The sequence below is a fragment of the Mesorhizobium sp. M4B.F.Ca.ET.203.01.1.1 genome, from assembly GCF_004791025.1.
GTDB classification, from domain to species: domain Bacteria; phylum Pseudomonadota; class Alphaproteobacteria; order Rhizobiales; family Rhizobiaceae; genus Mesorhizobium; species Mesorhizobium abyssinicae.
In genome coordinates, this window is record NZ_SRUO01000002.1 from 55198 (window position 1) to 112868 (window position 57671).

Annotated in this window: 45 protein-coding genes (2 of these 45 only partly in view); 19 read left to right on the top strand and 26 right to left on the bottom strand. The window is 59.5% G+C overall.

Features of this window, described 5'->3' with window-relative positions; all coding sequences use genetic code 11:
* From EN846_RS03705 to EN846_RS35750, 5 genes are all read right to left on the bottom strand, one after another.
* Nucleotides 1-476 carry the 5' portion of a thermonuclease family protein gene (locus EN846_RS03705; protein ID WP_245518717.1) on the bottom strand. It extends 259 nt beyond the left edge of the window, so only the first 476 of its 735 coding nucleotides appear in the window; it begins with the start codon at nt 474-476; its stop codon lies beyond the left edge, outside the window.
* 291 nt (nt 477-767) lie between these two features.
* Nucleotides 768-944: a YegP family protein gene (locus tag EN846_RS03710; RefSeq protein WP_127392778.1), complete on the bottom strand. Its 177-nt coding sequence runs from the start codon at nt 942-944 to the stop codon at nt 768-770.
* 341 nt (nt 945-1285) lie between these two features.
* A complete protein-coding gene (locus tag EN846_RS03715) occupies nt 1286-2539 on the bottom strand; it encodes an adenylate/guanylate cyclase domain-containing protein (RefSeq protein ID WP_128273065.1) in 1254 nt (417 codons plus the stop codon).
* On the bottom strand, nt 2536-2925 hold the full coding sequence (locus tag EN846_RS03720) for a response regulator (RefSeq protein WP_127392970.1): 390 nt from the start codon (nt 2923-2925) through the stop codon (nt 2536-2538). Before EN846_RS03720 ends, EN846_RS03715 begins: the two co-directional genes overlap by 4 nt.
* The gene (locus EN846_RS35750) at nt 2922-7571 is read right to left on the bottom strand and encodes a GAF domain-containing protein (protein WP_245509055.1); all 4650 of its coding nucleotides are present in this window, start codon (nt 7569-7571) and stop codon (nt 2922-2924) included. The genes EN846_RS03720 and EN846_RS35750 overlap by 4 nt, the downstream gene beginning before the upstream one ends.
* Nucleotides 7572-7888: 317 nt before the next feature.
* Here EN846_RS35750 and EN846_RS03740 point away from each other — a divergent pair, with 317 nt between their 5' ends.
* Together EN846_RS03740 and EN846_RS34985 are read left to right on the top strand one after the other, a co-directional pair.
* Complete coding sequence (locus EN846_RS03740) at nt 7889-8911, top strand: IS110 family transposase (RefSeq protein ID WP_127392972.1); 1023 nt, start codon at nt 7889-7891, stop codon at nt 8909-8911.
* A 282-nt stretch (nt 8912-9193) separates the two neighbouring features.
* Entirely contained in the window at nt 9194-9349 is a 156-nt protein-coding gene (locus tag EN846_RS34985; protein ID WP_187331241.1) for a hypothetical protein, read from the top strand.
* On the opposite strand, the gene EN846_RS03745 is transcribed toward EN846_RS34985, so the two are convergent.
* Nucleotides 9346-10683, bottom strand: a complete 1338-nt coding sequence (locus tag EN846_RS03745) for an NAD(P)/FAD-dependent oxidoreductase (RefSeq protein WP_128346016.1) — start codon at nt 10681-10683, stop codon at nt 9346-9348. The genes EN846_RS34985 and EN846_RS03745 overlap by 4 nt on opposite strands.
* A gap of 91 nt (nt 10684-10774) precedes the next feature.
* Between EN846_RS03745 and EN846_RS03750 the strand changes: the two genes are divergently transcribed.
* The 3 genes from EN846_RS03750 to EN846_RS03765 all read left to right on the top strand — a co-directional run bounded on the left by EN846_RS03750 (nt 10775) and on the right by EN846_RS03765 (nt 14621).
* Nucleotides 10775-11428, top strand: a complete 654-nt coding sequence (locus EN846_RS03750) for a TetR/AcrR family transcriptional regulator (RefSeq protein WP_187331239.1) — start codon at nt 10775-10777, stop codon at nt 11426-11428.
* Nucleotides 11429-11960: 532 nt separating this feature from the next.
* On the top strand, nt 11961-13703 hold the full coding sequence (locus EN846_RS03760) for an adenylate/guanylate cyclase domain-containing protein (RefSeq protein ID WP_127391335.1): 1743 nt from the start codon (nt 11961-11963) through the stop codon (nt 13701-13703).
* A gap of 672 nt (nt 13704-14375) precedes the next feature.
* Entirely contained in the window at nt 14376-14621 is a 246-nt protein-coding gene (locus EN846_RS03765; RefSeq protein WP_127391334.1) for a hypothetical protein, read from the top strand.
* A 411-nt stretch (nt 14622-15032) separates the two neighbouring features.
* On the opposite strand, the gene EN846_RS03775 is transcribed toward EN846_RS03765, so the two are convergent.
* Entirely contained in the window at nt 15033-15344 is a 312-nt protein-coding gene (locus EN846_RS03775) for a hypothetical protein (protein ID WP_127391333.1), read from the bottom strand.
* Nucleotides 15345-16012: 668 nt separating this feature from the next.
* Here EN846_RS03775 and EN846_RS36365 point away from each other — a divergent pair.
* Nucleotides 16013-16147 carry a hypothetical protein gene (locus EN846_RS36365; RefSeq protein WP_281035218.1) on the top strand — a complete coding sequence of 45 codons (135 nt, stop codon included), beginning with the start codon at nt 16013-16015 and terminating at the stop codon, nt 16145-16147.
* A gap of 48 nt (nt 16148-16195) precedes the next feature.
* Entirely contained in the window at nt 16196-16699 is a 504-nt protein-coding gene (locus tag EN846_RS36500) for a hypothetical protein (RefSeq protein WP_348630790.1), read from the top strand.
* 1361 nt (nt 16700-18060) lie between these two features.
* Here the strand turns inward: EN846_RS36500 and EN846_RS03800 are convergent.
* From EN846_RS03800 to EN846_RS03845, 10 genes are read right to left on the bottom strand one after another with little or no spacing between them, the layout of a single operon-like run.
* On the bottom strand, nt 18061-19098 hold the full coding sequence (locus tag EN846_RS03800) for a Gfo/Idh/MocA family oxidoreductase (protein ID WP_127391332.1): 1038 nt from the start codon (nt 19096-19098) through the stop codon (nt 18061-18063).
* Between the two features lie 7 nt (nt 19099-19105).
* Nucleotides 19106-19555 (bottom strand): type II 3-dehydroquinate dehydratase, encoded by a 450-nt coding sequence (aroQ, locus tag EN846_RS03805; protein WP_127391331.1) that lies wholly within the window; start codon nt 19553-19555, stop codon nt 19106-19108.
* Nucleotides 19556-19589: 34 nt separating this feature from the next.
* Nucleotides 19590-19958: a 5-carboxymethyl-2-hydroxymuconate Delta-isomerase gene (locus EN846_RS03810; RefSeq protein ID WP_126056263.1), complete on the bottom strand. Its 369-nt coding sequence runs from the start codon at nt 19956-19958 to the stop codon at nt 19590-19592.
* A gap of 14 nt (nt 19959-19972) precedes the next feature.
* Entirely contained in the window at nt 19973-20833 is an 861-nt protein-coding gene (locus tag EN846_RS03815) for a shikimate dehydrogenase (RefSeq protein ID WP_187331238.1), read from the bottom strand.
* An 18-nt stretch (nt 20834-20851) separates the two neighbouring features.
* Entirely contained in the window at nt 20852-21625 is a 774-nt protein-coding gene (locus EN846_RS03820) for an amino acid ABC transporter ATP-binding protein (RefSeq protein WP_187331237.1), read from the bottom strand.
* Between the two features lie 8 nt (nt 21626-21633).
* Nucleotides 21634-22458: a transporter substrate-binding domain-containing protein gene (locus EN846_RS03825; RefSeq protein WP_135858870.1), complete on the bottom strand. Its 825-nt coding sequence runs from the start codon at nt 22456-22458 to the stop codon at nt 21634-21636.
* Nucleotides 22459-22499: 41 nt separating this feature from the next.
* Nucleotides 22500-23150 carry an amino acid ABC transporter permease gene (locus EN846_RS03830; RefSeq protein ID WP_127391327.1) on the bottom strand — a complete coding sequence of 217 codons (651 nt, stop codon included), beginning with the start codon at nt 23148-23150 and terminating at the stop codon, nt 22500-22502.
* A 9-nt stretch (nt 23151-23159) separates the two neighbouring features.
* Nucleotides 23160-23825 carry an amino acid ABC transporter permease gene (locus tag EN846_RS03835; RefSeq protein WP_126056259.1) on the bottom strand — a complete coding sequence of 222 codons (666 nt, stop codon included), beginning with the start codon at nt 23823-23825 and terminating at the stop codon, nt 23160-23162.
* A 46-nt stretch (nt 23826-23871) separates the two neighbouring features.
* A complete protein-coding gene (locus tag EN846_RS03840) occupies nt 23872-24693 on the bottom strand; it encodes a sugar phosphate isomerase/epimerase (RefSeq protein ID WP_127308786.1) in 822 nt (273 codons plus the stop codon).
* Nucleotides 24693-25430, bottom strand: coding sequence for a GntR family transcriptional regulator (locus tag EN846_RS03845; protein ID WP_126056257.1), 738 nt, complete (start codon nt 25428-25430; stop codon nt 24693-24695). The genes EN846_RS03840 and EN846_RS03845 overlap by 1 nt, the downstream gene beginning before the upstream one ends.
* A gap of 252 nt (nt 25431-25682) precedes the next feature.
* On the opposite strand from EN846_RS03845, the gene EN846_RS03850 reads away from it, so the two are divergent.
* The 4 genes from EN846_RS03850 to EN846_RS03865 are packed head-to-tail and all read left to right on the top strand — an operon-like array spanning nt 25683 to nt 28853.
* Nucleotides 25683-26576, top strand: coding sequence for an intradiol ring-cleavage dioxygenase (locus tag EN846_RS03850; RefSeq protein WP_127391326.1), 894 nt, complete (start codon nt 25683-25685; stop codon nt 26574-26576).
* Nucleotides 26577-26600: 24 nt separating this feature from the next.
* Entirely contained in the window at nt 26601-27383 is a 783-nt protein-coding gene (locus tag EN846_RS03855; RefSeq protein ID WP_127391325.1) for a fumarylacetoacetate hydrolase family protein, read from the top strand.
* Between the two features lie 8 nt (nt 27384-27391).
* Complete coding sequence (hpaI, locus tag EN846_RS03860; RefSeq protein WP_127391324.1) at nt 27392-28186, top strand: 4-hydroxy-2-oxoheptanedioate aldolase; 795 nt, start codon at nt 27392-27394, stop codon at nt 28184-28186.
* Entirely contained in the window at nt 28170-28853 is a 684-nt protein-coding gene (locus tag EN846_RS03865) for a transporter substrate-binding domain-containing protein (RefSeq protein WP_126056254.1), read from the top strand. Before hpaI ends, EN846_RS03865 begins: the two co-directional genes overlap by 17 nt.
* 1009 nt (nt 28854-29862) lie before the next feature.
* On the opposite strand, the gene EN846_RS03870 is transcribed toward EN846_RS03865, so the two are convergent.
* The 5 genes from EN846_RS03870 to EN846_RS03890 form a co-directional block, all read right to left on the bottom strand.
* Nucleotides 29863-31158 carry an O-antigen ligase family protein gene (locus tag EN846_RS03870; RefSeq protein WP_127310189.1) on the bottom strand — a complete coding sequence of 432 codons (1296 nt, stop codon included), beginning with the start codon at nt 31156-31158 and terminating at the stop codon, nt 29863-29865.
* A 187-nt stretch (nt 31159-31345) separates the two neighbouring features.
* On the bottom strand, nt 31346-33316 hold the full coding sequence (gene asnB, locus EN846_RS03875) for an asparagine synthase (glutamine-hydrolyzing) (protein ID WP_127310188.1): 1971 nt from the start codon (nt 33314-33316) through the stop codon (nt 31346-31348).
* Nucleotides 33317-33396: 80 nt separating this feature from the next.
* Nucleotides 33397-34188 (bottom strand): class I SAM-dependent methyltransferase, encoded by a 792-nt coding sequence (locus EN846_RS03880; RefSeq protein WP_187331236.1) that lies wholly within the window; start codon nt 34186-34188, stop codon nt 33397-33399.
* A 46-nt stretch (nt 34189-34234) separates the two neighbouring features.
* A complete protein-coding gene (locus tag EN846_RS03885; RefSeq protein ID WP_281015704.1) occupies nt 34235-35254 on the bottom strand; it encodes an NAD-dependent epimerase in 1020 nt (339 codons plus the stop codon).
* A gap of 31 nt (nt 35255-35285) precedes the next feature.
* Nucleotides 35286-36566 carry a nucleotide sugar dehydrogenase gene (locus tag EN846_RS03890; RefSeq protein WP_127310186.1) on the bottom strand — a complete coding sequence of 427 codons (1281 nt, stop codon included), beginning with the start codon at nt 36564-36566 and terminating at the stop codon, nt 35286-35288.
* Nucleotides 36567-36812: 246 nt separating this feature from the next.
* Here EN846_RS03890 and EN846_RS03895 point away from each other — a divergent pair, with 246 nt between their 5' ends.
* Nucleotides 36813-37943 carry a glycosyltransferase family 4 protein gene (locus EN846_RS03895; protein ID WP_127391895.1) on the top strand — a complete coding sequence of 377 codons (1131 nt, stop codon included), beginning with the start codon at nt 36813-36815 and terminating at the stop codon, nt 37941-37943.
* 136 nt (nt 37944-38079) lie between these two features.
* Here the strand turns inward: EN846_RS03895 and EN846_RS03900 are convergent, their stop codons facing one another.
* Entirely contained in the window at nt 38080-39861 is a 1782-nt protein-coding gene (locus EN846_RS03900) for an ABC transporter ATP-binding protein (protein WP_245478255.1), read from the bottom strand.
* Between the two features lie 177 nt (nt 39862-40038).
* Between EN846_RS03900 and EN846_RS03905 the strand changes: the two genes are divergently transcribed.
* From EN846_RS03905 to EN846_RS03915, 3 genes are all read left to right on the top strand, one after another.
* The gene (locus tag EN846_RS03905) at nt 40039-40905 is read left to right on the top strand and encodes a hypothetical protein (RefSeq protein ID WP_127310184.1); all 867 of its coding nucleotides are present in this window, start codon (nt 40039-40041) and stop codon (nt 40903-40905) included.
* A gap of 79 nt (nt 40906-40984) precedes the next feature.
* Entirely contained in the window at nt 40985-42214 is a 1230-nt protein-coding gene (locus EN846_RS03910) for a glycosyltransferase (protein ID WP_127310183.1), read from the top strand.
* Complete coding sequence (locus tag EN846_RS03915; protein WP_135913801.1) at nt 42211-43872, top strand: O-antigen ligase family protein; 1662 nt, start codon at nt 42211-42213, stop codon at nt 43870-43872. Before EN846_RS03910 ends, EN846_RS03915 begins: the two co-directional genes overlap by 4 nt.
* A gap of 18 nt (nt 43873-43890) precedes the next feature.
* On the opposite strand, the gene EN846_RS03920 is transcribed toward EN846_RS03915, so the two are convergent.
* Together EN846_RS03920 and EN846_RS03925 are read right to left on the bottom strand one after the other, a co-directional pair.
* Entirely contained in the window at nt 43891-45909 is a 2019-nt protein-coding gene (locus tag EN846_RS03920; RefSeq protein WP_189523676.1) for an acyltransferase family protein, read from the bottom strand.
* Nucleotides 45910-45979: 70 nt separating this feature from the next.
* Nucleotides 45980-47995, bottom strand: coding sequence for an acyltransferase family protein (locus tag EN846_RS03925; RefSeq protein ID WP_187331234.1), 2016 nt, complete (start codon nt 47993-47995; stop codon nt 45980-45982).
* 394 nt (nt 47996-48389) lie between these two features.
* On the opposite strand from EN846_RS03925, the gene EN846_RS03930 reads away from it, so the two are divergent.
* Nucleotides 48390-49403, top strand: coding sequence for an NAD-dependent epimerase/dehydratase family protein (locus tag EN846_RS03930; protein ID WP_187331233.1), 1014 nt, complete (start codon nt 48390-48392; stop codon nt 49401-49403).
* A 170-nt stretch (nt 49404-49573) separates the two neighbouring features.
* Entirely contained in the window at nt 49574-50188 is a 615-nt protein-coding gene (locus EN846_RS03935; protein WP_245478345.1) for an undecaprenyl/decaprenyl-phosphate alpha-N-acetylglucosaminyl 1-phosphate transferase, read from the top strand.
* Between the two features lie 235 nt (nt 50189-50423).
* Here EN846_RS03935 and EN846_RS03940 read toward each other — a convergent pair whose 3' ends face one another.
* Nucleotides 50424-51146, bottom strand: a complete 723-nt coding sequence (locus EN846_RS03940) for a helix-turn-helix domain-containing protein (RefSeq protein WP_245478344.1) — start codon at nt 51144-51146, stop codon at nt 50424-50426.
* A gap of 168 nt (nt 51147-51314) precedes the next feature.
* On the opposite strand from EN846_RS03940, the gene EN846_RS03945 reads away from it, so the two are divergent.
* On the top strand, nt 51315-54053 hold the full coding sequence (locus EN846_RS03945) for an MFS transporter (RefSeq protein ID WP_127391737.1): 2739 nt from the start codon (nt 51315-51317) through the stop codon (nt 54051-54053).
* A 14-nt stretch (nt 54054-54067) separates the two neighbouring features.
* Nucleotides 54068-57671, top strand: partial view of a nitrate reductase subunit alpha gene (locus EN846_RS03950; protein ID WP_135913803.1) — the 5' portion only. The gene runs 137 nt beyond the window's last position; 3604 of the gene's 3741 nt are visible here — the first part of the coding sequence; the start codon lies at nt 54068-54070; the stop codon falls past the right edge of the window.

The window sequence follows — 57671 nt, forward strand, 5'->3', positions numbered from 1 at the left end:
AGCCTCGCCGCCTTGGCGTTGGCCTGCTGCGGCGCGTAGGCGCCGTTGCTGTAGTGCGGCCAATCGAGCGCCTGGCCATGTTCTACCATCCAGGCCGCCACGCTCGCGCCGTCGGCGCGCCGGCAGTCGCCGACGAAGCGGTGATAGCGATCCCAAGTCACGAAAGTGCACTGCACCGGCCGCGAGGCGGCCAGGAAACTATCCAGCGCTTCGGCGGATCGCCGACCGCATGGATACTCGAAGCCCTTGGCGTCGTAACAATATTGCTTGCTCTCTGGCGCGTCGACCCCGTTGAATCGAATGCGCTGGCCGTGGATCTCGATCGTGTCGCCGTCGATGACGGACGCCACGCCGGTCAGGGGGGCAGGCTTTGGCTCGATCCAGTTGGAAGGGGTCAGGTCGGGCAAGCGGTCACTATGCAGAAAGACCGTCTCAATAGCGAGGGCCCCGATTGCGGCAACGGTGACGAAGATCAACCGTCGGGGCACACTTGCCCACCGCAGTGCACGGGAGTGTTTTGCTCCAGTGCGCTTGCGCCAGCGATGAGAACGATTGTCGTAACGAGACCTATCCACACCCCACTCCCCAGCGGAGAGGATGCTCCTAAATGTAGCAGAGGTCTAGTGAAGTCTATTTGCCGAGGATTGCCTTGGGAGCTGAGGCCTCATTTACCCTAGCGCAACAAGTGCTAGTCCCGATCGAAGCTGTTTCGAAGCCAATATGCTCAGCTTCGGAATTGTCGCAGCGTTGTATGGCCTCGAAGGCGATCAGCTATTGTCTTCGACCGGCGCACTGGGGCCATTTTTCTTGATCGGGTCGATGGCGTTCTGAGCGCTGGATTTGCTTGCGTAGCCCTCGGTCGAGAATATCACCTCGCTATTGTACTTGAAGCGAACGCGAAACCCGCCAGCTTTGTCCTTATAGATTTCGAACTTATGTGCCATGGGTGTGCCTTCCGTTGACAGTGAGAAGCTCGCAGGAATCGAGATGGCCTTCAAGATCGTCTTGGCCTCTGCCAACAGGTGTTTTGCGTCTCGTTGGGCTACGGAAGCGGCGTGAATATCCCTGAGGATGCGAGCGAGCTGCGATCGTGGCGAGCCGCTTGATCAGCCACAATGTTTAGTCTGGACAACGCGCCGGACAATGGATCGCGGCGTACGCAGGTCCGATTTCGACGGCAGCTTTGCGCCTCTTGTCGGCCGTTGAGGGGCACCTTTGCCAACTCGTGAAAGCAGACATTGCCGGCAACGAGGCTTGACGGTCGCGGTCGCGACTGACGCAAAGATCAGTCGAGGCTGATCCGCGTTCCCTTGGCGCCGTTGAGCAGCCGCTTGAGATGGAAGCTGGCGAGCTGGTCGTCCGGACATTTGCCGATCTGCGCGGCGAAAGCCGTAAGCGCGTTTGCATCGCCGGCCTCCAATCTGCCGAAGGCTTCAAGATAGCTGGCTGTCGAAGGATCATCATACTGCTTTGACGACAAAGGCTCGAACGCGCGCAGCGCCTCGGCCCTGCCGCGCAGCATCAGATCGCCGACCGGCCGTCCGCGGAAGCCGTCGACCCTCGCAGCGGCGCTCGCGCTGACGCAGATGCGCGTGCCCAGCTGCTTGTTGGCGCTTTCCAGCCGAGCCGCTATATTGATGGTGTCGCCATAGGCCGTGTAGTCGAAGAAGCGGCCTCCGCCGAAATTTCCGACCAGCGCCGGACCTGCATGGACACCGATGCGGGTCGTACCGACCGCGACGCCCTTGTCGCGCCAGCTATCGCGGAACGATTGCGACAGCGCGTCGAGTTCGAGCGCGCAGGCAACCGCGCGCGCCGCATGGTCCTGCTGCTCGCCAGGCGCACCGAACAGCACATGCAGCGCATCGCCGACGATCTTGGCGACGGTGCCTTCATGCGCGAACACGACGTTGGTCATGCTGGCCAAATAGTCGTTGAGGAGCGCGCCTAGCGTGGCAGGGTCGATCGTTTCCACCAGCGTGGTGAAGCTGGTAATGTCGGTGAACAGCGAGGCGACCTCGCGCCACTGCCCGGCTAGCGCCGACCCGTCGGCGTCGCCGGCCAGCCGCTCGGCCAGATTGGGCGAGAAGTAGCGCGACAGCGATGCATGCGCGCGCTCCGCGAGCGCTTGCCGCCTATGCGCCTCGTGCAGCACCTCGCGATGCTTCAAGGTCTTGGCGATCGTGGTCTCCAGGTCGGCAAAGTCGATCGGCTTAGTGATGAAGTCGAAGGCGCCGCGGTTCATCGCAGTGCGGATGTTGGCCATATCACCGTAAGCGGAGACGATGACCGTCGAAAGCTGCTGCCCCTCGGCCTGCTGCAGCTTCTCCAGCAGCGAAAGGCCGTCCATACGGGGCATGTTGATGTCGCACAGCACCATGTCGATGTCGCTGTTGCCGTCGATGACGGACAGGGCGTCCACACCATCGCTGGCAAACAGGAAAATGACCGCGCCGTCGCGGATCTGACGCCGGAACTTCTGGACGATCAAGACTTCAAGGTCGGGCTCGTCGTCGACCACGAGGATGCGCGCCGTCACGCCACCATTCCCAGCCGCGTTTCGATCTGTTGCCTGAGCGCCGCAAAGTCGATCGGCTTGGTCAGCAGCGCTTCGGCGCCGTCCTCCAGCGCCTTGCGCTTGGTTTCGGCGTCGCCATAGGCGGTGATCATGATGACCGGGACGTCGGGCCGCAGCACTTTGATCTTGGGCAGCAGCTCGAGCCCGCTCATGCCGGGCATGTTGATGTCGGACAGCACCAGGATCAGTGTCACCCCTTTGGCGTGGTCGATCTGCTCCAACGCATCGACCGCCGATTGCGCGAACTCCATGGTGAAGCGGCTGGCTCGGATGTCGCGGCGGAACTGCTGGCGAAACAGCGGCTCGACGTCGGGCTCGTCGTCAATGACCAGGATGAGGAGGCTCATACTTCACCTCCCGATTTTGCGAGCGAGGCCGCAGCGCGCGGCAGCACAATCCGGAACTCGGTGAACTCGCCTGGCTGGCTGTCGACGTCGATCGTGCCGGCATGCTGTTTGACGACGATGTCATGGCTGAGCGACAGGCCGAGCCCGGTGCCCTCGCCGGCTGGCTTGGTCGTGAAGAATGGATTGAACATCTTCTCCTTCACCTCCGGCGGAATGCCAGTGCCGTTGTCGCGGATCCTGATTTCGACACGGTCGCCGAGACTCCTGGTGGCGGCGCAGAGCGTCGGCTCATAGCCCGTGCGTTTCGCCGCGGCGCTGCGCTTGGCCGTTGCATAAAAGCCGTTGGAGATGAGGTTGAGAAGCACCCGCGTGATCTCCTGCGGGTAGAGATCGACATCCCCCGCCTGCGGGTCGAAATTCCGCCTCAGCGTGACGTTGAATCCCGGCTTCTCGGCGCGCGCCCCGTGATAGGCAAGGTTCAGGCTCTCCTCCACGACGGCATTGATGTCGATCGGACGATGCTCTCCTGAACCCGCGCGCGAATGCAGGAGCATGTTCCTGACGATGGAATCGGCCCGCTTGCCGTGCTGGCCCACCTTGTCGAGATTGCTCTTGAGCATGGCCGTCAGCTCGGCGACCTCTTCGCGCACGGATGCCTCCAAAGGCGCTCCGGCCAGCACACTGCTCAAATCATCGATGAGCTCGCTCGAGAGCGCTGAGAAGTTGTTGACGAAGTTGAGCGGGTTCTTGATCTCGTGGGCGATACCGGCGGTCAACTGGCCGAGTGAGGCGAGCTTCTCCGTTTGCACGAGGCGGTCCTGCGCGGTCCTCAGATCTTCGAGCGAGCGTGACAATTCGCGGGTACGCGCCTGCACCTCGTCGAACAGCCGTACGTTCTCGATCGCTATGCCGGACTGGTCGGCAAACGTCTCGACAAGCTCGATCTGCCTCGGCGTGAAGTCCCGCACCTGTGACCGCGTCAGCGCGAACACTCCGACCGGCACGCCTTCGCGCAAGATCGGAACGCATAGAATGGTTCGGTAGCCGCCGAGCTTCTGAAGCTGCGTTGCCCCGTAGTCCGGGTCGGCGAGCACGTCCGAAACGTGGACGGCGCGGGCTTCGAGGGCCACCCTTCCGGTGACGCTGTCGCGACCGGGGGCGAAGGGATTGGCTTTGGCGAAAGCCGCGGCTTCAGGCAAATTGCCGAAGTTGGCCGACCATCGGTAGAGATCGCCGTCGCGCTTGAAGATGACGCTCGTGTCCGCGTCGCACAGCTTGGCCGCTGATTCTGCCAGCGTGTCGAGAACCGGCTGCAGGTCGAATGTGGAACGGCTGATCGCCTTCAGAACATCCGCCGTTGCCGTCTGCTGCTGCAGCGACTCGCTTAGCTCCGCAGTCCGCGCCTTGACCTCATCAAACAGGCGGACATTTTCGATGGCGATCACGGCCTGGTCGGCGAAGGTCTTCAGAAGTTCGACTTGCTTAGCGGCAAGAAAGCCCGTCTCAGCACGCCCGACTGCTATGCAACCGATGGGCAGGCCGTCACGCAGCATCGGCACGGCGACAGCACTGCGCAGGCCCGAAAAAGCCGCTGCGGCGCGATGCGTGAATTCACTATCCAGGGTGAGGTCCGGGATCTGCGCCACGTCAAGATATAGAATTGCCCGTTCGGCAGCGCTGCCGCGAGTAGGTGCCACGGGAAAGGTGTTGCGCACGATCTCAACGCTTTCTTCGGTGATGCCGTAGTGCGCGACGAAATGGAGAAGCTCGCCGTCAAATCTGTAGACAAAGCAGAACTGTGCTTCGCACAGACGGGCGGCGCTTTGCGCGATCATATTAAACACTGGCTGCCCATCGGTGGGCGAGCGGCTGATAACGCTGAGCACATCGCTGGTCGCCGTCTGGTACTCCAGCGCCTCTGTGGCCTCCCGTGTCCGCTGCTGCACCTCCTCGAAAAGGCGGACGTTCTCGATCGCAATTACGGCCTGGTCGGCAAAGGTCTGGACAAGTTCGATCTGGCTATCGGTGAAGGCCCCGGGTTCAGGTCGCGTCATTGCGAAGACGCCAATTACCGATCCTTCGCGCATTAGCGGTACACAGAGCACAGCCGAATAACCTCCGAGTCGCGGAGCTTCGGGAAGGCCATGTTCGGTGTCCTTGGTAACATCCGGAATATGGACGACTGCCTTGTCGAGTGCTGTTCGGCCGACCCAGGATTGTCGGGTGATCGGACTCGGATTCGCCTCTTCATACGCGCGATACTCCGGGGTTTGCTCGTAGCCTGCCGCAAGGCGGAAGACGTCGCCGTCCCGCATAAAGATGCCAGACAATTTCGCACCGCAGAGCCTCACTGCAGAATCGATAAGTGTCTGCAGGACGCTCTGCAGGTTGAATGCGGAGCGGCTTATGACCTTGAGTACATCCGCGGTCGCGGTCTGCTGCTGCAATGCTTCGCCAAGCTCGGCGGTGCGCGCCTGTACCTCTTCGAAGAGCCGCACATTGCCGATTGCGATGACGGCCTGGTTGGCGAAAGTTTTGAGGAGGCCGATTTGGTTGTCGCTAAAGGGCCGCGCCTCGATGCGCCGGATCATAAGCGCTCCGATTGCTTTTCCTTCCTGCAACAGCGGAGTGGCGAGAATCGCGCGGAAACCAAGACGTTGAGCCATCATTCGGGCAGTTGCAAACTCCTCTCCAGCGATGGTCAGGTCGGGAACGTGGACCGGAACCCGATCCAATACGGCGCGGCCGGTAACCACGTCGCGCGCGACCGGCAAGCCAGCACCGTCAATCGGAATTGGTCCGTGATGCGCTCCCACTGCCAGCCTGTCGGAGCGCAGCAGATAGATCGTTGCGTCATAGGCGTCGCAGAGCCGAGCGGCACTTTCAGCGACGGCGTCCAGCACAGGCTGAATGTCCGTAGGGGACCCGGCGATCACTTGCAAAATCGCGCCGGTGGCCATCTGCTGTTCCAGCGACTCGGCTAGGTCGCGGTTGCGGGACTCCACCTCTTCGAACAGCCGCACGTTCTCGATCGCGATGACCGCCTGATCCGAAAATGTCTGCACCAGTTCGATTTCGCGCGTACTGAACGGCGAGACCGACGAGCGGGCGAGGACGAAGACGCCGGTCACGGCGCCGTCACGCATCAGCGGAACGCCCAGCAGGGTGCGGAAGCCGCCGAGCCGTTGGCCTTCGATATTGGTATACTCCGGATCGTCGAGAACGTCGGCAATCTGCTCTACGGACCCGCTCTGGGCAACACGGGCGGCGATGCTGCCCCGGCCCGGCGTGACCGGGAGGTTGTTCATGTGGTCTTGGAATTCTTGGCTCCATCCGATCTGTACCGTCGGCTGCAACACGTCGCCCTGGCGCAGATAGATGTAGCCCATCCCGGAATGACAGAGGTCGGACGCGGACTTCACAAGCGTGTGCAGCACGGAATCGAGATCGAACACCGAACTGCTGATCGTCTTCAACACTTCGGCCGTCGCCGTCTGCTGATCCAGCGCCTCGGCCAGTTCACGATTGTGCCCCTCGACTTTCTCGATCAGACGAGCATTCTCGATGGCGATCACCGCCTGGTCGGCGAAGCTCTCGACCAGTTCGACTTGACGTGGTGAAAATAGCCCGATCGTCCGACGCCCCATGCCGAATACGCCGATGGTCTCCTGACCCCGCTTCAGCGGAACAGCAAGTACTCCGCGGAAACTCCCCATGATTGCCGCTTCGGGTCTTTCGTATTCTGGGTCTTCGAGCGCGTCCGCCACGTGGATCGTCAATCCCTCCAGCGCGGCGCGGCCCTGGAACGTCCCTCGTCCCACGACATGTGGGTTAGCTCGTTCGTAGGCATGCAGCTCGGCAGCCTGTCCGCCGCCTGCCATGAACCGCAGCGTATCGCCAACGCGCAATGTGATTGCGCCCATGTCCGCCCCAGCCAGGCGTATTGCCGAGTCGACCAGCGTCTGCAGTACCGGTTGAAGATCGAAGGCCGACCGGCTGATTGCCTTAAGCACATCGGCGGTCGCGGTCTGCTGCTCCAGCGCCTCGCCGAGATCGCGCGTGCGCGCCTGCACCTCCTCGAAGAGGCGGACATTTTCGATGGCGATGACGGCCTGATCGGCGAAAGTTTTGAGTAGCTCGACTTGTTTTTCGCTGAACGGTCTGACCTCCGTTCGGCGAATGACGAGCGCTCCAATGGCCTCGTCCTCACGCAGCAAAGGGGTGGCGAGAATTGTCCGGTGACCAAGCCGCAGCGCCATCGATCGGCCTGCAGGGAATTCGCCCTCCAGCGCGAGCAGATCATGCACGTGGATCGGCCTCCGATCGATCACCGCGCGGCCGGTGACCCACTCCCGCGTGATCGGAAAAGTGGCGAAGTCGATGGGGATCGGCCCGTGGTGTGCGCCAATGGCCAGCGATTCCCCTTGCCGCAGAAAGATCGCCGCGTCATAGGCGTCGCAGAGTTGTGCGGCGTTTTCCGCGACCGCATTCAGGACCGGTTGGATGTCGGTCGGCGATGCAGCGATCACCCTGAGGATCGCACTCGTCGCAGACTGCTGTTCAAGGAGATTGGCGACCTCCGCAGTGCGCACCTGATTTTCTTCGCGCGCCGCTGTCAACTCGGTTCGGAGCGAGCTGATAGCCATCTCAGAGTCGGAGTCGCACCCTCCCACTGAGTGCTCCTGTCTTTCTCTGCTCAGTGTCGGCTTTGGCCAGCCTAGCGTCAAGTTTGGTGACCTGCAACGTCCCTTTGTGACGCAGCGCGGCCGCTTTGGTGATGCACCTGAGCGTTGGAATTTCGGAGCTATTGCTGACAGGGAATACGTCCGAGATGGGATCGTAGGTCGAGTGCCCGCTTCTTCGCACCTTGACCTAAAACCAGTCGGTCAGCTTCTGATGCGGTGGACGGCTCTCCTCCCGCCCTGCGGTATGATCGTGGGGCCAGAGCTGGAGGAGATCTATGATGGGCAACGTTACGACGATTGGTCTGGATATTGCGAAGTCAGTGTTTCAAGTCCACGGGGTGGATGCGGCGAGTGAGGTTGTCTTTCGCAGGAAGCTGACGCGTGGGCGCGTGCTGGCATTCTTCGAGAGCCTGCCACGTTGCCTGGTCGGAATCGAAGCCTGCAGCTCGTCGCACTATTGGGCGAGAGAACTGAATGCACGTGGCCATGATGTGCGGCTGCTGCCGGCACAGTATGTGAAGCCTTATCTGAAGCGGCAGAAGAATGATGCTGCAGACGCAGAGGCGATCTGCGAGGCGGTGACACGGCCGACTATGCGCTTCGTGCCGATGAAATCACCCGAGCAGCAAAGTGTGATGATGCTTCACCGGGTCCGGTTGATGCTCAACCGCCAGCGGACACAGATATCGAACGCGTTGCGAGCGCACCTATCCGAGTTCGGGATCGTGGCGCCGATCGGGCGGAATGGGATCGAACAATTGCTCGTGGTCGTCAACGACGAGAACGACGCCAGGATACCTGCTGACGCGCGGCTATGCCTGCGCATGCTCGAGGCGCAGCTCAGGGTCGTGAAGGCGCAGATCCTGGAGAATGATCGAAGGGTGCGGGCGAGTGCGCGAGAGACCGAGCTTGGTCGCAGGTTGATGGAGATTCCCGGCGTAGGCCCGCTACTGGCGAGTGCGTTCGTTGCGACCGTCGCCGATGTTCACGCATTCAAGTCGGGGCGCTGCCTATCGGCCTGGATCGGACTCGTGCCGAAGCAGAACTCTAGCGGGGGAAAAGAGAAGCTTGGCAGCATCTCAAAGGCTGGCAATCGCTACCTGCGTCAATTACTCGTTGTCGGCGCAATGGCGGTCATCCGCTATGCCGAACGGAACGGGACGAGGAGGCCATGGCTTGTGCAGTTGATGGCGCGGCGAACAGCCAAGGTTGCGGCGGTTGCGTTGGCCAATAAGACCGCCCGGATGGTTTGGGCATTGATGACGAACGGCGAGCGCTACAGAGAGCCGGTCATCGCATAAACTGAGACAAGGCGAGCAGTCGCCGACGAAGTTGGAAAGGGCGGACAGGAGCTAATGCACAAAGCCGGTTGAAACCGCCGGATCAGGAAAACCCACTGGGGCCGTGCACTTCTAGTGCGAGCTTTCGATCGGGACCTGAGCCGCGCGAATGGCATTATGGCCAGCGGCACATGAAAGGCCGCACCTAAAGGTCGGATACATGGCCGCACCAACCAGCAAAGGCAAAAGCTCAGATATCCCCTTGCCAACGGAGAGCCGTCCATACACGGCCCCAAAGACGACATGACAGCTTTGCGCCTCATCTCGGTCGTCGCGCGGATCCTGCCCGCACCCCAGAAGCGACCAGCCGACGTGATCGGCAACGCTGTCCGCGTCATGCGCATTGCCACTGGCGAACTCAACCGCCAACTATCTCGCAGGCTGGCGCTCACCATCTAAATCGGCGCCAAGCTCTCAATGTGATCGGCGATGTAAGCCGCGTCACGCCCGACGAAGGATAGGACGGCCGACCGGAACGTGTGCATCCAGTGAAGTCCAAGAAAATAAACTCCCGGGCAAGGGGTGACGCCGCGCTGTTGGACTGGAGTGCCGTTAGCATCTATGATCTTTAGATTCACCCAGTCGTAGTTATAGGCGTATCCGCTTGCCCAGACGATCGTGCGAACGTTTTCCCCGCTCAATTTCAAGGCGGGCACGCTCTCGATCTGGAAAGGCAGCGGTGGCACCGAGCGATCCTGTTGGTCCACTTCCGACTGCATCGAAGTCGTAGCGGCCAGATGGTCTGCCGCCTCCAGGAAACCTGCATAACTTCTGTCGGCGGCCGCGAGCGCGTCCACAGCGTCATCAGCAAGTACTGCTGTACCATCGGCAATCCCAACTAATCGCCCCAGTAGAGTTGCGCCCTCAACGCCCAGCCGACGCGGATCAAGATCATACCCCCCGTCCATGCCGGTCAAAATTACCGACGGCGGGTACCTCCTATTGGGGAAGGAGTCGATCGTCACGTCGAAGCGGCCCAAATTTTCGTACCACCAGATAAGGTCTTGACCACGATAACGCCGAGGCACTCTGCTGTGTCGGCTGACAGCAAGAAATACTCGTCGGCCGCTGCGCAACAGTTCATCTGCAATCTGGCAGCCCGAGTTGCCACTGCCTACGACAAGGACAGCCCCCGGCGGCAGCTGTTGAGGGTTTCGGTAGCAGGTCGCATCGATCTGACAGATCGAGGCCGGTACTGCGTGGCTGTAGCCTGGAACGATCGGACGTTGAAACGGACCGGTCGCAATAACAACATGGCGCGCCCTGATCGGGCCGTTTGCGGTTTCGAGATGATAGGCTGCGCCGCGGTCATCGCGGGAGAGGCCAGTTACTTCAACGCCGGTGCGCACTGGCGCTTCTATCTCAGCGGCGTAGTCTACGAGAAAGCGCAAGACCTCTGAATGATGAACAAACCCGTCCGGCTCGGTCCCTGCATATGGCTTCCCTGGCAAGTCGAGCCAGCGGTTTGGTAGCTGGAACCGTAACGAGTCCCAACGTTCAGACCGCCATCGCTCGGCCACTGTAAACCGTTCGAGAACGATGTGCTGTCGACCGCGCTGACGCAAATGATAGCTCATGGCCAGTCCCGCCTGGCCACCGCCTATGATGACTGTGTCATGTTCCTCGTACAAGCTTTCGAGGCTGACTCGTGCGCCACCCAAGGCTGGTCGGTCTCGAGACTTTCGGTCAAATATGGGTCGTATGTTCACGCCTGGCGGGCCGTCAATATCCATCGCGCCGGTGTCCCTTTTACCGCCGACATCTTGGTTGGTCACTGACGGGCGGATGTGGTACCGTTACTTGATAGTAAACTGGTCTACTACAATGATTGAAAAGAATCTCGCTACACGTGAACGCTTGGTTTCCGAGGGATTGAAAGCGCTGATCCTGAACGGTTTTGACGGCGTCGGTCTGAATGCCATCCTCCAATCGGCACGTGTCCCAAAAGGCTCGTTCTACTATTTCTTCAAGAGCAAGGAGGAGTTTGCCGGTGCCGTGCTGGACGCTTACGAGCGCCACTATCTCGACTGGCGCGATGAAATGTTCAAGGACAGTTCCTGCAGCCCACTTAAGCGGCTCCGAAACTATTTCGACGCCGTAGAGGCCCAGCATCTGGCTGAGGTGCCGCTTGGCGGCTGCCTCTTTGGCGTTCTCAGCCAGGTCGCAGCTGCACGCAGCCCGGAATTCAGGGCGAGACTGGCCAGCGTGTTCTCCCGATGGGAGGAACAACTGTGTGGATTGCTGGAAGAGGCGAAGGCCATCGGAGAGGTCGGACCAAGCGTCGACGTCAAAGATGCGGCTGCCTTCCTAATCGATTGTTACGAGGGAATGCTGGTGCGCATGAAAGTCGATGGCGATCGAGGTTCTTTTGATAGATTCCGCCGCCTAGCCCTCGACCCTCTGGCATCAGGCAGACAACATGCGAAAAACTATCGCTGCATCGGAGGCGATCAGGAAAGCCAACAGACGCCTGAGTGAATCGCAAGCTGGTCCTCTGCGCGCCTGCCTACTTCAGGACCACTATTACCCACTTCGCACGTTCGGGCGGCCGAGTAGCTCACTGTGGAAGCCTGAAAGATGCCGTAACTTCGCCCCAACGAAGCTGGAAGGGCTTCCGCACCAGCGTTACCGTCGGCTTTCAGGTGCTCTTGATCTCTACGCGCTTAGCCAAGAGCTGGCTAAGTTCTTCGACCAGAGCGGGACACTGGTGCATCACTCGCGAGGCGATCCTTCGAGATCTCGTAAACGACGACGAAGGCGACGAGGCGCATTGTGGCCGGCCCCAGCGCCCATGAGAACGCCACGCTCGCTGGACAGATCGCCAGCGCCAGCCGGGTCACCTCATCTCTTCCTCCATCGTGGTCGTCCAGCTCGACCGATACGGTCCCGCCGCGGACGATCCATCAGGACGGGAGTTGGCCAAGGCGAAGGGTCTGCAGGTCGAGCCGATCTAAATGAAGCAGCCCTACCCCTGAGTCTGTGCTATGTCGGATAGCGAAGGAGGGGCAACGTGAGTGAGAGGCGCAAGCTTGCGGCGATCCTGGCCGCCGATGTCGTCGGATACAGCCGGCTGGCTGGGTCGGACGAAGATCGGACGCTCGCTCGACTCCGGGCGCTGCGCAGCGACCTCATCGATCCTACCATCGCGGTGCACACCGGACGCGTGGTGAAACGCACTGGAGACGGAACCCTCGTCGAGTTCCGCAGCGTGGTCGACGCTGTGCGCTGCGCCATTGAAGTGCAGAACGCCATGCTCGTACGCAACGCCGGGGTGCCTCCTGATCGACGTATCGAGTTCCGCATCGGGATCCATATCGGCGACATAGTCGAGGAGAGCGATGGCGACCTCATGGGCGACGGAATAAACATCGCCGCCCGCCTAGAAGGCTTGGCGAAGCCGAACGGAATCTGCTTGTCGGGTTCGGCCTACGAGCAGGTGCGTGAAAAGTTCAAGGAACAGTTTGTCGATCTGGGCGAGCAAACCTTGAAAAACATCGCCAGGCCAGTGCGCGCCTATCAAATGCTGTCCGGTGCCGCTTTCACGGAACCGGAGGTCGCACGAGGGCGACTAGTCCAGCAAGACAAGCCTTCGATCGCCGTGCTCCCGTTCCAGAACATGAGTGGCGATGTCGAGCAGCAATACCTCTGCGACGGGCTTACAGAGGACCTGATCACGGAGCTTTCACGCTTCCGGCAGATGCAGGTTGCGTCGCGCAATTCGTCCTCCCGGTTCCGCGGAGCCGACGTTGACATGATTCGAGCGGGACGCGAACTCTGCGTGCAGTACCTCGTCGAGGGCAGTGTCCGCCGTATGGGAACGCGCATCTGGATAACGGCCCAATTGATCGATGCAACGACGGGCAATCATGTCTGGGCAGAACGTTATGACAGTGCGCAAGACGAGATATTCGATATCCAGGATCGCGTCGTTCGCACTACCGTGGGAACACTTGTAGGACGAATGACGGCCGCGCGCACCGACTTGGTCCTGCGCAAGCCGCCAGCCAGCCTGGCGGCCTACGAATGTGTCCTGCGCGGCGATGCCTTGCCAATGGGTACGCCGGAGATTGAGGCAGAGGCTCGGCATTACTTCGAAAGGGCCATCGAACTCGACCCCAGCTACGCTCGTGCCTACGCATTATTGTCGTCAGCTATCGAGCGAGAGTGGTTTCTCGATATGAGTGGTTCGACCCGCTTGCTCGACGAGGCGTTCGAGATGGCGCGGAAGGCCGTCGCGCTTGATGAAAACGACCATCTGTGCCAACTTGTAATGGCTTGGACACAGGTCGATCGCGGCGCCTACGAAGTGGGTGAACAGCATTTCGCCAAGGCCATTTCGCTAAATCCAAACCATCCGGTCAATCACACCGACTTGGCGATGTTCTATAACTATCGCGGTGAAACCGAGAAAGCTATTGAGGGGATGCTGGAGGCGAAGCGCCTCGACCCATTCTTCAACCCTTCTTGGTATTGGGGCGAACTCGCCGCCGTTTACTTCAACGCGCGCCGCTATGACGACGCCATTGCCAACATGCGCCGATCAAGTTCTTTGTCGTTCTCGAAACAGGTTTGGTTCGCCGCAAGCTACGCAATGGCTGGCAAGCCCGATCTCGCGGGAGATTGTGTTGCTGGTTTGCTGCGCCGGGTCCCGGATTTCTCTACTGCCCGATACGTGGCCAAGGAGCCGCTGTTTCGCATCGAAGACCGCCAGCATCTAGCTGAAGGCATGCGCAAAGCGGGCTTGCCGGAATGACCGCTATAGGACCGAAATTCCTACCCATCCGCGCCGGTCCCGGCATGGAACCCACGCATTAACGGCATGCCTGCTTCGCGTATTCTTAAGAAGACCGTCTATGAAGACTGGTGCTATAGTGATCGCAATCCCATCAAAAGCCCGCCGCTTTGGCGACGGGCTTTCTGGTTGCTGGGCGCTGGCGTCATGCGGCAACGCCGCTGAAGTCAGTTAGTTGCATTAGCGGCCTGCGATCAGCTGACAGAGCTGCCGCAAGTCGCGGTCGTAAGCGTCTTGACTGCTGAGCAGGTCCGCGCAGCGTTTTTCATCCGGACCAATTGCGCGCCGGACATATCATCGACGACGTTGAGCACTCTCGGGTTGGTCGCGATAGGGGAATTGGTGGCATCGGACAGGCTGCTCGGACGGATTCCAACCCCGACACCTGCCGAGACGCTACTTCCCACCCTGATATCGCCTCCAGCACCAATCGTGTTCGTGTCGCCGACTGTAGCGCCAAGTCCGGCTGTGACGCCGCTTGCGCCACCAAGCGTCGCCCCGGGGATTTGACTCGTAGCGCTCCGGCAACCCTCAATGCTGGGGTATGGCCCGGTTCGCAGCCAACTGTGACGGAACCAAATGCAGCCCGAAGATGTTTAGCCGGAGGAAGTTCAACCGCGCGGAGGTTGTCCCGTGATCACGAACCCGACTGACCTAATCGATTTTGGAAGATCGCTGTTCTACGGCCGGCATACCGCAAAGATCGCCAAACCGCCTGTTTCGAGAGCCTTTCAAGGAGGCGTCTTCGCCGCTCGCACGGGGATGGAAAGGGACGACAACCCCTATCCGTGGGGGACGGTTGCCCACATCGATTGGATCGACGGTTATGAGTCCTCGGTCCAAGTAGGTCAGGCGATGGATCTCGACTGGGCAGGCTGACGCCACCGCCATCAGGTTGACAGGCAGCAGCCGTTTTGGTGGAGGCGTGGGCAATTATCAACCCGAAGAGGTAGTGTCGATAAGCACGATGGTTTGCGAGGCTAGGTTCCTGAAGGTCGACTAGAGTTGCCGGCCGGCACTAGCGGATCCGCTGGACGCGGCCTCTATCGAGTCGAAATACCCCGTTCTGGCCGCCCTGCTTCTCAAAGTCGGTTTGTAGCTCATCCCAGGTGCCAAGGTACTTTCCGCAATCATCGCAAAAAATGGGCGTATCCGGACGAGAGTCATCGGGTATTCTCAGCCTGATGGTGAGGCAGTATGGGCATTCCAACCGATGATCGAGATATTTCGGGGCCATCGACAAGTTCACAATCTGCTCTGATTTGCGCTCGATCCCGCGCTGGCCAAGCGCTAGTTCTCGCTCGCCAAAAGAAGTGGTGGTTGGCCGTGGAAGGAGGTCGCAAATCGCCCGGCCAGCCTAGTTTCCGCTTCGTGCGCAGCAAGAATGCCGCTCGTACCATCGAATTCCATCGGGATGTGAAACATTTGAGCGGTGTCCAGGACTATCTCCTCAATGTCCTCAAGGGCGATATTCTCCGAGAGATGGCGACGCCTGACTTGTTCCGCCACGACCGGAACGTTGACAATGCGAAGCCTCTGGAACGCCTCAGTGACACTCGCCGTAACGTCGTCCAGTAGGGTCTGTGAATAATGGTAGCGCATGGTGACCTCTTGTCCTCCGGACCGGGTTACCCTCACCTTCACCATGCGCGCTCGCGAAGGGGAGCACAAGTCACAAAGCATTAAATAAGCTAATATTTTCAAGAAGTTAGTACTTACGGTAGACGCAGCCCTTAATGCATTCACCTCATCAGGCGTACAGACCCAAGACGATGGTCATGCAACCTTTGGAGGGTTATGCTCATTATACGCTAACTACTCATTCGACGCTTTATGGGTGAGGTCGCAAAATGCCACAAATCGAGAGACCTGTACGTCTTCAAATAATGTTGTCGCAAAGGGAAATTGATGCGCTGGAGGACTGGCGCTTTGAAAGACGAATGCCAAGCCGAGCGTCAGCGGTGCGTGAGCTGTTGAGGCGGGGCCTGGCTGCTGAGGGCTTTCTCTTGGCGGATGGAAATATCAAATCTCAGGATTTTGGCATTGTCGGTAGCGGAAACGGACAGGGGGATGCCAATTAGGACGCTTCATCGACAAGGTGACCTTTGACGCCGAAACGGGCTCATGACCATGCGTGCCTCGATGCAGGATTTCGGGAAGAATTAGCGTAGTGCGCAGAGTTGGACCTATATGCTAAAATCTCGCCGATGGACCAACGAACCATTGATAGAGCGCTCGTCCTGCTCAGGCAGTATCGCGACACGCTCGTAATGAGCTACGCGCCAATAGGGCCTGACGGCGTTCCTGAGATACGCACGCCAGCACAGGCCGCTGATCCGCTCGAAATAGCCGCGCTGGAAGATATCGCCTCGCTCGATGCGGTCATCAAAGAGATGTCGACCTAACGTCTCCGACGGAAGGAACCTAATGCCCCGCCGGCGCTTGTCGCCGAGATGAGCACGCGCGGCATCAACTTTCTCCACAAATGGATTTCCAACAACATCCCGGAGACGGTCGGCGCCGACGTCATCTCCGTGGCTGAATTGGCCCAACAGCTTTTTGCTGACGCCAAGGCACTCGGGATCGACAGCACGGAGATCGAGGAAGAAATTGGGAGCGTCTATGAGGTGATCTTTGACGCCACCGTTCATCGGGAGGCCGGCGTGTCGGATTGGTTGGAGCCGCACTATATCGGGTGCATGGGCAAGGGCTGGACGTTCCAAAGCTTGATCGACGCCAAGATGGCCGTGACGGCGTTCTGTCATTGGTCTCCCTGCAACCATAGCCAAAAGCTCGACCTTGCCCAGCTCCGGGACCGCTACGGCCCTGACGCGCCGGCAAAGGCCGATGACCTCATTCCAAAGTTGAAATGCAACAGGTGCGGCGGCACGGATGTCGGCCTGGCCTACACGCCCGACACCAGCCCCAACGCCTACGGCAGGGCCAAGGGCAGCTAATCGACCATGTCGCGCAGCGGCTTTTTGCGTGTCGGCGTGAAGATCGGAAACTGCAGTTCACCTGCAATGCCCGGACGCCGGAGAAGCGGCGCAAGAGGTAGCTTGAAATCAGAAAACCGCTCACAAAATAACAGGCAGGGTCTTAGCCAATTGAGGGTTGCGTAATGCCTCTGTCGTGCCTCGACGGGATACTTGTGCCAAGCGATCTGGAGTTGCTCCAGCGGGTGTTCGATCGGCTTTGCGATGAGCGCCGTCTAGCCCAAAAAGACAAGGAGCAGAGGGAAGACCTCGCTGCTGAAATCGTCAGCGCTTTCCGGAACGGGATTGCCGACGAAACGGAGCTATTGCGGGCGATTTCGAAGCGCCTCATGGCTTAGCTGCTAGTGCGGGCCGAAAGGACCAGGCGGGCGCCAGGAGGCCCGGGGCTCTGCGCTGACAGCGGAAACGGGAAATGCGCGTTCTAGGCTTCTCTGTGAAGAGATGGCCGACGCCTATTGGGCGGGGGGCTTGGGGTAACAGGCGCCGGCCAAGGCGGATCAGGTCCGCCGCCACATTGAGGTAGGGTAAGGCTGTCCGCGGGAGTATGGCGTGATCGCGGAAGTTAGGGCTTGCTGACACTCGGCGGGCAACTAAGCGATAAAGACCGGACGCGCCCTTCCGGACAGGCTGACTGAGCAACATCTGCTTTGGCAGTAAGGCGTTCCCCCGCAATAAGAGGTGCTTGACCAGTTCAGCGGATGAGAACATCGTGCCGGGCGGAGCTTCAGAAGTCCCGCCGATTGGCCTTTGCCTGCGGGCCGTAGGCATCCAGAGCGATGGCAGGACGATCCTTGCCGGGATCATATTAGATTTTGCTCGGCCATGTGCAGGTTGATCCTCGCCCTTACCTTCGTGGTCACCTGTGGGCCTGTTTCCGCAGCAGAGCATTGGTTTGCTATCCGCGTACGCAATCGGCCGGCTGGATCATCACGGCGCCGGGCGTGTAGAGGCCGCCGAGATAGTAGGACGACCCGGTGATGTCCCGCATCTCGTCCGCGCGGAGGCGGTGCGCCGGCGCGGGGAGGGCGGTTGCGGGACGACGCTGTGCGGCCGCGGTGGCCTATGCCGGTGAAGGGCTGCACATTGACCAGGCCGCCCCGGCGTGTCGTGCGTCACCGAACTCTGCCGGGTCAGGCGCGGCGGCGGCAGCGCTATGCGCCCTGGCCAAGGCTCGATTCAGACGGCGACCCATTCACATGGGATAGGCGGCCACGGTTCCTCCGCCAAAAGCGCGATGCCTAGCGTCGGTGTTGAGCCGGCGTCTCATCGCATCGGAAGCAAGGAGACGCGAAGGACGAGCAGGTGGTCAAATTACTCATGCGTCAGTTCAACTCGATACGTTCTCCCGTTGCCGCCGAGCGCTTTACCGCATCGACCACCCTCAAGGTTTTGAGCCCCTCACGCCCGCTGACAAGCGGGGGTTCGTCTCCGCGGATCACCTTGCAGAATTGTCTGATCTGCAGAACAAGTGGGTCCTCGTCGTCGACCTCGATACGCGTTTGGTCAAAGGGTTCCCACCAACTCCGTTTACCAGGATTGCGCCAGACCTCGAGCGACGGAACAGCCAGCGATCCGTGCGTCCCTCCGATCATGTAACAGGATTGCTCGGTCTTGGGGTAAGCCGGATTCTCTCCGGTTGTCATCTCCCAGCTCCACGGTGCGACCACCGCGTCCGAGACTGTCGCAGTTCCCAACACTCCGTTCTTGAACTCAATCAGGATCACTGCCGTTTCCTCAACTGCGTTGCCGCGCACCGCGTTGGACTCGCGTGCCTGAACCGCAACCACATCGCCGAAAAGGTAGCGCAGATTATCGACATCGTGGATGAGATTGAGGAAAACCGGCCCCGCACCGCGCTCACGACGCCACGAGATGTCGAAGTAGTCGTCGGGTTTGAATAGCCAGAACATCGCATTGACAACAAGAACGCGGCCGAGCTTTCCGCTTTCGATGATTTCCTTTGCCTTCTGCATCATCGGATTGTGTCGCCGGTGATGACCGGTCAAAAGAGGAACGCCTTTTGCCTCAGCCGCTGCGATCAGCTTTTCCCCGGATATAATGTCGTCGGCGATAGGCTTCTCGATGAGTGCAGGAATGCCGGCTTCGACGGCTTCCAACCCGTTCTGGACGTGAGCCGGGTTGGGCGTAGCCACGATGATCCCATCAGGTCGGTCTGCGGCAATCATGTCCGCGAAGCTTGGAAACCACCTCACGCCGGCTTCCTTGGCAATGGTCTCGCCAACCGGCGTGGGATCGACCACGGCGCTGAGTTGCGCCGAGGGCTCGGCCAGGACGTGCTGAATATGGCGCTTACCGATGAGGCCTGCCCCAACTACGGCCAGCTTAACCCGTTGGGTCATGGTCACCTCAGCCGTTGCCCGCCGCCTTGATCATTGTCGCCGCGCGTCGGATGGCAAGCTGGTATCCTTCCGTACCAAGGCCGCAAATCACGCCGTCCGCGCGGTGCGAAACGAACGAATGGTGTCGGAAGCTTTCGCGCTTGTGCACATTGGAGATGTGGATCTCGATCACAGGCCCCTCGAATGTATTCAGAGCGTCAAGGATGGCGAGTGAGGTATGGGTGAAGGCCGCCGGATTGATGACGATGCCCGCACCGTCCTCGCGCGCCTCATGAATCCAATCGATGATCTCGTATTCCCGGTTGCTCTGATGAAAGCGGATTTCATGGCCGAAGTCGGCTGCCAGCTTGCGGCAGTCCGCCTCTACATCTGCGAGCGTTTCATGCCCGTAGATATGTGGCTGGCGTTTGCCAAGCAGGTTGAGATTAGGTCCGTTGAGAACGTAGATCAGGCTCATGGCATAGTGTCCTTCTTGAGCAACGCTGTCCTGGTCAGACGAACGCGATTGCTTGAACGGCAAAATCAGGGTCCGACTCGTAGAGATCCGCGCGCAGGCCGAGCTTTCCAGCTTCGAGAGCAGGCGCGGCGATCGTCCGCGCGGCCTCGAGAACGGCAGTGAGAAGCTTCTGCTTGGTCTTTGCAGTACGACCCGGTGCCATCCGCACGATGATTTGGATGAAATGATGATCGACATGCTCATCGCCAACGCAGGAGTATGTCGCCTCCCGCGCAAGCGTGCGCACGGCGGAAGGTTTCACAAGGCCGCCATCGCGAACGCAGCGATGCACGGTCAGCGTCAGTCGATCCATGGCTACATGCTCGCCTGCGCCCCGGCTATAGTCGATGATGATATGCGGCATTTGGGATTTCCCCATCAAGCCGACAGGCGGCATAGGTCCGTAAAGTGAAGGGACATGCGGTCTGCGTCCGGTGCTATCCCGGTGAACAATTCGAAAGCCGCTGCTGCCTGGTAGACGGTCATGCCGCCGCCCCGAAGGGTCCGGCAGCCTTTTCCTTCGGCGAGAGCAAGGAGCTCTGTGACGAGTGGCATATAGACGATGTCGGCCACCCAATGCCGTGGCAGAAGCCATTCCGCATCTATGGGCAAACCAGGATGGCTCTTCATACCCGTCGGCGTCGCGTGGATAAGGCCGTCCGCGGAGCGCAGGGCGCTGCCGACATCCGTCGTGGCACGCGCGCAATCCCTTGAGAACCGATCGTTCAACTGCGGGGCCAAGGTTTCCGCCCGTTTTGAATCCTGGTCAAAGATCGACAATCTCTCAATACCGAGCTTGATTGCTGCATGGGCCACGGCGACACCGGCGCCGCCGGCGCCAAGCAGCACGGCATGCGACTTGGCGACGTCCGGAAGGCCGCGCTGGAAATTCTCGTAGAAACCGTACCAATCCGTGTTGTGGCCGATCCTCTCGCCGTTGCGAAAGACCACGGTGTTGACCGCACCGAGCATCTCTGCATCCTCGGAAAGGCGACTGAGGTGGGCGATCACCGTCTGCTTGCACGGATGTGTAATGTTACTGCCGGCAAAACCGCGCTGCTCTGCCTCGTCCAGCAGGTCCGGCAGCGCGGAGGCGGGAAGGCCTCGCTCGGCGAAGTCGAGAAGCTCGTAACGGTAATCGAGGCCCTGGCGTCGCCCCTCCGTTTCGTGGAGGGCCGGGGACTTTGACATTTGAATGTCGGCACCGATCAGCCCCACGAGGAATTTTTTGTTGTGCATTGGCATCGCTTTCGAAAGTCAGTGATGGGCCAGGATTTCACCGAGGAAGGTTTTCGTGCGCTGGTGCTCGGGAGACTTGAAGAAGACCTCCGGTTCGGCCTCTTCGACGATTTCTCCGGAGTCCATGAAGATGACGCGGTCAGCGACCTGACGGGCAAACCCCATCTCGTGCGTGACACAGATCATCGTCATGCCGTCACGGGCGAGCCCGATCATGGTGTCGAGCACCTCTTTCACCATTTCGGGATCGAGGGCAGAGGTCGGTTCGTCGAAGAGCATGACCTTCGGCTCCATGCAGAGCGCGCGGGCGATGGCGACGCGTTGTTGTTGTCCGCCCGATAGCTGCGCGGGATATTTGTCCGCCTGGTCAAGGATACGAACGCGCTCGAGATATTTTCGAGCCAGTCGCTCTGCGTCAGCGTGGCTCACGCCACGAACACGCATTGGGGCGAGGGTACAGTTCTGAAGTACGGTTATGTGGGGGAAGAGATTGAAGCTCTGGAAGACCATTCCCACTTCGCGACGTACAGCGTCGATCGATCTGGTGGTTCCGTCCAGTACGTGACCCTCGACGACGATCTTGCCTTCCTCGATCGTCTCGAGGGCATTGATGCAGCGGATTAACGTTGATTTCCCGGAGCCTGACGGCCCGCAGAGGACGATCCTTTCGCCTTTGCGGACCGACAAACTGATGGATTTCAAGGCATGGAAAGTGCCGTACCACTTCTGCACATCCTCAAGGGAAATCAGCTTCGATTGATCTTTTGCGGAATTGAGCACGGAACCCTCCATTTGGGCTTTTACTGCACGGTGAACGGGATGTTCGGAATGGATTCCGGGAACTGCGGCAGATCGATCGCCATCCACTTCTTCGTGATGGCGGCGAGCTCACCATTGGCCTTGATCTTGTCGATGAAGGCGTTGACGGCTTCGTTCCAGTCCTTCTCGCCGAGACGGGTACCGACGCCGTTGTAGGTCGTCAAAAAGTTAATCTTGCGCTCATACGTGCCGGCACTCGCCGCATCCAGACGCTGGCCATAGAACTGGTTGCCGCCAACCGCCTTTACCTGCCCGGAGACCAAAGCCTGGATGGTTGCGGCGTCGTCATCAAAGCGGCGAACCGTTGCGGTGGATCCGACGGCGTTCGTTACTGCCTTGTCCTGCGAACTGGATTTCGGAACGCCGATCTCCCATCCGGCAACGTCTTCAGGCTTCGTAACCGTGTCGGACTTGGCAGCATAAAGCGAAATCGTGTTGGCGGCGTAAGGCTTGCTGTATTGAATTGCTTTCGCACGTTCTTCCGTCATCGCCATCGTTGCGAACAGGATGTCGACTTTGCCGGTGGTAAGTGCCGGAATTCGGTTGGCAACGGCGAGCGGCTGGAATTGAACCTTCACGCCCAATTCCTTGGCAAAAAGGTTGGCGATGTCAGCGTCGAAGCCGTCCTGCACGCCGCTTGTGTTGACGAACCCCCATGGCGCATTGTCGCCCTGGATGCCGACCACGAGCGTGCCCTTTGCCTTGATTTCCTCTACAGTTGCCGCAGCGGCTGCGGCAGTGCCAACGGTTGCGAAGGCAATAGTTGCCAGAGCAAATCCGAGAAAAATCCCACGAATGTTATGCATGCTTATTCTCCTCCTTAAGAGTGTTGCTTCCAGCGAAGCGGTTAGCGGGCAGCTTTCGCCATCCGTTTTTCAAGGCGACTTCCCGCATAGGAGAGCGGCCAGCAAATGATGAAGTAGATTGCGCCGACAATCCCGAAGACGAGCAGCGGACGATAGGTCTGGTTTGAAATGATCTGACCGGCGCGAGTCAGTTCAATGAAGCCGACGATTGCTGCCAGCGACGTGCCCTTGGTGAGCTGGACAAGGAAGCCGATCGTGGCCGGCATCGAAATTTTGAGGGCCTGCGGCAGGATGACGTCTTTCATCCGCGAGACATAATGCAGACCGAGGGCGTTGGCGGCTTCCGTCTGGCCCTTCGGCACAGCCTCGATGGAGCCGCGCCAGATCTCGCCCAGGAAGGCGCTGGCGTGGAGCGTGAAGGCGACCGCGACCGCGATCCACGCGTTAACGTCGATGCCCAACAGCGCAACGCCGTAATAGACAACGAAGAGCTGCATCAGAAGGGGCGTGCCCTGGACGACGCCGATATACCCTGCGGTGATCGTGCGGGCGACCTTGTTCTTCGAGGTGCGCAGGAGCGCGATCAGGGTTCCGAATATCCCCCCACCGATGAAGCCCACGATCGCAAGCAGCACGGTCCATTTCAAACCCTGCATCAAAAAGAGAAATTGATCTTCTCCGATGGGACCCATGGCTGCTTCCTATCGCGTCGGGTAGTTGAAGTAGTGGCGAGAAATGAGCGCAAAGAGGCCCATCATCAGGCTTGAGATGGCCAGGTAGATAGCGGTCACCGTGAAATAGACTTCGAAGCTGCGGAAGGTGTCAGACTCAATGCGCTGAGCGGCCGAGGTCAGCTCGTAGGCGGCGATCGAGGTGCAGACAGACGTTGTCAGTGTCAGCATAATGAACTGGCTTGTGAGCGAGGGATAAATCGCCCGCAGCGCCGGCTTGAGCACGATGAGCCGGAAGACATCCGCCTTGTGAAGACCAAGTGCGAAACCTGCCTCGATCTGGCCGCGCGAAACGCTCTCGATCCCGCCGCGGATGATCTCGATTGCGTAGGCCCCACCATTGATGCCGAGGGCAATGATCGCCGTGACGGTCGGATTGAGGCGGATGCCCATGAGAGGAAGGGCAAAATATATGAAGAAGATCTGCACCAGGAATGGCGTATTGCGCACAACCTCGACGAACATGATCACGGCAGCCCGCGTGATCCCGCTCTTGGAACTCCTTGCAACGACGCCCAGGAGCCCGATGACGAGTGCGAGGAGCATCCCAGCTAACGCAAGGCCAACCGTTCCAAGCGAACCCCATAGCAATTCCGGGGCGCGGTCGAGGACCGCACCGAAATCAAACGTATACATGTAAGACTTCCTCCTCCTGACCGGCCTAGGCCGCGTCGGCGCCAGATCAGTGATCTGGTTTCAAAATTCCCAGTGCGCCGGCATGCAGATGTTTTAAATGTGCTTTCGGGTCCACCGGCCCGACGAGTGGCACTTCGACCGAGATAGCAGCGCCGTGTTCAGTTGCCGCACAGAGGTCCTTCAATGGCAGTTCGCCTTCTCCAGGAGCGAGCCTGCCGCTTCTCGCCTCGGCGATCATTGCGTCCGATGTTTTGGGCGCAGGCCCGCGGACGTCGCAAAGCTGGATGTGCTTTACCTTCCCTGCATTTGCGCGAAGCTCGTCGATCGAGGCGCCGTTTCGGAAGAAGTGAATCCCGTCAACAAGGGCACCGGCGTTCTCTGCTCCACAGGCATTCAAGATCGCTAGGCTGTCGCGAAAGGTCCTTACCGTCCGCCAGCCCATGTTTTCGATGTCGACTGACATGGCATATCGCGCCGCGAGGGCGCAAAACTCAGACAGGTTTGTGGCAAGACGGCCGCCGTCTCGATCATCGCCGCAAACACTCAGCCGGCGCGCCCCTATGTTCGCAGCGGCTGCCACGGTCGCCTCGTGGGAGGCCGCAAGGAAGCTCTCGTCGATCACGAAGAACTCGATATCGAACACCTTGATGCCTTCGCCATCGGCAACTGTCTTGAACTCCTGGGCACCGTGGCTGCCCACCGGCAACTCGTAAAAGGGGGCTCCGGGAAAGGCGGGGTGCAGGCGAAGCCCTATCGAGGCAAAACCCGCCCGAGCAGCTATCAACGCGAATTCCTTGGGCGGCAGCGCGATCGATGAAAAATGCGCCACGCCCAGTTCAAGGCCCGGCCCTGGCGTCGCGACGGTCATCACAAGGTGCCCTTTGTCGCAAGGTGGTTGCGCAGATTGGTTCCCGTGCGGTGGATATGCTGACGCAACATATCGCACGCATAGTCCAGATCCCTGGCGACGGCTCCCTGAGCGATCTCACTGTGCTCCTGGCTGACGTTGCGGTCACCCGACGTGCGGGTCAGAAACACCCGGCGATAACGGTCGTTGAGATTAAGCAGCAGGCTGCAGAAATGGAGCAGGATTGGCTTCCCACAGCCGGAAATGAGTGTCAGATGGAATTCGCGGTGGAACTCTTCCCAGCGCTCGAGTGTCTCGGGGCGGGCCGCGTCACGCTCAGTGCGGTTAAGGCGATGCAGCGCGCGCATGACGTTGCCTTCCCACTCCACATCGCCGATCCGCATGGACTCGCGAAGGGCAAAGACTTCGAGCTCTTCGCGCAGGACGGTGATCTCTTCCAGATTTGCCAGAGAGATTGATGAAACGCGGTAGCCGCGATTGTCCTCGAACTCCACTAGACCGTCCGATATCAGCCGCGCCAACCCTTCACGCAGCGGACTGAGGCTTACGTTGAACGTCTTGCGCGCCTTGTCGAGATTGATCTTGCTGCCGGCCTGAAGCTCGCCGGAGATGATCGCCTCACGAAGACGGGATGCAAGCTGGCTCCCAATCGTGTTTTTGCCGTCGTCGAGGAATCCAGAAGACGATGGAGCATCTTCTGCCGGCGGAGCAGATGCGCCGTCATCATGCGGTACCATTGTCCGGCTCCCAAGATTCATTCGTCGATGATCGGTATTATAAACGATTATTCTTGTCAACTTAGGACGTGATGAAATCTGCGAAAAAGCCACGAGGTAACCTCGCTCCCGTCGATAAAATAGAATTAAATCAACAATTTAGACGTTTGCATCTCGAATCTTTGGCATCTTGGTGTCGCGACAATGCACCACGGTGGCCTTGACAGATAATCGATTATTTGGATAGTCGGGCAAATCGGGAGGTAGCCCCTTATGGTAATCAAAACCGAAAGCGATCTGACGCCAGCCGTCCTCGCTGTGATGAATCGCACTGAAGACCCCCGCCTGCGAGAAATCCTCGTGTCGATGGTCGCGCATCTTCATGCTTTCGTGCGCGAGGTTCGACTGACTGAGGTCGAGTTTCGGGAGGCGACAGCCATGCTGAACGAGATCGGGCAACTGCATACTGATCACCACAACGAGTTTGTGCTGATGGCCGGTTCTCTTGGCGTGTCTTCACTTGTCTGCCTGCTGAACAATGGCGACAGAGGACAGACCGAGACCTCCCAGTCGCTGTTGGGTCCATTCTGGCGCCTCAACTCTCCGCGAGTCGAAAATGGCGCGTCGATCATCCGATCCGAGACGCCGGGCACTCCCTTATTCGTGCATGCCAAGGTCGTTGACCGCGACGGTAAGCCAATTGCCGGCGCTGAAGTGGATGTCTGGCATGCATCTCCCGTCGGTCTTTATGAAAACCAGGACCCGGACCAGGCCGAGATGAACTTACGCGGCAAATTTACGACCGACGAGCAAGGTCGGTTCTGGTTCAGGACCGTCAAGATGGTCGGGTATCCGATCCCGGTCGATGGCGTGGTCGGGCGCCTGCTCAAAGCTCAGGGACGCCATCCGTACCGACCCGCGCACCTGCACGCACTGATCTTCAAGCATGGATACAAGACGCTGATTTCCCAGGTCTTCGACCCCAGCGACCCGAACATCGGCTCCGATGTTCAGTTCGGTGTCACGGCAGCGTTGACCGGCGACTTCGTTCGTCATGAGGAGCCCCATCCGACCGAAGCGGATATTCCTGGTCCGTGGTTCTCGCTCGACTACACCTATGCCATGGAGCCCGGCGAAGCCGTTTTGCCGCGTCCCCCGATCAAATAAATCACAATCAGCTGAGCAAACGATATGATCACCGAAGAAGAACGCCGGGCCGCGGCAGACGCGCTGCTCAAAGCTGAAATCGAGCGCAAGCCGATCATACAGCCTAGCAAGACCTACCCGAACCTCGAACTCGAGGACGCCTACCAAATTCAGGCTTTGTGGGCGGAGGCGAGGGTAGCCAAGGGCGCACGGATCGTCGGGCACAAGATTGGCCTGACGTCACGCGCAATGCAGATGGCTTCGAAGATGACGGAGCCGGACTACGGCTGCATTCTTGACGATGCGCTTTACAACGACGGAGCGCAGATCAGGGCTGACTTGTTTATCAAGCCGCGACTCGAGGTCGAGCTGGCCTTTGTTATGGGTGAGGATCTCGTCGGGCCCGGCACCAGGATCTATGACGTCATGCGTGCGACCGAGTTCGTTGTCCCGGCGCTCGAGATTATCGACTACCGGACCGAAGTCCCTCGAGCGATCACGGATACCATTGCGGACAACGCGGCTTTCGGCGCCCTCGTCATTGGTGGCCGTATAATTCGTCCGATGGACATCGATATCCGTTGGGTCGGGGCGACTCTTTCCAAGAACGGCATCATCGAGGAATCGGGCGTGTCGGCGGCGATCATGGGACATCCGGCAGCCGGCATCGCGTGGCTGGTCAACAAACTTCATGCTGTGGGCGGTGGCCTGAAGAAGGGACAAATAGTCCTGGCCGGCTCGTTCACGCGTCCTGTCGATATCGCGAAAGGTGATGTCATCCAGGCCGACTATGGCCCTGTTGGCTCCATCGGCGTGTCGTTCGTGTGAGGTGCCAGTTGGAACATCCTGTCAATCGGTTCAAGCGGAGGCTCCTTGCTGGTCAAAGTCAGATCGGCCTGTGGTGCGGCCTGCCGGGAAACTACGCTGCGGAAATCGTCGCGCCTTCAGGTTTCGATTGGCTCCTGTTCGACACGGAACATTCACCGGGTGACGTTCTGACCGTCCTGCCACAATTGCAAGCGGTCGCATCATACGACGTTTCCCCAGTCGTGCGCCCGGCCATCAACGACCCCGTTCTGATCAAGCGCTTCCTGGATATTGGCGTTCAGACACTGCTCATTCCCTACGTTCAGAACGCGGAAGAGGCGAAAGCCGCAGTCGCGGCCGTGCGATATCCTCCGGATGGAATTCGTGGTGTTTCTGCCCTGACACGCGCCACTCGTTTTGGCCGAGTTGCGCACTATGCGCAAAATGCGGAACGGGAAATTTGCCTGTTGCTGCAAGTTGAGACCCGGGAAGCGCTTGGCAACCTCGAGTCGATTGCTTCGGTAGAGGGAGTGGATGGCGTATTCGTAGGACCGGCAGACCTTGCAGCGAGTTTCGGACACAGGGGCCAACCGAGCCACCCGGAGGTGGTCGATGCAATTGTCGGCGCGATTGAACGCCTGAAAGCGTTGGGCAAGCCTGCGGGCATTCTTACCCCGGATGAGAAGTTCGCGGCACGGTGCATCTCGCTGGGAACACTATTTACTGCCGTTGGTGTCGATGTCGCTGTTCTGGCGAGGGGATCGGAAGCACTCGCGGCACGATTTGCATCGCAAGGAGCGCCCCGCGATGCCGGAACGCGATGAACTCCTCACTGAAATCGCACCGACGGGAGTCATCAGAGCCGCGGTCAACATGTCGAATGCCGCACTTGTCCAACTCGATCCAGTGACAGGCGTTCTAACAGGACCGAGCGCGCGGATCGCGATCACACTTGCGGAAGAACTCGACTGCTGTTTGTCGCTGGTTCGATACGGATCGGCCGCTGACATTCTTGCGGCTGCCGAGGGCAACGAGTGGGACGTTGCATTCATTGCTCCCGATCCGTCACGTGCCGACATGTTATCCTTCTCGGCCCCCTATACCACCGTGACTGCCAGCTTTCTGGTGTCAGACAGCAGCCCGCTAGGCAGCGTGGGGGACGTCGACGTCGAAGGGGTGCGCATCGCCGCCGCCAAAACCGCTGCGTATACAAAGCAGCTTGAGCGACAGGTTAGAAATGCGATCCTCCTCCAAACCGAAAATCCCGCCTCCGCCCTGCACATGCTTATGTCCTCCCAGTGCGATGCTGCTGCGGGCTTGACTGAGTCCCTGTCACGTTTCTGCGAAGAGAATCCAGGTTTCCGCGTTGTTGAGGGGACATTCTCGAAAGTGCCTCAGGCGATCGCTGTCCATCGGAGGTGCGTTCACGCTTCAACATTCCTGTCGGACTTCATCCAGCAGCATTGCAGTGCGGGTAAGCCGAGCAATTGAAGAGAGAGCCGCAGGGCGCTGTCGAGCACGTTTCTCGTCAACGGCCCTTCGGTAGAGACACTCTCCCAGGCGCGGTTCACCGGGAAACGACCGCGCGAGGCCTTGAGGCCGACTGCGGGCTCGCTGATCTCGTTTAGATCGCCTCGCGCGGTACCGTGGGGACCCAACCTGGGATCTATGGAACCGCATCCGTCCCGACGATGCCCCCCCTCATTCTCGAGAACGCTGATCCTTCTGACTTCGGAGTGGTTGAGTTTCAGGCGAACCCGATGGAGCAGGCCAGCTCTTTTGGTTCGCGATGGATGGATCGCTCCAGCGGGGCGTGATAGATTGTGCTGACGGTACTTTTTGCATTCGAGTCCAGTGTGCGACCGAACACCGTGAGAGCGAAAATCGGCCGATTGGCACCGATAGTTGCGGAAATCTCAAAAGAATTTTTGCGACAATTTTCTCTTTAAAATCAATATCGTAACTTTTTGGCGGCCTGCGTGTCGGAAATTCAGGCCAATACGAAGAAAAAACACATCTAAATCAATGATTTAGATGGGTTAAAAACAATGAGTGGGAGTAGGGGAAACGGCGGCAATAGCGTAGCTGTGACGGCGATTCTCGCCGTGTAAATAGTTTCGTGTCCGTATTTCACCTCCCGCCAAACTGGCATTCTCCATCTCCAATCTGGCAAGTCCGATCTGCAGCCAGGTACCTGATGAAGTAAAGCCCTTTCAAAAGGGGAGAGGCCTATAGCGTAGAACGGCGTGCATAAAGGCGAGTCTGCTTAGCGCCGCATGTCGCCCGCATAGACTAGAGCTGCCGTTCCCTGAAAGCGGACATTGCTGACGCTAACGGCTAAGGGTGCCGGCGCGCGAGAAGCGGAGTTCTTAGGAAATGTTCGGAGACTGAGGAGCACGTAGCTGCACACCTAGACTGGTCACTAAAAGGCTTGAAGCTAAGGTTGGTGGCCACAGGTGGTTCAAATCCAACCTGTACGACTTATCCCGCGGAAAGGTCTTCATGAAGTCCGATTAGAGATCGGGGCCGCGATAGGCGAGCTTTTCCCGATCGGTGGCAGCGTTCGTCCGCAAGCCAGATACGTTCCGGAAACTAGGAACACCATCAGGGTCGAATCTAAAATGTCATGGCCGACAAGGATGCCGGTCAGGCCGCCAGTGACATAGATGATTACGGTGACGACGATCATTGTCGCCCCGAACCGCTCTACCGGATCGGCACTGAGGCGTAGGACCCTTGCTGCGATCCAGATCGCCACGCCGAAGATTGTCGCGAGAGCCAGGGCTCCAAGCAACCCGGCCTCGACAAGTGCGGTCAAAAAGCCGTTGTGAAAGTGGTTGAAACCTTGGTTGGTTCGAAATCGCTCCTTGAATCCATCTTGTGAAAGCGTGCGACTGGCGGAAATGCCGTGGCCGAAAAATGGGGCTTCGCGAAATGCATCGAGACCTATGTCCCAGAGTCCAACCCGCAATCCGAGTGGAGTGGAATGATCGCCTTTGGTGGTGAGGGCCTGCCAGTCATCGAAAAGGAAATGAGTGCGATCCACGATGATCGGAAACGTAATTGCCGCCGTTAACAAGCTGGAAGCGCCCGCTACAATCAGCAACCGCCTCATATTCGCTCGAGTGAACCTATGGCGATTGACTACAAGGATGGCGACAGCGGCAATCAATAAAGCCACCCAAACCATACGCGAGCCCGAGTAGATAGTCGCCACGACCCCGGCGAGTGCGGCGACAGTCAATGGCTTCCAGGCTTTCTCTATTCCCGACAGAGCGCCCGAAAGGCACATCATCACGGCGAGACAGGTGACAGTCGCAAAAACGATCGGATTTCCAGCCCCCCCTTCTGCCCTGAGCATCCCAATCCAGTAATATTGGACGATGGCCAGGACCAACGCGCCGCAACACGCCGCGGCGCTCGCAACCACAGCAATGCGCGCAAGGCTGGCCTTATCGATGATGCTCCAGGTCGAATAGGAGATCGGGAAGAACAGCAAGGTGATCAGCGGCAGGAAATACGCGACGTCAGCCCGCAGCGTACCGTTGACGATCGAGGCCGAGACCATAGCCGCGCAGTAGGCATAGATCGCAATGGTCATGGCAAGCATCGGCCGGTCGACATTGAAGCGCCGCCGCTTGGCTGCCAGCAGCACCACCGACCAGAGTGCGCCGCCATGAAAGACGAAGCTCACCACCGATCCCAGCACAGGTGGCGAAAAGAAACAGGCGATGGAGAAGTAGACAATTATCTGCGCGGGTGTGAGATGCCGCGGGAGCGATATGAACGGGTTCAAAGCCTTGTTTCGCAATCTTCCAGATTGTGAACCGATCGTTCTAAGGTTCCCGCTATCATGCTCTTGCACCCTTTTCCCGAACCGGTATAGCCGCTGGCTCCGGTATCCGATAGTGCAATGCCGCCGCGCCCCCCAACCGGCTGTAAGGGGCGGGCACTCCTGACTGAAATCGTCGGCACGCGCCAGGTTAAGCCGCGACAGCCGTTGAGGCTCCCTGGTTTGCTTCCCGCCATGATTGGAACATCAGTACGTCCCAGAGCGGATACTGGTTGTTGCGCTGTCCAGAAAGGTGTTCGGACCACGCGCGCCGGATCACCTCCGGCCGGAAGAAGCCATCTTCCCGCAGCCGGCGCTCGTCGAGTAGTGCCTCGGCCCAATGGCGCAGCGCACCGCGCAGCCAGGCGTCGATCGGTACGCCAAAGCCCATCTTGGGGCGTTCGATGAGTTCGCGAGAGATATGCCTGTACAGCAGTTGCCTGAGCGGCCATTTCGTCTTGTTCTCGGCCCGCAGGATGGTGAGCGGTAATGAGAGCGCGAAGCTTACCAGGCGATGGTCGAGCAGCGGCACGCGGGTCTCGAGGCCGACAGCCATTGCCGCGCGGTCGACTTTCACCAGAATGTCGTCCGGCAGATAGCTCATCATGTCGAGATACATCATCCGCTCGACGCTGCCCGGTAATGCCGGTAGTGCTTCCAATCCCGTCAGCATCGTCGGTGGCTCTACCGCTTCGGGAATGATCTCGGACGGCTCCCAGTGCGAGCAGAGGCGACGATAGACGTCGTCCATGGTCCGAAGCGAAAGGACCGAAGCCGCCTTGTGGATCTTGTCGCCTACTCGCTCGCGCCGAAGGCGTCGTGGTAAGAGCGGCATGATCCCGTCTGCGACGTTGTCATACAGTCCGGGGGGCGGCAGTGTTGCCAGGCTGGCCGACACGCGACGCAGGCCGATCGGGATGCGGGAAAGCTTGTTCCAGAGCGCGTCGGCGAGCGCGTAGCGCGTGTAACCGGAAAACAACTCATCTCCGCCGTCGCCCGACAGCGCAACAGTGACACTGTCGCGCGCCAGCCTGGAGACGAGGAAAGTCGGGATTTGCGAGGAGTCCGAAAACGGCTCGCAATAGATGCCCGGCAATTGCGGCACGACGTCGAGGGCGTCCCGGTCGCTCAAATATAGTTCCGTATGGTCTGTCCCGAGATGGCGCGCCACATGTTTGGCATGATCTGCTTCGTTGTAGCCGGCCTCGGCGAATCCGATCGTGAACGTTCGCACAGGCCGCGAACTGATCGACTGCATGACCGCCACGATTGCGGAAGAATCTATGCCGCCGGAGAGGAAGGCGCCAAGCGGTACGTCGGCTATCATCTGCCCTTCGAGTGTGCGGCGAAGATGGCGCTCGACTTCGTCGACGGCTTCCTGTGGGCTTCCTTGAAAAGGTTCACGGCGGCCCTGTTCCGCGACCTCACTCGCGCTCCAATAGCTCTCTACGCGTGGCTCGCGCAGAGGATCGGAAAGAAAGAGAAGGTGGCCAGGTCTTAATTTGCGGATACCCTGATAGATGCTGTAGGGCGCGGGAATGTAGTTATGGCGCATCAATAATGCCAGCGCATTCCGGTCGATCGCCGGGCGCCAGTCGGGAAGCGGATGAAACGCCTTGGGCTCAGAAGCGAAGGCGAAGGCCTTGCCGACGCGGCCATAATACAGGGGCTTCTCTCCCAGGCGGTCGCGCCCGAGAAGGAGGGTTCTCTCTTTTCGGTCCCACAGGCCGAACGCGAACATGCCTGTGGCCAACTCAAGAGCTTGTTTTAGCCCCAGTTCCTCGATCGCAGCCAGAAAGACCTCGGTGTCAGAATGCCCGCGCCAGGCATGACCGCCACATTGCCGATCGAGAAGCTTGCGCATCTCACCGTGATTATAGATTTCGCCGTTGAAGACGATGACGTAACGGCCGCCGTGCGAAGTCATGGGCTGCGCGCCAGCCGATGACAGATCTATGATTGCCAGCCGTCGTTGACTAAGCGCGACACCCGCCTCAGCATCGGTCCAGACGCCGTCGCCGTCCGGCCCTCGGTGCCGGATCATGTCGGCCATGCGACGTACAGTGGACGCGCCGCTGCTCGTCGCGGCCGCTCCACCCACAATGCCGACAATACCGCACATCCGGCGTCGCTGCTCCCATGATGGCCTGGCCCGAGTCTTGTTCTCTATAAGAAATCAGATAGAGGCAAATCCGGCGCCTATTAATCCGTTCGCACGAAACACCATTGACCGCAGCCGGTGCCAAAAAGGCCGAGCCCTGGAGTGACGTTCAGGCGCTGCTTCGTGCGAAACCCAAGCTCTTCCACGGCCGTCTCCAGCTCTGTAGCGGAGGTGGATTGATAGGGATACCCGCCAAGCCAGTCGTCGACATCCGCCAAAAACTCCATGCCCCGGCGTTGGCGATAGTTCTTTACGAAAGAGATCGCGTCCCGGTGCCGCAGCGTTCTTGCCAACAAATAGGCGCAGACAAAAAGAGCCCTCACCGGAGGTCGCAGCCACTGATGAGAGGAGTAGAGCCTCTTTTCGACCGTCCACAGCCCGCACAGCGGCGTCTTCAGGTAGATCGCAATTCCCAATCGCCCGCCAGGGCCAACGAGACCTGTCGCATTGCGGATCGCTGTCCACATATCGCCCGTATGGTGCAGGACACCCCACGAGTAGACAATGTCGAACGTCCCGGGCGGGAAGGACGCTTTGTCGAGGATATCGGCTCGCTCCACATTCCATTCCGCTCCCGGTGCAAACCGGGAAAGAACGGCTTTGGTTGTTTCGACGCAACGGATGTCGTAGTCGAGCGCGCGAACCTTCGCCGCTCCCAAGCGAAGGGCGGCCGCAGAATGCAAACCCGATCCGCAGCCGATGTCCAGAAATGTCTTCCCGTCGAGATCGCCCACCAGGCGGCGAAGATCCTCGCAAGCCCGGTCCAGGTGTTCGTCCTCGAAGCGCGCGGCGAGCTCGGACCAGTTGCGGCCGAAATCATAGCGCGCGTTCATTGCCTTCCCATCCGTCGTCCTTTTCTCAAAGACCAAGGGAATCGGATCATACGCGATAGAATTCCCGATACCATTCCACGAAACGCGGAACCCCGATTTCAACCGGAATCTTCGGCTTGAAGCCGGTCGCCTCTTCAAGTGAGCTGACATCGGCGAACGTCGCCGGAACGTCACCCGGCTGGAGCGCCATGAGGTTGCGGTTTGCCTTCCGCCCGAGTGCGTCCTCCAGCACCTCGATCAACCGGTTCAACTGAACGGGCGAATTCCCACCGATATTATGGATCCTGAAAGGCGCGCTGCTGGTCGCGGGGTCGGGAGCCGCACTTTTCCATTGCGGATTTGCTGTTGCGGGTTGCTGCATCACGCGGGCAATGCCCTCAACAATGTCGTCGATATAGGTGAAATCTCGCTGCATGTTGCCAAAGTTGAAGACGTCGATCGGTTCGCCACCGAGAATGGCCTTGGTGAAGATAAACAGGGCCATGTCTGGCCGTCCCCACGGACCATAGACAGTGAAGAAGCGCAATCCTGTTGTCGGCAGGCCGAAAAGATGGCTGTAGGTATGCGCCATCAGCTCGTTGGCTTTCTTGCTTGCGGCATAAAGGCTCAGCGGGTGGTCCGCTGGATCGTGAACGGAGAACGGCATCCGCGTGCTGCCGCCATAGATCGAACTGGAGGACGCATAGACCAGATGGCCGACTGAGGCATGCCGGCATCCCTCCAGGATATTGAGGAAGCCAGTGAGATTGCTTTCCGCATAGGCGTGCGGATTGGTAAGCGAATACCGAACGCCGGCTTGGGCCGCGAGATTGACCACGATCTCCGGAGTGACCGAGAGAAGAAGCGCGGAAATGCCATCTCGGTCGGTTAGGTCAATTTGATCGAAACGAAAATTTGGAAATTCTTTCAAGCGAGCGAGCCGGGCTCGCTTCAGATTGATGTCGTAGTATTCATTCATGGAATCGAGGCCGACAACCTGCCGGCCATCAGAGAGAAGCCTCTGGCAGAGGTGAAACCCTATGAAGCCAGCCGCGCCGGTGATCAGAATCGGCCTGATCGATGTCAATTTGTACTCCCAGGTTGTGATCAGCTTGAGATCAAAGGCTCCAATATTTTATCACTCCAGGAACTTCATTCGGCTTGATGGCCGACTTGACGTCGAACAGCGTTCCACCTGGCCTGATCATTTGAAAAATACGGGATTTCTCCCTGGATAGATAATGCTTGTGAGGAACCGCCAGAACAAGCGCCTGCAAATCGTTTATCTCGTCGAGTGGCAAGATTGTTTCACCATATTCGCGTCGAGCGGTTTCGGCATCGGCAAAAGGATCGTGGACCTTGGGGGCAATTCCGAACTGCCTCAGTTCCCTGACCAAGTCGAAAACGCGGCTGTTGCGCAGATCCGGAACGTCCTCCTTGAAGGTCAGTCCGAGAACGCCGACGGAAGCTCCTTTCACGGGCACATCCGAACGGATCAGCTGTTTGACGACCTGTTGAGCAACGAAGGCTCCCATGCCGTCATTGATGCGGCGGCCGGCGAGGATGATCTGCGGATGGTAGCCCTCAGCTTCCGCCTTGGCAGTCAGATAGTACGGATCGACACTTATGCAGTGGCCGCCCACGAAGCCTGGCTTGAACGGAAGAAAGTTCCATTTCGTCGACGCGGCATCAAGGACGTCCTGCGTCCGAATATCAAGCCGCTCGAAGATCATTGCGAGCTCATTCATCAGCGCGATGTTGAGATCGCGCTGCGTATTTTCGATTACTTTCGCGGCCTCGGCCACCTTGATCGACGGAGCTCTGTAGACACCGGCATCGATGATACGGCCGTAAACACCCGCTACACGCTCCAGCGCTTCAGTATTCTCGCCAGAGACGACTTTGACGATTCGTCGCAGCGAGTGTTCGCGATCGCCGGGGTTGGCTCGTTCAGGTGAATAGCCAAGCGCGAAGTCGTGAGGATGCCGCAGACCGGAAATCTGCTCGATGATGGGTCCACAAAACTCTTCGGTAACGCCGGGATAGACCGTCGATTCGAAGACGACGACCGCGCCTTTGCTGACCACTTCCCCGACGAGTTCGGATGCCAGCTTCAGAGGCGCAAGATCGGGGGCACGGTTGATGTCGATAGGGGTGGGCACGGCAACCACGAAGAAAGTAGCGCCTTTCAACATCTCCCGGTCGGTCGTAAGTACGATCGACGATTCCTTGAGCGCTGTGGCGTCAACCTCTCCCGTACGATCGACGCCGTCGCGCAGCTCGTTGATACGGTGCTCGCTGATATCGAAGGCGATCGTTGCCGGGAAGATCTTTCCAAACGCGATGGCTACTGGAAGGCCGACATAGCCTAGGCCGATTACAGCAATGCGTTCGGACATCCGTGGATTTCCTCAGGTCGCTTGTGACTCGAGGCGCTTGTATGGCAGGCGGTGGGTTAATTCAACGATGCGTCGTTGCGAAGGCGGCAGTCTCCACTCAAAAGAAAAGTCCACCGCCAATGCCTGCCCCGCTCAACACTCGGGCCGACCGATACTGTGGATAACATGCGGCAGGGTTGGGTTTCGGGACCCGAGACCTTACAAGAGGCGGCTGGCCTGCTGCAATCAGCCTAAGATGTTGAACGCATGAACCCTATCGTCGTCATTGTGAGCGAGCCAAAGTCCCTTGCAACCACTCGAGGACATTTTCTCCTTGCGCTGCGCGTTGCCGGTTACGAAGTTCATGCCGCTGCGCCGTTCGATGAGATGACCGTTCGTTGGTTGACCGAAAACGGCATCCGTTTTCATCATCTGCCGATGGCGCGCGCGGCAGTCGGTCCGCTCGGCGATGCGATTCTGGCGCTGCGTCTCTACAGAAAAATACGAGAACTCAGACCTCAAGTCGTGCTGACCTGCGCAATCAAACCAATCGTCTATGGCATACCCATAGCATTGATTGCACGCGTCCCGCGTCGGCACGCGCTTATCACTGGCCTCGGCTATGCGTTCACGGACCGCCACAAATCGCTACGCTGGCGGATCATCAACGCTGCGGCCCGCCTTCTTTATGCCGCAAGCCTGCGCGGCGCCACGACGGTAACTTTCCAGAACGAGGACGATCGAGATGATTTCCGTCGCCTGGGGCTCCTCGGGCGGACCCCAGCCAGTGTCGTCAACGGTTCAGGGGTCGACCTGGATCGTTTTAGGGTTGTGCCACTGCCGGAGCAGCCGCGATTTCTTATGATCGCCCGCCTGCTTCGCGACAAAGGCCTTGCCGAATACCTGGGTGCCGCGAAACTGGTGAAGGCGGTCCGGCCGGAGGCTCGCTTCGACCTGGTCGGTGATACGGATCCAAATCCCGCAGGATTTCCGGTCTCGGAGGTTGAGGCAGCCGTCGCGGACGGAACGATCCGCTATCACAGGGCTGTAGAAGATGTCCGTCGGGTCATCGCCGATTCGCGCATTTACGTACTGCCCTCCTATCGCGAGGGCACATCGCGCTCGGTTCTGGAAGCAATGGCGATGGGTCGCCCGGTGATTACGACAGATGCGCCCGGCTGTCGCGCGCCCGTCGTCCCCGGGGTGAACGGCCTGTTGGTGCCGGTCGGTGCCACGACCCCCCTGGCGGAGGCCATGATCCGTCTGATCGACAACCCAGATGAGGCCGTATGCATGGCCAGGAACAGTCGGTCGATCGCCGAACAGCGCTATGATATTCAGAAAGTTACTGCCCATATGATGGAAATCATCGAAGTCGGGCAGCAGGCCGCCGGATGACGTCTGCAGAAAAGCCAGCGTCGGACCGATATCAATTCGGATCCATTGGGCTTTCATTCATCGACAAGTCCTACTCCGCTGAATGCCGCGAGGCCGCCTACAAGCTCTTATCCTTCCCGGGTAAAGAGAACGGAGACTAGGCGATATGCGGCTGGCCGTCTTCGATCGTTACGATCTCGTCGCAATTTTCGACCGTCGTGAGGCGATGCGCGATGATGAGCACGGTCAGATCAGCGGGCAAATCACGGATTGCCTCCATGACAGCTGCTTCGGTCTCATTGTCGAGCGCGCTTGTTGCTTCGTCAAAAACGAGCAAACTCGCCTGCTTATAGAATGCCCGCGCGATGCCTATTCGTTGGCGCTGGCCGCCGGACAATCGCACGCCGCGTTCGCCGACCCGCGTTTCATAGCCCTTGGGCAAGTTTTCGATGAAGCCCGCCAAAGCAGCCTGCTGCGCTGCGTTGCGAACACGTTCAAGATCGATGCCGGCGGGGTCGATGCCAAACGCGATATTCTCGGCGATCGAAGCATCCGAAAGGAAGATACTCTGGGGGACATGGGCAATCTGCCTCTGCCAGGCACGTCTGGTGCCTTCATCAAGGGGCTTCCCATCGATCTCGATCACTCCGCTTGTCGGCTCGAGCAGGCCCATAACGAGATCGACAGTCGTGCTCTTCCCGCTCCCTGTCTTGCCTACAAACCCGACCTTTGCACCTTTCACGATGGTGAGATTGAACCGTTCGATAACCGGCGGCTGATCGGGCGCGTAGCAGAACGATAAATCCTTCAGCACAATTGCCTGATCGAAAGGCAAGCGCCTCGGCGGAGGTGCCTGTGCGTCCGCTGGGAGTGGCGCTTCGATCGTCTTAAGAACCGCTTCGACGCCAGCGATATTGCCCAGCACGAGCGCCCAGTTTGCATAGATCAATTGCATAAGGGGTACTAGACGCTGCGCGCCAAGGGCAAACGTTCCCAGCATCGGCAGTACCTGCCCGGCGTTGTTTGTCCTTGTGATCAGGAAGTAAGCAAGTGCGGCGATGATCACCATCCCAGTGGCTTCGATCGCGAATCGAGGAGTAGCGGCCGCGAGAGCGTTCCCCGAATAGGCGCGCTGTAAATGCCTATCGAGTTCTTCGAAACGGGAAAGGAAGTAGCGCTGAGTGTCATTGATGATGACATCGCGAATGCCGCCCAAGCCCTCTTGCACGGACCGAATGTCTTCCGCCTGCATTCGCTCTATCGTGCGGGCATTCGTTTTGAGATGTTTGCGAATGAAGAGCGACATGCCGAGATAGGCCACACCCAATCCGGCAAAGATCGCAAATGTTATGAATGAGCTCAACGCGAACATCGCCGCAACGACGAACACGCTGATGATCGCTCCCCCGACCGCTTGGAGGATCGGGAGGAGAACGTTCATGTTGATAATGTGGACTTGGCGAAGTGTCGCCAGCACCGAACTGGAGCTATTCGATAAGTGATAGCTGTAGGGTTGGTAAAGTGCGCGCTTGTAAACCCTCACGGCGAGCTCGTGCCCGAGCGAAAAGACAAAAGCATGAGTGGCTCGCGAGAGCAGGATCCGCACAATCCCAGCGATCACTACCACTACCGAAAATAGCGACAGCAAGGGCAGCAGGCTGTCGCTCGAACTGGCCGAACCGAAGCTCTGCAATTGGCGTCCGATCCATGACTGACCTATTGAATCGGGATCGGTGATCTTGGCCAGAAACGGCAAGAGGGCACCGAGCGTCGCGGCCTCAGCGATGGCGCCGAAGAACATTAGAACCAGAAGACCGAAAAACTGGCGGCGCCGCCGCCTCGATAGCTGCGCCCACAAGCGCCGAAGCGCGTCGGTCGTGCTGTCTAGGGTCTGGGTTCCGCTCAATGCCAAGGTATCGCCCGCATTCTTGACGTTCATTGCGCATGCGCGCCACCAGGAAACAAGTCGCAAGTGGCGCCAATTGACAATTTCGGACCTCAGATCGTCAAAGGCCATCCACAAGCTGGACCATTCAGGGCAGCTTCGAACGTGCAATTGTGATATCCCTGCACTACTAGCAGCGAGGAAAAGGCGATTCTAAGCAGGAGCCGTCATTTGGGCGCCGATCGGTTCTGCCAGTCCTTGGGTCTCTGCCTGATCGGGCTAGGGACGGTGTTTCTGCTCTTTGTCGCTGCTTATCCCCTCGGCCTCGTCCAGGCCTATCCGACACCCCCCGTTGAAGCCATTGAGGGACCGCTTGGGTTTGAGAAGAAGATAGGGGATTTGAACGGCCTTTATCGCGGACCGAATGAGCCCAGGCAGGTCTATCTTGAGCGCCTAACAAAGGCTGTCGCGGGTGGCGTGGTGCATTACTGGACGGAAGGGGACCGCTGGACGGATACTGACGCGCGCTATACGAAGATCAGCGTTTTCGACAACTACGTCATCTGGCTGCTCGGTTGGCTTCCTGCATACCATGACAGCTTTCAAAATTACGAGTTTTTGACACCCCGAAAGGCCTTAGATCGCGGTTACGGCTTTTGCTCCCAAGTCTCAAAGATTGTCTATTCAATCCTTACGGAACAGGGAATCCCAGCGACGATATATAGCGCTGAGCAGCACACGATCGTCGAGGTCGATGGTAATGTTCTCGATTCCGATTATGGTGTCCTAGTACCCTATCCTCTGGCTCTTGTAGAAAAAGATCCGTCGATAGTCGATTCCTACTATTCGGACTACGAAGATATGCTGCCTCTTTTGCATGGAGCCTACGGTCAACCTTGGCATCGGCTTGGAACGCCGGAAGGCTTTCAGAGTGCCCGTTCCTACGAGACAATTCTCGAAAGGCTGAAGTGGCTTCCGCCGGTCATATTGCTGCTCATCGGCGTGTTATTAGCGACTGGCGGGCTGCTTGGGCGCGGACCGTTCGTTTCTGCCCCGAAAATATTTGCCTTCGGCCGTTCACCCAATCGTGGAGCTTAGGGAGTGCTTTGCGCTTGCTTGAGACCCATGCCTGTGGCATGCGACGGCTAAATCGGAAGTCGGCGGCGGTAGAGTCTCGATGAATTATGCTCCAGCAAAGACATCCGCTATCGTTCCTTCGACGGCCATCGCCAAGAGTCGTCGTAAGGGCGTACTTTTTGTGATCGGATCGCTAAACCTTGGCGGCACGGAGAGCCAACTCGTACTCCTCGCCAAGGAGTTGGCGCGCCGAGGATGGAGGGTCGAGGTTTTTGCGCTTACGCCGGTAGGCAACATACTGGCCGAACCTCTGACCCGCGCCGGTGTACCAATTTTCTACGGCCGCCACCGACCGAATTCCCCTGCCGCCGGTTCAAGGACGTCGCCGGGTTTGAAGGAGTTGATGGTCCTCCTGGCTGCGGCCACCTGGGTTTTCAGGCGGGTGGCTTGGACACGACCGAGCGTGGTCCATGCGTTTCTGCCGCTGACCAATTTCCTCGGCGCCATAGCCGGACGGTTAGCGTTGGCACCACTTATCGTCACATCACGGCGTGGCCTCGGCAGCCACCAGGAACGCTGGCCTTGGCTCAAATGGATGGATCGGTCCGCTAACCGTTTTTCCGATGTCGTGGTTGCGAACTCTCTTGCTGTCGCGGCAGACACGGCGACGCGGGACAACTACAGCATCAACCGCATCAAAATTGTCGCAAACGCCCTCGATTTTAGCCGGTTCGACAATATCGGCGATCGTCGCAATGGGACCCGGGCTCGACTTGGTCTCGGCCCAGATGAGGTGGGCATCGTCATTGTCGCCAATTTGATACCGTACAAAGGTCATGACGATCTGATCGAGGCGATTGCCCTTGCGTGCAAAGTGCGCCCGAACATCAAACTCTTTATGGCCGGGCAGGACCGGGGAATCGGATCGGCTCTGGCGCAGCAGGCTGAACGCCTCGGCATCGGGCGCAACGTGCAAGCCCTCGGAGTTCAGAGTGATATCCCGGGCTTACTGGCAGGCATGGATGTCGGCGTGATCGCGTCCCATGAGGAGGGCTTTTGCAATGCCTTGATGGAGAAACTGGCGGCCGGCCTCCCGGTAGTGGTTACAGACGTAGGCGGAAATCCGGAGGCAATCTCAGGCCTGCCAGGATGTGTTTTGGTACAACCTCGCGCTCCCACTGACCTCGCTCGAGGTTTGCTGGAGACAGTAGACCGTCTGCCAAAGCGCAAAACGGAACAGGAGTTTCGCCAGCGGATAATGCGCCAGCGCTATTCGATTGAGGCTATGGCCGACGCCTATGAAGCGCTCTACTTCACGGGGAATGAATGAGCGGGGTTGCAGATGTGGATTGCTCACTAGGCCCGTCGCTGCAAACGAAGTTAGTGAACCTTTCGGCCGGCTTCTGCGCTTTCACAGTCGTTGTATATCAGGCCTGGTTTATGCCTTTCTCCCTGCCATTGTTCACCGGGCGAGATGGCTATCTCAGGTTGGTCTTATACGCGCTCTATGGCGTTGTACTTATCGTCTCTTTGGCAGTGGTAGTGACGCGACGTGACGTGCGCAAAGCTATTTTGCCGCTGGCAATCGGCGCCGCGATTGCGGTGGTACCAATCGCTCTGCACCCTATAGGGATCGTCAACAGGAGCTATTTGACAACTCTTGCTCTTGGTGGCTCTGCAATCACTCTGATGCTTGCGTTTGCCCCACCGATTGTGCTGCGGCTGTCCGCTTCGGTTACGGCCCTCAATGCTATCGCTTGCTTCCTGGATGTGCTTTTCACCCATGGCTTTACCACTACGGTTGGCCGTGCTGCGGGGTTAGCAGTCAACCCGAATGTGGCCGCTGCGGGACTCTTGCTCGGCGGCGCGGCGAGCTATCGCGCCGTACCCAAGGAATGGCGCCCTGGTTTTCTCGTCCTGGTTGGTGGGGCGCTTGCAATCACCTTGTCCCGCTCCACCATTCTTGCCGCCGTCGCCACCGTCTTCCTTCCAAGTACGGTTGGCATCTGGCAATATTACAGAGCTGCCCGAAGATTCCGGATCGACACCGCTGCTTGGATGCGGGCTCTCGCTGTGGCTGTTGTGCTGCTATTGGTAACTTCCGTAGCACTGACCACTAACCGCTACTTTCGAGCTGCCATTAGCCAGTCTTTCGCAGGAGTGTTGTCCGTAAACACGGACCTTAGTGAGGCAGGCGAAGCTGTCGACACGTCGCTCGCCCGGGCAGCGGCTCCGATAGGACATCCTCCCCAAACAAATGACGCGAGCCCGCTTTCGATTGAACCGCCTGAGTTGGCGTCTTCTAGAAGCGGCCCAGCTCTATCCGAGGAAAGCCTGCCAGGAGATGTCGCCTCTCCTCCCAAAGCGAGTCCGTCTGCATCAGGCGCGGCCAGGATTCAGGCCCTCAGCGAACGGCTGACAGGTGAAAGTAAGAGAAATTCTATCTCCGCCCGCGCTCTGTTTTTGGAACGCGGCCTATTGGCATACCGGACAGGCGGTTTTTTTGGTCGTGGGCTGGAGGAGGCTCATGTCTTTGTTCCTCACAACACTTTTGTCCTTTTTGCTATCGCTTTCGGCCATATCGGCTGGCTGGTCCCACTCGGCTTCCTCGTGTTCGCCTTCTCGTTGGTTCGTGACGCCGAAGATCTGCCACTCGGGGTCGCTCTCTCAGGCGTTATGCTGACTTCGCATGATGTCTTGCTGACGCCGAGTTTGTTCATACCCGTGGCTATCGGCATAGGCAGCATGCTCGCCGCAAAGACCAATCCCAGCCGAAGCAGAGAAGCATATTCGAGCTTTGTGTTTGGAATAGGCGGAGGCGTCGGGTTATTCGCTGCCGCTTCCGTTGTCCTGTTGATTTCGCCGCCGACCGGTGTCGATCTCACGGCTAATCCGCTCTACTTCATGCTTTTGGGGACCGTCGTCGCCTGGGCTGTTGCGACACTTTATTTTTTCTGTCGCTCTCGTCGAAGCGGCCCCGGCGCATAGGCGAGGCGCTTGGCGCGACTATCCGGCCCGCCGAAGGTCGATCGACTGGACGGTCAGATCACCTCGGAGCATCTCGATAATTTTCGGAACAATGAGCCTCGCGCCGAAGATCGAGAGGTGGTTCTCGTCGACGTAGAGGCTGTGCCCTGCGCTGTTTGTCATTCGGCATTCCGCGGCGGGGCAGATCGCGTCCAGCGGATCAACGAATTGAAACTGGGAATGGCGGCCTGCAAAAGCCGCGAAAGCCGCTTTGAATGCGACATGCTCTACCTTCGAGGACGCCGGGCATGGAAGCGAGAAATAGTTCGGCCTGAGAGCACAGATCAGGTTCGTGTTTGGAGCGTGTCCGATCAAGATGACCGGTCCGCGAAACCCGGTGTACAGCTTGGAGATGTCTTCGAGCATTGTCGGAAACAGCTTTGCCAGATTACGGATATCGACAGGCGCCCCATCAGCCTTCCTTTCTAGAATGTTGCGATATCCTGGCCAGCGCTGAGCGTGGACGATGGCAGCGATCCCCCCAGCGTTCAACCAACGGGCTGCTTGTTCTGTTGCGGCTCGACAATGTTGCGTCACCGCGCCTCTAGGCCGGCTCTGAAGGTCCGCTCCGAAATAGCAGCTGCCGGCTTGCGCTGGCAGGAAGTGAAATTCCTTCCCGCCAAGCTCTTCAAGGGCGCGGGTGTAGTGGTCAACGTGCGAGTCCCCGACGATGAGAATCTTCGTCGGGCTTTGAAGATTTCCGAATTCGCAGAAATCCTCACAGCCACGAGAGCCCGTGATCGATTTCAAGGTCGATCGATCGGCCAGTTCACCTCCCGCGATCGCCGATGGCGACCGCCAAGGCATACCGTCCCACATTGAGTAGCTGATCAGCGAGAGGGTAAGCAGGCCTGCCAACGCAAGCCCTGCGGGTCCGACGAAGCCGCGGCCAACACGATACGGCTGTTCAACGAAGTGAAACATCATGACTGCCAAGGCGAGAGACAGGAACCCGACGAGAACAGCCTCTTTCGGCAGCAGCGGCCGCAGAAGGCCATACTCACAGAATACGATCAGGGGCCAGTGCACTAGGTAAAGTGAATAGCTGATGCGCCCGACATAGGCTGCGGGGCCATTGCGTAAAACAAGCGCCACATGTCGTGAGCGATCCGCGTAAAGCACCATCGCGGCTCCGACTGTAGGCACGAGCACATTGAGGGCGGGTGCGTGCGCCGTGTCGTCCAGAAAGAAGACGGCGCTGCCTATGAGCACCAATCCAAGCAAGGCGAGGAGTTCGTGGGTAGCCAAGGCTCGCGGGTGTGGAAGCCAGACCAATACCGCGCCACAAGCAAATTCGAACACGCGGAAAGGCATATTGTAAAAGACGGTCGCCCGGCCGTCCGAAAGCCATTCGGCAGTCCGCGTTCCAGCAAGCAGCCAAAATGATCCGTCTTGGAATGCGAAAATTAGCCAGAAGCCCAAAACTGCGATCGCCAGGATTGGCCAAACCATCCGACGTCGGAATAGGGCGAGCAAACCCGAAAGCAGGAGCGGCCACACGCAATAGAACTGCCACTCGACACTCAGGGACCAAGTGTGCAGCAGGGGCTTCATACGCGCGGCCAGGTCGAAGTAGCCGGATTCTCGCCAGAAGAGTACGTTCGAAACCCCTAGAGTGGCGGCCAAAAGCGACTCTGCGAAGGTCTCCAAGTGCTGTGGAGCGAACAGAAGAACCGCAGCAATGCACGACAGGGCCAGTGTCGCAAAGAGAGCCGGCAGCAGCCGGCGAGCGCGGCGCCGATAGAACTGCGCCAGGCTGAAACGCCCTCCGTCGATATCGGCTACAACAATCTTCGTGATCAGAAAACCGCTGATCACGAAAAAAACATCGACACCGACAAAGCCACCGGAAAACCCGAAAATCCTCAAATGAAAGCAGAGCACTGCCAAAACAGCGAGCGCTCTAAGGCCATCTATCTCTGCCCGATGATGGTTCAGCCTGTCCCGTGTTGCGAGTGACGCAGCGGAGGTCGAACCGCCTTGCTCCTCAACGGGCAAGGCAACGCTGCTTCCCCGCCAAGTTGCGCCAGCCGTAGTTGAAGACAGGGCTTGGCGGTTTCGCATGCCCCTAGTTGCTCTTGAGGGTTGTCGGAGACCGTGGAACGTTCATGACCGATACCCGCGTCTGCCTGTCATCAGCAGCGAGGGCCTGGTAGAGGCCCATCACCCGCGCGAGCACGTCGTCGGTCTCCGGCTTCAAGTTTCTGCGTACATGCGATGCATCGCGGTAAATGAACTCACCATTGATGTAGGTGGCGCACTGCCCGTTCGGGCACATCCCTTTGAGCGGATCGACAAAGAACACCCCGTCATGCTCAGTGAGCGACGCCAGCGCGGCGACCATCGGTGACCACACCCGCAGGATCCGCTCACTGTCGATATCGGTCGAGCAACGCCTCAATATCCTGCTTTCGCGCATCGCCGCGCACGAGGTCAAATCCAAACCTGGCCCAGGCACCTGACCAATGATTCCAACGCGCCGCTCGGGAGCGGCGATTTCTTCAACGAGGCTTCGCAGGCCGTCGCGCATCAGCAGGACTTGGTCCGCTTGCCGCCCGTCGTCAGCAACGACATTGGTGTAGGCAAGGCTTGTCCAGGCTGAGGACAGAACCACGAGGTCGATGTCCGTGCGCTGTCTCAGCATGCTGACCGCGGCCGTTCGGGACGATGCGCAGCTTTCCCGGTAGTTAGGTTGCTCCGGAAAGTCGCGATGGACACCTTCTCCGAATGCGGCCGGGCAGGCATGATAAAGAAAGAAGGCCGTATTCTCCCTTTGGCCAACCGCATCCAATAGCGGGGCGAGATGCTCCGCATGGCTGTCACCCCACAGCATGGCATGGCGTGCCGCCTTGTCCCAAGGTGCTCCGAATGCGCAAAACGTGCCGTCCAGCTCGGCGATCTTGACCATCCGCGGACACGGCCAGTCCCACATCACCTCGAGGCTGCGCATCGCCTCAACCTCCCTCGGGATTCTGCTGGCGATACCCCCCGCTTGGAAGATTGAATTGCCGCACAGACCGACCATCAACGCTGCGGTCGCGCCGGCGATGACGGTTCTCATCGGGGGCGGCCGCAGCCGGCGAACGGGTTCTTCGACGAATCGCCAGGACAAATAGGCCGTCGCCCAGGCTGCCGCGATGAGGATCAGCGCTTCGCCCGCTGTCGGCATCGCGCCGCCGGCATAGTGACGGAAAAAGACCAGAATCGGCCAGTGCCAGAGGTACAGGCTGTATGAAATTTTTCCTGTAAAGCGGAGCGGCCCGCTTGAAAGAACCGCCGTAGCGATGGAAGGAGAACAAGGCCAGACGAGCAAGACAGCACCAGCCACCGGGGCGAGTGCACTCAGTCCCGGAAATGGCTGGCTCGAGGATAGCCAGATGGAGCTAGCGGCTATCAGGCAAAGGCCAACCAAGCCGAACGCCTCGGAAGTGCCACGGCGGCCGATCGGCGGAACAAAAACCAGCAGTCCGCCTAGTGCCAGTTCCCAACCCCGGCTGAAGGGAGCATAGAACGCTTGCTTGGGATCGACTGCCACCAGGTGCAGGGCAGTCGAAAAGCTGATCAACGCGACAAGGCAGATCGCCGCCACGGTCGGCGACCGCTGGCGCCGCCACAAGCGGTTGGCGATGAACAAGAGAGCTGGCCATACGAGGTAGAACTGCTCTTCGACGCCGAGGGACCAAAGATGCAGGAGCGGCAGTAGAGTCGCCTCGCGGTCGAAATAACCAGTGTTCCAGAGGAAATAGTAGTTTCCAAGCCCGGCAGCGGAGAAGGCCGCACTGCGCCCAAGACCGGCATAGTCACCCGGGAGCAGAAGAAACCAACCCGCCGTGAGCGACAGCCCGATCATCACCAGCATTGCTGGCAGGATACGACGCGCGCGCCGACCGTAGAATTCGGCGAACGACAGTTCGGCGCTCTCCGCAACCAAAAGGCGTGTGATCAAGTAGCCCGAGATTACGAAGAAGATGTCAACGCCGATGAATCCCCCCGGAAAACCGGGAACGCCGAAATGAAAAAGGATGACGGTGATGACCGCGACAGCGCGCAAACCGTCGACGTCTGCCCGATAATCGAACTTCAAAGGTTCCCCCGAGCTATCTGTCGAAACGTCATAGCGTGATTGCAATCGGTGAGTCGACGGCGCGACAAGGCGCGGCCTGCGACGTTGCGATTCCAATAGTTTCGAATACTACCGCTTCCTTGCAATGCTAGACCGCGAGAAACATGGGGATACCCTGACAATTCATTTCACGCTAGAACGACAAAAACCTACACAGGTGTACCGGAATCAGTTCTGCCTGTTGGGCTAGGGGCAGCTGGCTCCCGGGGACATGTCGGGGCTTCGTTGGAGATATCGAGGGCCACCGAAAACTCGGCCGACTTGTAGAAAACGAGTTGTTCATCGTGTCCTTGACTGTATAGAAAGGCTATCCCGTGCGTAGCGAGGGCCACGGGTCGTTCTGGAGGCGGCAACTTTGGACAACCATAGCCCGGACGTGGTTGAATTCGGCCCGCGGACACATGCCCTGGTTACAGGTGGCGCGGGCTTTCTTGGATCGGCGCTGGTCGATCTGTTACTTGACCGCAATTGCAGCGTAACCGTCATCGATGATCTCTCGAACGGCTCGCTTCGCAACCTTCCGGTCGGCAATCCCCGCCTGACGATCCGTACCTTCAGGGTCGGCAGCCCGGCCTTCAATGCGGCGGTCCATGACGAGGTTGGTCTGGCTGACGCCGTATTCCATCTGGCGAGCCCGATCGGGGTTCAGCTTGCCCACACGGAACGCTTTGCTGTCACCAGCGGCATTCTTGAATCAGGTTGCGCAATCGTCGAGGCGTGCCGGCTGCACCGGCGTCCGCTTCTCTATACGTCGAGTTCGGAAGTTTACGGCTCCGGTCGCGACCGTCCGATTACAGAGTCCGATCCTGTGGTGACGGATCTCCGACCGCGATGGGGATATGCTGCCGCCAAGGCAGCGGTTGAGCATCTGATAGCCGGATTGTTTTTCGATTTCGGCATTCCCGCCTGGATTGTGCGGCCGTTCAACATGGCTGGGCCTCGGCAGCGCTCGGCGACCGGCCTCGTGCTGCCGGTATTTGTAAACTCGGCCTTACGGGGCGAACCGCTTGTCGTTCACGACGACGGCGAGCAAAGGCGGGCATTCCTGCATGTTACCGACGCCGCCGAAGGGTTGCTCCTGGTCATGCAATGCCGATCCTTGCGAGGACGGCCGGTCAATCTGGGTGGCAGCGAGGCAGTGCAGATCGGAAATCTCGCAAGGATGGTGGTTGAGGCGACCAACACGAACGCGCCGATCGTCATGAAGTCTTCCAACGCGGTCTATGGCGAGAAGTTCGCCGTAACGCATGATCGCGTACCGGATACGAGTCTTCTGAGCACCATGACAGGCTGGCGCCCGCTGCGAAGCACAAGGCAGACGATTGCCGACTGCATCGAGCATATGCGTACCGAACGAGTGATGGCTTGACGCTTGGCTTATTGGTCCCGTTCATCGGGGCCCTGTTCATTGCGGTTCCTGGCGTATGGCTGTTCGCTCGCCTTGCGAGGCGCATCGGGGCTGTCTCCAAGGTCAAGAGCGACCGATGGCACACATCGGGCGAAGTCCCTCGACTTGCAGGGCCTGCCCTACTGATCGCGATGTCTCCATGGCTTCCGGTTGGCCATATCCTGTTGCTGGCTCTTCTCTGCCTAGTCGGCGCACTCGATGATGTCCGATCCCTTTCCGCCGGCGCCAAGGCAGCAGCGTTGGCCGCGGCGGCGATACTTGCCGGGATCATCACAGGTTTTTGGTGGGTACCGATCGTCATTTGGATCGCCTGCAACGCGGTCAACATGCTCGATCACGCCGATGGACTTGCCGCGACCACAATCGCAGCCGCCTCTTTCGGCCTCGGCGGTGATGCCGGGCTGGCCTGCGCCGGTGCCTGCCTCGGGTTCCTTTGCTTCAACTATCCGCCAGCACGTGTCTTCATGGGTGACAGCGGCAGCCTTCTGCTCGGCGCGGCAGTCGTGCTTCACGCTTCGGAAAGAGGTTTCGGCTCCTCGTTGGCGTGGCTTGCCGTCCCACTGATCGATGCAGTATTCGTTATCATCCGCCGCTTGCGACGAGGACGGCGGCCTTGGATTGGCGGTACGGACCACCTCGGCCATACGTTGCTGCGGCTGGGCGTAGGCGGTAAGACTTTACCGGCCCTTTATGGGGTAACGGCACTCGCACTAGGCTTGGCATTCACTGCTTGGCAAAGTTCATAGAACCAAACGGGTATCACAATCCCCAGGCCGCCTTCCGAAACCGCAGCCCAGCACGCTGCGAAATATGGCGGCAATTTTCGGTGCCCTCGACTTATGTGACCTGGGTGTTCGCGGCAGAAGGGTTCATTCAACCACGGCCGATATCATCGCCAGTCCTGACAGAAGGTTGGGGAGAGCACCTGCGGCAAATCCGCTGCCAAGCTCAGGTTGACTATGGCCGGACTAGGCGCGACGATCAGATTGCAAAGCCCTCACCGTCCGTCCCGTCGATGAGCGGGTCGGGAGCGCATGCGGCGGCGACGCGGGCCGCATCGAGAATTTCGATCGTCTGGCCGTCGACCCTGATGCCTGACTTTCCCAGGCTCGACAGTGCACGCGAAAAGGACTCGCGTGTTATGCCGAGCTCGGAGGCGATGAGCGTCTTCTCGAACGGCAGAACGGCTCGGTCCGGCGTGCCCTGCCGCTTCGACAGGGCCAGGAGATAGCAACCAACGCGCTCGGTCGAGCTCCTTAGCTTAAGGTTCTTGATCTGCCGGACCATGCGTCGAAATTGAGCGGCGAGGCTTCCGATCGCCGCATGAGCCAGCAAAGGCTCTACTTCCACCGCCGCCCGAAACGCTCCCGCTTGAATCAACAAGAACCGCGAAGGCTCTGGCACTCGGGCCTGCATGAGATAAGGCGCGCCGGTCAGGACGGCGGCGGGTATGACGAGATCTGGGGCTCTGACAGCCTCGATCAAGACTTCACGGCCTTCGGCCGATCGTCCAAACAACTGGGCCGACCCTGCCAGCACGATCAGCTGGAAGTTCGGCACGTCGCCTTGTTCGAACAGAACGGTGCCTGCGGACACGCTGTGCACCATGGCATGTCGCATCAAATCGGTCCGGCGGGGTACGGGTAACCCCCGAAACAACGGCAGCTCCTCCGGCGCCACGCCCTCATACGTCAGGTCATCCAAATGTGTCGTCTCCGATTTGAGGCTTCCCTTTGCTTCCGCATCCTGAGTGACAAATGTCACGGCATGCCTTGATTTGGATCAATGCCGGATGATGCCGGCTTGGTCATGCTGGCCTTGAGGGGGCGAGAGTCCGCTCCTTGAGGCCAACCGTCTAAGAGGCTGCCGACAATGAAAACAACCGCGGATCCGAAGTCCGGTCAAATCCTGGGCGCAAGCACGGCGGCATTTACGGTCTGCTTCGCGGTCTGGACCATCTTTTCCATCATCGGCATTCGCATCCGCCAGGAACTCGGCCTCAGCGAGACGGAGTTCGGCCTGCTCCTCGGCACGCCGATCCTGACGGGTTCGCTGCTCAGGGTGGCGCTTGGCATCTGGACCGACCGCTACGGGGGCCGGATCGTCTTCACGGTGAACATGCTCGCGGCCGCGGTCGCAACTTTCCTTCTGTCGTATGCTCATACCTATCCTCAGATGCTGGTCGCAGCCCTCGGCGTCGGGATCGCCGGCGGCTCCTTCTCGGTCGGTGTCGCCTATGTGTCGCGTTGGTTCCCGCCGCAAAGACAAGGTACGGCGCTTGGTATCTTCGGTGCGGGCAATGTCGGTGCCGCCGTCACCAAATTCCTCGCCCCCTTCGTGCTCGTCGCCTTCGGATGGCAGGCCGTGGCTGAGGCCTGGGCAGCGGCCCTCGTCGTCATGGCCGCCATCTTCTGGTTCATGACGGATGACGACCCGGTCATCGTCGAACGTCAGCGATCCGGCATCAAGCCGAAAAGCGCGTGGCTCGAACTCGAACCATTGAAGAACGTGCAGATCTGGCGTTTCGCGCTCTACTATTTCTTCGTGTTCGGCGCCTTTGTCGCGCTCGCGCTTTGGCTGCCGCAATATCTCATCAACGTCTACGGCCTCGACATCAAGACGGCCGGCATGATTGCTGCCTTCTTCTCCGTGCCGGCGAGCCTGTTTCGCGCCTATGGCGGACACCTTTCGGACAGCTTCGGCGCGCGTCGCGTGCTCTACTGGACCTTCATGATTTCGGTGGCGGCGACCTTCGTCCTTTCCTATCCACCGACCGACTACGTCGTCCACGGCATCAACGGGACGACCGCCTTCCACATCGAGATGGGCCTCGTCGGCTTCATCGTCACTATATTCGTGCTCGGCTTCTTCATGGCCCTCGGCAAGGCCGCCGTCTACAAGCACATCCCGGTCTACTATCCCGACCATGTCGGTTCGGTCGGCGGACTCGTCGGCATGATCGGCGGCCTTGGCGGTTTCGTGCTGCCGATCCTGTTCGGCTTGCTGCTTGACCTGACGGGCCTCTGGACGAGTTGCTTCATGGCGCTCTTCTTGCTGGTCTCCGGCGCGCTGATCTGGATGCATATGGCGATCCGCCAGATGGAACGCGGCACCGTTGGCGAGGCCCTCGCCAAGCTGCCGCCTTTCCCGGAAATGCAGGACATGCCCACGCCTGTGGCAAAGGCCCGGACTGGCGGTGCTCTAACCGACTGGCGTCCGGAGGACAAAGCGTTCTGGGCTGAAACCGGCCGCCGCATCGCGAAACGCAATCTGTGGCTGTCGATACCGGCGCTACTGCTTTCGTTTGCCATCTGGCAGGTGTGGTCAGTCGTCGTCGCCAAGCTTCCGCTCGTCGGCTTCACCTTCACCACCGACCAACTCTTCTGGCTCGCCGCTTTGCCCGGAATCTCCGGCGCGACGCTGCGCATCTTTTATTCCTTCATGGTGCCGATCTTCGGCGGCCGGCTCTGGACGACGCTTACGACCTGGTCGCTCATCATACCGGCCGTGGGCATCGGGTATGCGGTACAAAATCCCGACACGCCCTATGTCGTGCTGCTGATGCTGGCGCTGCTCTGCGGCTTCGGCGGCGGCAACTTCGCCTCGTCCATGGCCAACATCTCCTTCTTCTTCCCGAAGGCGGAGAAGGGAAATGCGCTTGCACTCAACGCCGGCCTTGGCAATCTCGGCGTCAGCGTCGTCCAGTTCATCGTGCCGCTGGCAATCACCACCGGGATCTTCGGCTGGCTCGGCGGCGATCCGGCCATGGTCAAGGGAGCTGCGGGCGATGCGCCGATTTGGTTGCAGAATGCAGGCTTCGTTTTCGTGCCCTTTATAGCGCTCTCGGCTTTCGCCGCCTGGTTCGGCATGAACGACATAGCTTCTGCCAAGGCATCTTTCAGCGAGCAGGCCGTTATCTTCCAGCGTCGGCACAACTGGATCATGTGCTGGCTCTACACCGGCACTTTCGGATCCTTCATCGGCTATTCGGCTGGTTTCCCGCTGCTCACGAAGATGCTGTTTCCGGACGTCAATGCGCTCCAGTTCGCCTTCCTCGGCCCGCTGGTCGGCGCTCTCTCGCGCTCGGGCTCTGGCTGGCTCGCGGACAAGTATGGTGGCGCGCGCGTCACCTTCTGGGCCTTCATGCTGATGATCGCAGGTGTTGCCGGTGTTTTGTGGTTCATCGGCATCAAGGATCAGCCGGGCGCGTTCACGGGCTTCTTCGTGGCATTCCTGCTGCTTTTCTTCGCCACCGGCGTCGGCAACGCCTCTACGTTCCAGATGATCCCGGTGATCATGGCCAAGGAGATGGGCCGCCTGATGCCCGACGCCGATACCGAAGCGCGTCGCAAGCAGGCGGAGAAGGAGGCTGCCGCCATCACCGGCTTTACCTCCGCGATCGCGGCCTTCGGCGCGTTCTTCATACCGAAGAGCTACGGCAGCTCAATCGCCCTCACGGGCGCGCCGAACGCCGCGTTGTGGGCCTTCCTCCTGTTCTACGTGAGCTGCCTTGCCATCACCTGGGGTGTCTACACCCGCAAGGGCGGCCTTCTGCACGACATCGAGCGCGCCAAGCGCGGCGCGCCCGTCCGCCCGGCCGCGGCCGAATAACCAGGGACAACGCAATGTCACATTTTCTCGACCGGCTAACCTTCTTTCGCAAGACCGTCGACAGCTTTTCGGACGGTCACGGGATAGTGACCAACGAAGACCGGTCCTGGGAAGACGGCTACCGCAAGCGCTGGCAGCACGACAAGATCGTGCGCTCCACCCATGGTGTGAATTGCACCGGCTCGTGCTCGTGGAAGATCTACGTCAAGGGCGGCATCGTCACCTGGGAGACGCAGCAGACCGATTATCCGCGCACGCGGCCCGATCTGCCCAACCACGAGCCTCGCGGCTGCGCACGCGGCGCGTCATACAGCTGGTATCTCTATTCGGGCGCCCGGGTGAAATACCCGATGATCCGCGGCCGGCTGTTGAAGCTGTGGCGGGCGGCTCGCGCCAAGATGCCGCCAGTCGCGGCATGGGCCTCGATCGTCGAGGACTCGAACAAGCGCCAATCCTACATCTCGATCCGCGGCCACGGCGGCTTCGTGCGCGCCACCTGGGACGAGGTGAACGAGCTCGTCGCAGCCGCCAATGCTTACACCGCCCGCAAACATGGCCCTGACCGCATCATCGGCTTCTCGCCGATCCCGGCCATGTCGATGGTCTCCTATGCCGCCGGCTCGCGCTATCTTTCGCTGCTCGGTGGCGTGTGCATGTCGTTCTACGACTGGTATTGCGACCTGCCGCCGGCGAGCCCGCAGACCTGGGGCGAGCAGACCGACGTGCCGGAGAGCGCCGACTGGTACAATGCCGGCTTCATCATCGTCTGGGGCTCGAACGTGCCACAGACGCGTACCCCGGACGCGCATTTCTACACTGAGGTCCGCTACAAGGGCACCAAGAGCGCGGTCGTCTCGCCGGACTATGCCGAAGCGACCAAGTTCGCCGACATCTGGCTCAATCCAAAGCAGGGCACCGACGCCGCGCTGGCGCTCGCCATGGGCCACGTGATCCTGCGCGAATACCACCTCGACCGCAGCGTCGCCTATTTCGACGACTATGCCCGGCGCTACACCGACATGCCCTTCCTGGTGCGGCTGGCGGAGCGCGACGGCAAGCTCGTTCCGGAGCGCCTGCTGCGTGCCTCCGAGATCAAGGGCGCTCTCGGCGAGAAGAACAACCCGCAATGGAAGACGGTCGCCATCGACGAGGCAACGGATGCGTTAGTCGCGCCACTCGGGTCGGCCGGCTACCGCTGGGGCGAGCAAGGAAAGTGGAATCTCGAGGAAAAGGATGGCAAGGGGCGGGACGTTCGGTTGAAGCTCTCCCTCGCCGGCGATGGAGCTGACATTGCGGCTGTCGACTTCCCCTATTTCGGAGGCCGGGCAACGGAGCATTTCGTGGCCACCGAGCATGGCGAGATCCTGACCCGCAATATCCCGGTCCGCACGATCAAGACCATCGACGGGGCGGTGAAGGTGGCAACGGTCTACGACCTGCTCATGGCCAATTACGGCCTCGACCGCGGCTTCGGCGGCGCCAATGTCGCCTCTTCCTACGATGACGACGTGCCGTTCACACCCGCCTGGGCTGAGCGCATCACTGGCGTGAAGCGCGACGCCATCGTCACCGTGGCGCGCGAATTCGCCACCAATGCCGAAAAGACCAACGGCCGCTCGATGGTGATCCTGGGCGCAGGTCTCAACCACTGGTACCACATGGATATGAATTACCGGGGGATCATCAACCTCCTGGTGTTCTGCGGCGCCGTCGGCCAGTCGGGCGGCGGCTGGTCGCACTATGTCGGCCAGGAAAAGCTGCGGCCGCAGACAGGCTGGACGCCGCTCGCTTTCGCGCTCGACTGGGCGCGCCCGCCGCGCCACCAGAACTCGACGTCCTTCTTCTACGCGCACACGGACCAATGGCGATACGAGACCCTGACGGCGGCGGAGATCTTGTCGCCGACCGCGCCCGAAGGAGACTGGAACCAAAGCTTCATCGACTACAACGTCCGCGCCGAGCGCATGGGCTGGCTGCCTTCGGCGCCGCAGTTGAAGCAGAACCCGCTCGATATCGCCAAACGAGCTTCGGCTGCTGGCCTCGAGGTGAAGGACTATGTGGCAAGCGCACTGAAGTCGGGTGAACTCGACCTTGCATGCGAGGACCCTGACGATCCGGCCAACTGGCCCCGCAACATGTTCGTGTGGCGCTCCAACATTCTGGGGTCTTCCGGCAAGGGCCACGAATACTTTCTGAAGCACCTGCTCGGCACCACGCACGGTGTCATGGGCAAGGACCTCGGCGCCGAAGGCAAGGTGCGCAACAAGGAGGTCGTTTGGCACGACGAGGCGCCGCGGGGAAAGCTCGATCTTCTTGTCACGCTCGATTTCCGCATGTCGACGACCTGCGTGTACTCCGACATCGTGCTGCCGACCGCGACCTGGTACGAGAAGAACGACCTCAACACCTCCGACATGCACCCCTTCATCCACCCGCTGTCGGCGGCGGTGGACCCTGCCTGGGAGGCACGCTCGGACTGGGATATCTACAAGGGCCTCGCCAGGGCCTTTTCCGAGGTCGCTCCGGAGGTGCTGGGCGTGGAGCAGGACGTCGTCCTAACTCCCACCCAGCATGACACGCCCGGCGAGATCGCCCAGCCCTTCGACGTCGCCGACTGGAAACGCGGCGAGATCGAACCGATCCCGGGCAGGACGATGCCGGCCGTGAGCGTCGTCAAGCGCGACTATCCGAACCTCTACGCCCGCTTCACCGCGCTCGGCCCGCTGATGACCGAGGCCGGCAACGGCGGCAAGGGCATCAACTGGAAGACAGCGCATGAAGTCGAGGCGCTGGGCGCGCTCAACGGCGTCCAACCCGCCGGCCCCGCCAAGGGCCTGCCGAAGATCGAGACGGATATCGACGCGACCGAAGTCATCCTGATGCTCGCGCCGGAAACCAACGGCGAGGTCGCGGTGAAAGCCTGGGAGGCGCTCTCCAAGGCGACGGGCCGCGAGCATGCTCATCTCGCCATCCCGAAGGAGGACGAGAAGATCCGCTTTCGCGACGTTCAGGCCCAGCCGCGCAAGATCATCTCCTCTCCCACCTGGTCCGGCATCGAAAGTGAGAAGGTCTGCTACAATGCCGGCTACACGAACGTCCACGAACTGATCCCGTGGCGCACGCTGACCGGACGCCAGCAGCTTTATCAGGATCATCTGTGGATGCGGGCCTTCGGCGAAGGCTTCATCACCTGGAAGCCGCCGGTCGACCTGAAGACGATCTCCGCCGTCAAGGGAGTCAGGTCCAACGGCAACAAAGAGATCGTCCTCAACTTCATCACGCCGCATCAGAAATGGGGCATCCATTCCACCTACAGCGACAATCTCCTGATGCTGACGCTCAATCGCGGCGGTCCGGTGGTGTGGATTTCCGAGACCGACGCCAAGGCCGCGGACATCGTGGACAATGACTGGGTCGAGGTTTTTAACGCCAACGGAGCGCTTACGGCCCGCGCCGTCGTCTCCCAGCGAGTCAAACAGGGCATGATGCTGATGTATCACGCTCAGGAGAAGATCGTGAACACGCCCGGCTCCGAACTGACCGGCAACCGCGGCGGCATCCACAATTCGGTGACGCGCACGGTGCTCAAGCCGACCCATATGATCGGCGGCTATGTCC

Bases quoted from the DNA above. Each gene is read 5' to 3' on its own strand.
- EN846_RS36500 (WP_348630790.1), top strand. From the start codon at position 16,196: ATGAGCACGCGCGGCATCAACTTTCTCCACAAATGGATTTCCAACAAC.
- asnB (WP_127310188.1), bottom strand. From the start codon at position 33,316: ATGTGCGGTATTGTCGGCATTGTGGGTGGAGCGGCCGCGACGAGCAGC.
- EN846_RS03895 (WP_127391895.1), top strand. From the start codon at position 36,813: ATGAACCCTATCGTCGTCATTGTGAGCGAGCCAAAGTCCCTTGCAACC.
- aroQ (WP_127391331.1), bottom strand. From the start codon at position 19,555: ATGAGCCTGATCTACGTTCTCAACGGACCTAATCTCAACCTGCTTGGC.
- EN846_RS03935 (WP_245478345.1), top strand. From the start codon at position 49,574: ATGTCTCCATGGCTTCCGGTTGGCCATATCCTGTTGCTGGCTCTTCTC.
- EN846_RS03915 (WP_135913801.1), top strand. From the start codon at position 42,211: ATGAGCGGGGTTGCAGATGTGGATTGCTCACTAGGCCCGTCGCTGCAA.
- EN846_RS03840 (WP_127308786.1), bottom strand. From the start codon at position 24,693: ATGACCGTCGCGACGCCAGGGCCGGGCCTTGAACTGGGCGTGGCGCAT.
- EN846_RS03945 (WP_127391737.1), top strand. From the start codon at position 51,315: ATGAAAACAACCGCGGATCCGAAGTCCGGTCAAATCCTGGGCGCAAGC.
- EN846_RS03710 (WP_127392778.1), bottom strand. From the start codon at position 944: ATGGCACATAAGTTCGAAATCTATAAGGACAAAGCTGGCGGGTTTCGC.
- EN846_RS03855 (WP_127391325.1), top strand. From the start codon at position 26,601: ATGATCACCGAAGAAGAACGCCGGGCCGCGGCAGACGCGCTGCTCAAA.
- EN846_RS03825 (WP_135858870.1), bottom strand. From the start codon at position 22,458: ATGCATAACATTCGTGGGATTTTTCTCGGATTTGCTCTGGCAACTATT.
- EN846_RS03830 (WP_127391327.1), bottom strand. From the start codon at position 23,150: ATGGGTCCCATCGGAGAAGATCAATTTCTCTTTTTGATGCAGGGTTTG.
- EN846_RS34985 (WP_187331241.1), top strand. From the start codon at position 9,194: ATGACAGCTTTGCGCCTCATCTCGGTCGTCGCGCGGATCCTGCCCGCA.
- EN846_RS03775 (WP_127391333.1), bottom strand. From the start codon at position 15,344: ATGCGCTACCATTATTCACAGACCCTACTGGACGACGTTACGGCGAGT.
- EN846_RS03880 (WP_187331236.1), bottom strand. From the start codon at position 34,188: ATGAACGCGCGCTATGATTTCGGCCGCAACTGGTCCGAGCTCGCCGCG.
- EN846_RS35750 (WP_245509055.1), bottom strand. From the start codon at position 7,571: ATGGCTATCAGCTCGCTCCGAACCGAGTTGACAGCGGCGCGCGAAGAA.
- EN846_RS36365 (WP_281035218.1), top strand. From the start codon at position 16,013: ATGAGCTACGCGCCAATAGGGCCTGACGGCGTTCCTGAGATACGCACG.
- EN846_RS03745 (WP_128346016.1), bottom strand. From the start codon at position 10,683: ATGGATATTGACGGCCCGCCAGGCGTGAACATACGACCCATATTTGAC.
- EN846_RS03810 (WP_126056263.1), bottom strand. From the start codon at position 19,958: ATGCCGCATATCATCATCGACTATAGCCGGGGCGCAGGCGAGCATGTA.
- EN846_RS03800 (WP_127391332.1), bottom strand. From the start codon at position 19,098: ATGACCCAACGGGTTAAGCTGGCCGTAGTTGGGGCAGGCCTCATCGGT.
- EN846_RS03815 (WP_187331238.1), bottom strand. From the start codon at position 20,833: ATGCACAACAAAAAATTCCTCGTGGGGCTGATCGGTGCCGACATTCAA.
- EN846_RS03740 (WP_127392972.1), top strand. From the start codon at position 7,889: ATGGGCAACGTTACGACGATTGGTCTGGATATTGCGAAGTCAGTGTTT.
- EN846_RS03845 (WP_126056257.1), bottom strand. From the start codon at position 25,430: ATGGTACCGCATGATGACGGCGCATCTGCTCCGCCGGCAGAAGATGCT.
- EN846_RS03835 (WP_126056259.1), bottom strand. From the start codon at position 23,825: ATGTATACGTTTGATTTCGGTGCGGTCCTCGACCGCGCCCCGGAATTG.
- EN846_RS03890 (WP_127310186.1), bottom strand. From the start codon at position 36,566: ATGTCCGAACGCATTGCTGTAATCGGCCTAGGCTATGTCGGCCTTCCA.
- EN846_RS03720 (WP_127392970.1), bottom strand. From the start codon at position 2,925: ATGAGCCTCCTCATCCTGGTCATTGACGACGAGCCCGACGTCGAGCCG.
- EN846_RS03750 (WP_187331239.1), top strand. From the start codon at position 10,775: ATGATTGAAAAGAATCTCGCTACACGTGAACGCTTGGTTTCCGAGGGA.
- EN846_RS03850 (WP_127391326.1), top strand. From the start codon at position 25,683: ATGGTAATCAAAACCGAAAGCGATCTGACGCCAGCCGTCCTCGCTGTG.
- EN846_RS03820 (WP_187331237.1), bottom strand. From the start codon at position 21,625: ATGGAGGGTTCCGTGCTCAATTCCGCAAAAGATCAATCGAAGCTGATT.
- EN846_RS03865 (WP_126056254.1), top strand. From the start codon at position 28,170: ATGCCGGAACGCGATGAACTCCTCACTGAAATCGCACCGACGGGAGTC.
- EN846_RS03900 (WP_245478255.1), bottom strand. From the start codon at position 39,861: ATGAACGTCAAGAATGCGGGCGATACCTTGGCATTGAGCGGAACCCAG.
- EN846_RS03910 (WP_127310183.1), top strand. From the start codon at position 40,985: ATGAATTATGCTCCAGCAAAGACATCCGCTATCGTTCCTTCGACGGCC.